The following is a 55,038-nucleotide window of genomic DNA, read 5'->3' as shown; positions in this document are numbered from 1 at the left end:
CCCAGCAGTCTATGTCGTTGCGAATGCCAAGGTTTTCTATACCGAGACGGTAACGGTCCAGGCCGGTTTCTCGACGTGCGCCGAGACCCCGGTGTTGGCGGGTTTCGACAAGGTCATCGCCAAGATGACTGAGATCAAGCACGCCGGGGAGGTCATCATCACGACCCCCGAGCAACTCCTCATCAAGCTGCGGAGCGACGCGGCGATCGCGGTCCGCCAGCACCTGACTCCGACGATGAAGACGATCAGGGTGGTCTTCAAGGACTATGCCCCCGACCTCGACAAGGTCGATCAGGCGCAGTTCCGCAGCGCCGCGCAGTTCGCCCGGGCCAAGCGGCTCGACCGCGCGTGCGGCATCTTCGAGACGATCGCGACCCCGGCGACGCTGACGAACTTCGCCCTGCTGTACAATCTCGGCGTCTGCCAGGAGGCGCTCGAACCCGACCGCCCTGCCGCCGCGCTCGAATATTACACCAAGGCCGACCAGCGGACGAAGGCCCCCGACAAGCTCATCTCCGACGCGCTGCTGCGGATGAAGGCGCAGGTCGACGCGTTGCCCGCGGGGGCGCGACGCTAACTACTCGACCGTCACCGACTTCGCGAGGTTGCGCGGCTGGTCGACGTCGGTCCCCTTCGCCAACGCGACGTGATACGCGAGCAATTGGATCGGGACGACATAGACCAACGGCGCGATGAACGGATCGACCGCCGGCATCGCGATCGTCGCCCACGTTCCCGCGCTTTGCTCGGCAATCCCGGCGGCGTCGGAAATCAGTACCGCGCAGCCGCCGCGGGCGATGACTTCCTGCATGTTCGACACGGTCTTTTCAAATCGCGCCCCCGACGGGGCGAGGACGATCACCGGTACCTTCTCGTCGATCAGCGCGATCGGCCCGTGCTTGAGTTCGCCCGCCGCATAGCCTTCGGCGTGGATGTAGCTGATTTCCTTGAGCTTTAGTGCGCCTTCGAGCGCGAGCGGGTAATCCTGCCCGCGCCCCATGTACAAGATGTCCTGCGCCTTCGACAGCTTGAGGCTCAACTCGGCAATGCTCGCTTCCTGCGCCAGCGCGGCGTTGATCGCGGCAGGGGCCTCGGTCAGCAACTGGACCAGCCGCGCTTCCTCGCCCGGCGCGACGCGCCCCTTCGCCTTGCCGAGGCCGATCGCGAAGGCGGCGAGGACGCCGAGCTGGCAGGTGAACGCCTTGGTCGAGGCGACGCCGATTTCGGGTCCGGCATAGGTCGGCAGGACGCCGTCGGCATCGCGCGCCATCGACGACGTCGGGACGTTGACGATCGCCAGCGTCGGCAGGCCGCCGTTCTTGGCGAAGCGCAGCGCCGCGAGCGTGTCGGCGGTCTCGCCCGACTGCGACACGAACAGCGCCAGCCCGTCGGCTTCGAGAACCGGGTCGCGGTAGCGGTACTCGCTGGCGAAATCGAGTTCGACGGGCACGCGGGCCAGCGCCTCGATCCAGTATTTGGCGACGAGTCCGGCAAGGTACGACGTGCCGCACGCGACGATCGTGATTCGCCCGACCGTCGACAGGTCGAATGGCAGCGCAGGAAGTTCGACCGTCGCCTCGAGCGGACGCAGGTAATGGCCGAGGGTCTGCGCGAGGACGGTCGGCTGCTCGTAGATCTCCTTCTCCATATAATGCCGGTGGTTGCCCTTGCCGGTCATCGCCCCGCTCGCGGTCGAGGTGATGACCGGGCGCTGGACCGGGCGATCGTTGGCGTCGAACACCTGGACCCGGTCGCGATGGATCACGCACCAGTCTCCCTCGTCGAGATAGGCGATGCGGTTGGTCAGCGGCGCAAGGCCGATCTCGTCGGAGCCAAGGAACATCTCGCCGTTGCCGTAGCCGAGCACCAGCGGCGACCCGCGCCGTGCGCCGATCATCAGGTCGGGGTCGCTGCGGAAGATGATCGCGAAGGCGAACGCGCCGTGGAGGCGCTTGAGAACGCGCGCGACGGCGAGTTGCGGCGCGACGCCGTTCTCGACCTCGATTGAGATGAGGTGCGCGACGACCTCGGTATCGGTCTCGGACTCGAGCTTGCGCCCGGCTGCGATCAGTTCGGCGCGGAGCGGGCGGAAGTTCTCGATGATGCCGTTGTGGACGACTGCGACCTCCGCAGTCGCGTGCGGGTGGGCGTTGTCGACCGTCGGCCCGCCGTGCGTCGCCCAGCGCGTGTGCGCGATGCCGAGCTTGCCGGGCAGGGGGTCGTTACCAAGGACGCGGACGAGATTGTCGAGCTTGCCGGGAGCGCGCCGCCGATCGAGCGCCCCGTCGTGAAGCGTGCACACGCCGGCCGAATCATAGCCGCGATATTCAAGCCGCCGCAGCCCGTCGATCAGCCGATCGCTGACGTCGCTCCGTCCGAGAATGCCGATGATGCCGCACATGGTCTAACTGTCTCCGCCGGTCCGAGCGGGTCGATACGGCATCGCCGCGCTACCCACGATGAACCACGCCGTTGGTTACAGAAAATCGGAAGTTGACGAAGTTGACGCCACGCCGGCTTCGAACGCTCACCCGGTTGGTGAGAATGGCCTCGACCGGCGAACAGTAGGGAGGGCGCAACATCATCATCGGCGAAACGATACGCGCTCGGCGGGGGTGTAGGACAGAGGTATTGCGCCGAAGCTGGCCGCAGCACGCTCAAACCGCATAGGGGACGCGAATGCCCGGCATGTTCGCCGGAAAATCCTTGGTGTTTCGCGTGACGAGGACGCGGTGATGAATCTGGGCCGAGGCGAGAATGATCGCGTCGGGCAACTTGAGGCTCGACCGCTCCAGCCGTAACAGGGCGGCGCGCCGGGCGATCGGCTCGTCGACCTCGTCGATGCCGAAGTCAGCAAAGAAGGCCGCCATAACGCGATCTTCCTCAGGCCGGACCTTCGACATCACCTCGATCCACGAGATGCGGCTAACCCAGGGCCGCTCTACCGATTGGAGCTCCGCCCGGGCGCGCCTGTCGCCGGCGAGGAGGTCGATGAGAATGTTCGTGTCGAACGACGCCGTCACTTGTAGCTGAGGCGTTCACGGTCTTCCGTCTCGGTAAACAAGTCGGGGTATTCGGCTCGTACCTCGTCATAGTCCTTATCCCATGGCCGGGTCCATTCGGCGCGGATACGACGTTGCCATACCACCGAGTCCTCGGATTCCTCGCGGTTCGACCAGAGGCCGAAGGCGGCATCGAGACCGCTTTTCGCCGCGTTGGCCCGGAGCGTCGCCACCGCTTCGCGCACAAGCGCCGCACGCGACTTGCCGTCCGCGATTGCGGTGCGGTCGAGCCACGCGATGTCGTCGTCGGGGATATCGACCAATGTCCTCATCCGACGATGATATCACACCGCGATATCACTTGCCAGCTTTCCGCGCCGTCATCGCCCCGCGGAATCGCGCCGCCCAGCCCGCTTTCGCGACCTGCAGTGGGCGGACCAGCGCGAGGGCGTCGGCGGGGACGTCGGCGGTGATCGTGCTGCCTGCAGCGACGATCGCGCCGGCACCGATCGTCACCGGGGCGACGAGCGCGCTATTCGAGCCAATGAACGCGCCTGCCCCAACGCTCGTGCGATACTTGAAGAAGCCGTCGTAATTGCAGGTGATCGTTCCCGCGCCGATGTTTGCGCCTGCGCCGATGTCAGCGTCGCCGATATAGCTGAGGTGGTTGACCTTGGCCCCTTCGGCGAGCTTCGCCTTCTTGACCTCGACGAAGTTGCCGACCTTCGACTTTGCACCAAGTTGGGCCCCGGGGCGCAGCCGCGCGAACGGACCGACCTCGGCATTCCGGCCGATCGCCGCTCCCTCGATGTGGCTGAAGCCGCGGATCGTTGCGCCCGACGCGATCGTTACGCCGGTGCCGAAAAAGACGTTCGGCTCGATCGTCACGTCGCGGTCGATCGTCGTGTCGTGGGCGAACCAGACGGTGTCGGGGGCGATGAGCGTGACGCCTGCGGCCATCATTGCAACGCGACGCTTCGCCTGCCACGCCGCCTCGACACCCGCGAGTTCGCCGCGCGAATTGACCCCGGCGACCTCGTCGGCGGCGGTCTCGATAATCCGGCTGGGGCGATCGGCGAGGCCGACGATGTCGGGCAAATAATACTCGCCCGCCGCATTGGCGTTGCCGACGCGGGCGAGGAGCGGCCACAGGTCGGCCGAACGCGCCGCCATGAGTCCCGAATTGCACAGGTCGATTGCGCGCTCGGCGTCGCTCGCGTCTTTATACTCGACCATCTTGTCGATGATCCCGGCGGTCGCGACGATCCGGCCATAGGCACCGGGATCGGCCGGACGAAAGCCGAGCACGACCGCGGCGACGTCGGGGGTCAGCGCGTCGAGCATCGCCGCCATCGTCGCGGTTTCGACGAGGGGAACGTCGCCGTACAGGATCAGCACGTCGCCTTCGAAATCGCCGAGCGCGTCGTGCGCCGCACGGACGGCGTCGGCGGTGCCGCGCTGCTCGGCCTGAACCGCGACCGCGACGCCGCTCCCCGCGACCGCCGCCTCGACCTGCTCGCGCCGCGCGCCGACGACGACGACCTTACGCGCCGCGCCGAGGGCCTCGACCGCCGCGAGGAGGTGGAGCAGCATCGGGCGTCCGGCGAGCGGATGAAGCACCTTGTGGAGATCGGACTTCATCCGTGTCCCCTGACCGGCGGCGAGGATAATTGCGGCGATTGGGCGGGTGGACATTTCACGCGAGTGCCACATCGGTCTTGCCTTTTCCAGCGGGCCGAATGACAGCCGGGCATGGCCCGATCGCTTCCCGAAACAGTCGTCTTCGATCTCGACGGGACGCTCGTCGATTCCTCGCCCGATCTCACCGCTGCATTGAATGTCGCGCTCGATGCCGTCGGCCGCCCCGCGGTCGATCCGGTGACGGTGCGGCATCTCGTCGGACACGGTGCGCGCGTGCTGATCGAACGCGGGCTGGCGCTGTCGGGGGGCGGCGGTGAAGATGTTATCGCCCGCGCGCTGCCGGCCTTTCTCGATTATTACCGCGCGCATGTTGCCGATAGTTCGCAACCGTACCCCGGAGCGGAGGCGGCGCTCGACGCGCTGGCGGCGGCGGGCACCACCCTTGCGATCTGCACCAACAAGCCCGTCGCGCTGAGCCGGGCGTTGATCGCCGCACTTGGCTGGAACGGGCGCTTCGCCGCCAACCTCGGGGGCGATTCGCTCGCCGTTCGCAAGCCCGACCCGGCGCACCTGCTCGCGACGATAGCGGCGGCAGGCGGGACCGCGGCGAGCACGATCTACGTCGGCGATACCGCGGTCGACGTCGCCGCGGCGCGCGCGGCCAAAGTGCCGGTGATCGTCGCCGGCTTCGGTTTTGCCGACAAACCGCCCGCACAACTCGGCGGCGACGCGGTCATCGACCATTTCGACGCGCTAATTCCGACGCTCATGCGGTTAAAGGGTACGGTTTCGCACGATGCTTATTAGCATCGTCTTACTCTTTCTCGCGGTCATAGCAGCGATTTTCGATTACCCGGTCGATGCCATTGGCCTTGGCTTCATCGCAACTGTCACATTTCTCGCCTACGCGGATTTCACATCATTCGAGAAAAATGTGAGCCGACCCATTCCATCAAATTCCGCCGACCGCTCCGACGCCGCCACGCGTGCGCTCGTCGGGGTCGATGCGATCGGCGATCCGGCGTTGCTCGTCGGCGGCGACCTGCGGGTGATTTCGGCGAACGCCGCCGCGCGCGGCCTGTTCGGCGAGCGGATCGTCGCCGATGATCTCCGCCTCGTCCTTCGCCACCCCGCCGTGCTCGATGCGGTCCGCGCCGCCCCCTCGGCCGCCGCGCCGATCGAGCGCGAGGTCACCGGGCTCGGCAATAATAACGGCGCCTTTCGCGTCCGCGTCGCGCAAGCGGGGGTCGATGGTCCCGGCGTGCGGCTGTTCCTGACCTTCGTCGACATCACCCAGGCGCGGCTGACCGAGCGGATGCGGGTCGATTTTATCGCCAACGCCAGCCACGAACTGCGGACGCCGGTCACGACCTTGCTCGGCTTCATCGAGACGCTCCAGGGACCGGCGGCGGAGGACGAGCCTGCGCGGCGGCGTTTCCTCGACATCATGGGGCGCGAGGCGGCACGGATGTCGCGGCTGATTGACGACCTGCTGTCGCTCAGCCGGATCGAACTCGACAAGCATCTCCGGCCGCAGACCGCGCTCGATGTCGCGCCGCTGATCGCCGATGTCGGGCGAACGCTGGCGATGCGGCTCGAGGCCGACCAGCGGCGGCTGGCGATCCACGTCGCCGATGGCCTGCCCGCCGTCATCGCCGACCGCGATCAGGTGCTGCAGGTGCTCCACAACCTCGTGTCGAACGCGCTCAAATACGGGCGGACCGGCACGGCGATCACCGTCGACGCCCAACGCGTCGATGCTGGCGGCGGGCGCGAGGCGATGGTCCGCGTCACGGTCGGCGACCGCGGCGAGGGCATCGCGCCTGAGCATTTGCCGCGGCTGACCGAGCGGTTTTATCGGATCGACACCAGCCGCTCGCGGTCGATGGGGGGAACCGGGCTGGGCCTTGCGATCGTCAAGCACATCATCGAACGCCACCGCGGCGGTTTCGAAATCGTCAGCCGTCCCGGCGAGGGCAGCGAGGTGTCGTTCACCCTGCCGCTCGCCTCGACCGAGCTCACTGTAACCAAGGTCGGCGTCACCAAAGTGTAACCAGGCCGTCACAGAAGCCACATGGTCGGTGGTTAGACGCTGCGGGTGGGGGCAGGACGATCGGTCGCAGGGGCCGGATCGTGACATGCGCTGCGGGCGCACGCCCGGCCAATAGGAGACTCGTCTTGTCGATGAAAATCATGCTGGGTGCCGGCGTCGCCGCTCTCGCCCTGACCGCTGGTGCTGACGCGCGCACCCAGATCCGCATGGTCGGATCGACGACGGTTTATCCGTTCGCCAAAGCGGTGGCCGAGCAGTTCGTCCGGACCAACCCCAAGTTCCAGCCCCCGGTCATCGAAGGCACCGGCACCGGCGCGGGCATGAAGCTGTTCTGCGCCGGCGTCGGCGCGCAGTTCCCCGACATCGAGAACGCATCGCGCCGCGTCAAGGCGAGCGAGCTCAAGGGCTGCGCCGCGAACGGCGTCACCGCGATCACTGAAATCCAGGTCGGTCTCGACGGCATCGCCTTCGGCACCTCGAAGAAGTCGCAGGATTTCCCGCTGACCACGACCGACATTTACAAGGCGATCGCTGCGACCCCGTTCGGCAAGCCGAACACCGCCAAGACGTGGCACGACGTCAACGCCAAGCTGCCGAACGTCGCCATGCTCGTCTACGGCCCGTCGTCGATCTCCGGGACGCGTGACGCGCTCGGCGAGCTCATCATGACCGCCGGCTGCAAGTCGAACGCGTCGACCGCCGCGATGGAAAAGACCGACGGCGACAAGTTCAAGCTGATCTGCACCAAGGTCCGTGAAGACGGTCCGTACGTCGAGACCGGCGACAATCCCAACCTCATCGTCCAGAAGCTCGAAGCCAACCCGAACACGATCGGCATCTTCGGCTTCAGCTACGTCGAGGAGAATGGTGACCGCCTCAAGTCGTTCACGGTCAACGGCGTCGCGCCGACCTTCGAGACGATCTCGACCTTCAAGTACGCCGGTTCGCGCCCGCTTTACATGTACATCAAGAACCAGCACGTCCGCGCCGTCCCCGGCATGAAGGAATTCCTCGCCGAGTTCTCGAAGGAGAGCACGTGGGGCAAGGGCGGCTACCTGTCGCGCATCGGCCTGATCCCGGCCCCCGACGCGATCCGCGCCAAGTCGGCCGCAGCCGCTGCCAACCTGACCGTCATCGACGCCTCGACCGTCAAGTAACGTGTGACGCGGTGGCGGGCAGGGGGCCCGCCGCCGCGTCTTTTCTGAGTTAGGGAGGGGTTGGACGCAATGTCGTTGTCGATGATCGCACTGCTCGTCATCGCACTCGGCGTGGTCGCGTTCTTCTTTGCTCGCGCGCGAGCAAATGTGTTCGACACCGGCGAGCTGGCAACCCGCAGCGCGGGCGACCGGCCGCACTCGCGCCCGGTTTATCATGGGTGGTTCGTCGCGCTGTCGGCGGTGATCCCGGCTCTGCTCCTGCTCACAGCATGGAGCTTCATCCAGCCGAAATTGCTCGATGCAACGATCATCGCGTCGCTTCCCGCCGCCGACCAGCCGAAGTCGCAGATCGACAAGGATGCGATCATCGGCGAGGTCAAAGGCCTTGCTTCAGGCGAGCTCGCCGATGCTTTCAATCCGGCGAGCAAGCAGGCGGTCCCGGCGTATCAAGAAAATCAGTCGCGCCTCCAGACCGAGGCGCTGGTCGCGTCGGTCCTGCTTGCGGTCGGCGGTGCGGCATGGGCGTACACGCGCCTCGCCCCGCAATTCCGCGCGCGCAACCGTGTCGAGCGGATTGTCATGGGCATCCTGATCATCGCGTCGTTGATCGCGGTGCTGACGACCTTCGGGATCGTCTTCTCGTTGCTCTTCGAATCGCTGCGCTTCTTCAACATGGTCTCGCCGTTCGAATTCCTCTTCGGCATGCAATGGTCGCCGCAGACCGCGATCCGTGCAGACCAGGCGGGAAGCTCGGGGGCATTCGGCGCGGTGCCTTTGTTCTGGGGAACGATCTTCATCGGCGCGATCATCGCCATGGCGGTCGCGATCCCGCTCGGGCTGATGTCGGCGATCTGGCTGACGCAGTACGCGCCGCCCAAGCTGCGCAGCATCCTCAAGCCGGTCCTCGAAATTCTCGCCGGTGTCCCGACCGTCGTCTACGGCTTCTTCGCCGCACTGACCGTCGCCCCGGCACTCCGCGATTTCGCCTTCGCTGTCGGCATTCCGGGGGCGAGCTCGGAAAGCGCGCTCGCGGCGGGGCTGGTCATGGGCGTGATGATCATTCCGTTCGTGTCGTCGATGGCCGACGATTCGATGGCGGCGGTCCCGCAGGCGATGCGCGACGGCAGCCTCGCGATGGGAGCGACCTCGTCCGAGACGATCAAGCGCGTTTTGGTTCCCGCGGCGCTCCCCGGCATCGTCGGCGGCGTTCTCCTCGCGGTTAGCCGCGCGATCGGCGAGACGATGATCGTCGTCATGGCGGCGGGCCTCGCGGCGAACATGACCGCGAATCCTTTTGCGAGCGTGACGACGGTGACGACGCAGATCGTCACGCTGCTGACCGGCGACCAGGAGTTCGACTCGTCGAAAACGCTCTCGGCGTTCGCGCTCGGGCTGGTGCTGTTCGTCGTGACGCTGATCCTCAACATCGTCGCGCTCCGCGTGGTGAAGAAGTACCGGGAGGCGTACGAATAATATGGCGTCGATAGCCTCTCCGATGGCAACGGTGCCGCGCGGCCTCGCCGCCAAGGCCCCGACCGATTGGTCGAACCCGGCGATGAAGCGGCGCATCCGCGGGCGCTACGCCGCCGAGACCCGCTTCCGCGCGCTCGGCTTCGTCGCGGTCGCCGCGTCGGTGCTGTTCCTCGCCTTCCTGCTCGTCAACATGGCGATCAACGGCATTCCCGGCTTCTTCCGCACCGAGATCAAGCTGGCCATCCCAATCACCGCGGCAAAGCTCAACTTGACGCAGGCGCAACTCGCCGGTCCGGACAAGGAAGCCGCGCTGTCGGCTGCCGACTTCGCCGGGGTCGTCACCGCCGCCGCCGTCACCCGCTTCGGCGACAAGGGTGCCGAATTCGTCTCCGACACTGGCTGGACCGCGCTGCGCGAGGCGGTCACTGCCGACCCGTCGCTCATCGGCAAGACGGTGACCCTATGGGTTCCGGCAGCCGGCAATCTCGACCTCGTCGCCAAGGGCAAGTCGCCATCGGCCGACATCGGGCCGTTCAAGGAAGCTTATGCCCGGCTCGAGACCGACGACGCGACGCGGACGTACTTCAACACCAACTTCCTCAGCGCCGCCGACTCGTCCGACCCGGTCTCGGTCGGCATCTGGGGCGCGTTCAAGGGATCGATGCTGACGATGTTCGTCACGCTCGTCCTCAGCTTCCCGGTCGGCGTGCTGTCGGCGCTGTACCTCGAGGAATATGCGCCGCGAAACTGGTGGACCGACATGATCGAGGTCTCGATCAACAACCTTGCGGCGGTGCCGTCGATCATCTTCGGGCTGCTTGGCCTTGCCGTCTTCCTCGGGACCTTCGGCATGCCGCGCTCGGCCCCGATCGTCGGCGGGTTGACCCTCGCGCTGATGACGATGCCAGTCATCGTCATCGCCGGGCGCAACGCGATCAAGGCGGTCGCGCCGTCGATCCGCGACGCCGCGCTCGGCATCGGTGCGTCGCCGATCCAGGTGGTGTTCCAGCACGTCCTGCCGCTCGCGCTTCCCGGTATTCTGACGGGAACGATCATCGGCATGGCGCGCGCGCTCGGCGAGACCGCGCCGCTGCTGTTGATCGGGATGCGCGCCTTCGTCGGTGCGCCGCCGTCGGGACTGACCCAGCCGGCGACGGTGCTGCCGATGCAGGTCTATCTCTGGTCGAACGAGGTCAACCGCAGCTTCGTCGAAAAGACCAGCGCAGCGATCATCGTTCTCCTGCTCTTCCTTCTGCTGATGAATGGCGTCGCCATCTATCTCCGCAACAAATTCGAGAGGCGCTGGTAGGATGGACATGGATTCACAGACGGTGACCCCGTCGGCGTCGACTGCCGGACCGGTCACGACCAAGATGACTGCGCGCGACGTCAGCGTCTATTACGGCCCGAAGCAGGCGCTCAAGAACGTCTCGATCGACGTCAGCCAGGAGAATGTCACCGCGTTCATCGGGCCTTCGGGGTGCGGCAAGTCGACCTTCCTGCGCTGTCTCAACCGGATGAACGACACCGTCGCCTCGGCGCGGGTCGAGGGCGAGATCAAGCTCGACGGGACCGACATCTACAAGGGGGACATGGACGTCGTGCAGCTCCGCGCGCGCGTCGGCATGGTCTTCCAGAAGCCCAACCCGTTTCCCAAGTCGATCTACGACAATGTTGCCTATGGCCCGGCGATCCACGGCCTCGCGCGTAACAAGGCCGAGATGGACGAAATCGTCGAAGGCTCGCTGCGGCGCGCCGGCCTGTGGGACGAAGCGAAAGACCGGCTCGGCGAGAGCGGCACTGCGATGTCGGGCGGCCAGCAGCAGCGATTGTGCATCGCCCGCGCGATCGCGGTCGATCCCGAGGTCATCCTGATGGACGAGCCGTGCTCGGCACTCGATCCGATCGCGACCGCCAAGATCGAAGAATTGATCGATGAACTTCGCGGCCGCTATGCTATCGTCATCGTTACCCATAATATGCAGCAGGCGGCGCGGGTTAGTCAGAAGACTGCTTTCTTCCACCTCGGCACGATGGTCGAATACGGCGATACGAAGACGATCTTCACCAATCCTTCCGAACCGCGCACCAAGGACTATATCACCGGCTGCTACGGCTGACCGGATAGGGGACGAACATGGCTGACCAGAGCGCACATACCGTCAAGTCGTTCGACGACGAGATCAACCAGTTACGGTCGATCGTCGGCCAGATGGGCGGACTGTGCGAAGCGCAGATCACCGCCGCGGTCGAGGCATTGATGGCGCGCGATCCCGATGCGGCGATTGCGGTCGTCGAGACCGACAAGCGCATCGACGCGCTCGAAGCCGAAGCCGAGCGGCTGGCGGTGACGATGATCGCGCTGCGCGCGCCGATGGCGAGCGATCTGCGCGAGATCATCGCCGCGCTCAAGATCAGCTCGGTTCTCGAGCGCATCGGCGATTATGCCAAGAACATCGCCAAGCGGGCGTCGACGCTGACTGCGACGTCGCAGATCGAACCCGTCATCATCATCCCGCAGATGGCGCGGGTCGTCGTCGAGATGATCAAGGATGCGCTCGACGCGTTCGTCGATCGCGACGCCGACAAGGCGCTCGCCGTCGTCCAGCGCGACGCCACGGTCGACGATTTCTACAACAGCCTGTTCCGCTCGCTGCTGACGTTCATGATGGAAAACCCGCATCACATCACGCCGTCGGCGCATCTGCTGTTCATCGCCAAGAACCTCGAGCGGATCGGCGATCACGCGACCAATGTCGCTGAAATGGTGTATTTCAGCGCCACCGGCGACTATATCGCCGATCGTAAAAAGACCGACGACACCGCCTACGCAGTCTAAATAGAGTATTGCGCATGAAGCCGAAGATTCTCCTTGTCGAAGACGACGCCAACCTCGTCGAGCTTGTTACGTACAATCTCGAAAAGGAGGGCTTCGACGTCATCCGCACCGGTGACGGCGAGGAAGCGCTCGTTCTCGCCGAGGAGGAGAAGCCCGACCTCGTCATCCTCGACTGGATGATCGCCAACCTGTCGGGGATCGAGGTGTGCCGCCGCCTGCGCCGCGCCCCGGTCACCGCCGGACTGCCGATCGTCATGCTGACCGCACGCGCCGAGGAAGCCGATCGGATCCGCGGCCTCGAAACCGGTGCCGACGATTATATCACCAAGCCGTTTTCCCCCCGCGAATTGATTGCCCGCGTCCGCGCGGTGCTGCGGCGGCTGCGGCCGGCGCTGTCGGGGGGCAACCTCGACTATGCCGGAATCAAGATGGACACGTCGGCTCACCGCGTCACGCGCGACGGCATGGCGATCGCGCTCGGGCCGACCGAATTCCGACTGCTCCGTCATTTTCTCGAGCATCCGGCGCGGGTGTTTAGCCGTGAACAGCTGCTCGACGCGGTCTGGGGTCGCGACGTGTACGTCGAGCAGCGGACCGTCGACGTTCACATCCGGCGGCTGCGCAAGGCGGTTAACGGCGACAATCTGCCCGACGTCATCCGCACCGTTCGTTCGGCGGGCTATGCGCTCGACCTCGAGCCGATCCCGGCCTGAGGCGTTCGATCAATGCCGCGATTGCCGCAGCGCTTCGCCGCTGACCGGATTGTCGTGGCTGCGCCCTTTCCCCGCGCCCCGCGCTAGCCTAGATCGTTGCGGCATTCACAGGGATACCCGCGTCACATGACCATCCGTTTCGACAACCGCGTCGCCATCGTCACCGGCGCCGGGGGCGGCCTTGGCCGTGCCTACGCGCTCGAACTCGCCAAGCGCGGCGCGAAGGTCGTGGTTAACGACCTCGGCGGCGCGCGCGACGGTTCGGGTAGCTCGATCGGAGCGGCGCAGCTTGTCGTCGATGAGATTATTGCCGCCGGCGGCGAGGCGATCGCCAATGGCGCGAGCGTCACCGATGCCGCTGCCGTCGACAAGATGGTCGGCTTCGTCAAGGAGCGCTGGGGCCGGATCGACATCCTGATCAACAACGCCGGGATCCTGCGCGATCGCACCTTCGTCAAGATGAGCCTCGACGACTTCCGCCAGGTCATCGACGTCCACCTGATGGGATCGGTCGTCTGCACCAAGGCGGTGTGGGAGACGATGCGCGAGCAGACCTTCGGCCGCATCCTGATGACGACGTCGTCGACCGGGCTGTACGGAAATTTCGGCCAGGCGAATTACGGCGCGGCCAAACTCGCACTCGTCGGCCTGATGAAGACGCTCAGCCTCGAAGGCGCGAAATACGGGATCAAGGTCAACACGATCGCGCCGGTCGCAGCGACCCGGATGACCGAAGATCTGGTGCCGCCTGAGCTGCTCGCCAAGATGGGGCCCGAGACGGTCGCCCCCGCCGCGCTCTACCTTGTGTCGGACGACGCTCCCGCGAACGCGGTGATCAACGCCGGGGCAGGGGGCTTCGAGCGAGCGTACGTCACGCTGACGCGCGGCATCCATGTCGCTCCCGAGGACATGACTCCCGAGACGATCGCAGCGCGCTTTGCGGAAATCAGCGACCGCATAGGGGAGATTGTCCCGGACACCGGTGCCGCACAGGGGGCGATGGCGCTGGGCGCAGTCTAAGCTGGCGTCAGGCGGGGATCGCGGGGCGGGCAGCGTGACTATTCCCGACGCGTAACGCGCGCGGGGGCCGCCCGCAGTCCCCGGACCGCCGAGAGGGCAGCCCGGGGGAACGATAGTCTTTAGTTCGGCGTGGTGGTCGTCGTCACGGTCGTCTTGTCGGTGACCGTGGCGGGGTGGTGGACGACCTTGCGCTTCGTCGTGTGTGCCGGGGTGACGACCCGCTTGTCGACCGTCGTGACCGTCGTGGTCGCCGGGGCGGGCGGCGGCGGCGGAGCATTGCGCAGCGCGTCGGCCTGCGCATTCGCGGCGGCGGCGGCCTGCGCATTGGCGTCAGCCTGCTGCTGTGCTGTCATGGCCTGCTGCTGTGCGGCATCGGCGCGGTTGTTCGCGGCGGCGGCATTCTGTTGCGCGGCGGCGGCTGCGGCGACGGCGTCGCGGGTTTCGGCGCGCTGTTCGCCGACCTTGCGGTTCTGCGAGACGACGATCGCGCGATCGGCGAGCTCGCTTGCGTGGTGCGCGTCGGTGATTGCCTCTTCCTTGCGGCCGCGGTTCAGCCGGTCCTTCGCCGACTGCAGCGCGTCGCGCGCTTGCGTCTGGAGCAGCGCGGCGTCGCCGTTGGCTCCGGCCTTGTCGCCGGCATCGATCTTGCCCTGGGCTTCGGCAATCGCCTGACGGGCGCGCTCGGCTTCACCGGCATGCGCCGGGAGCGACGACAGCGCGATTACGGCTGAAAAAGTAAGAAGGGCGATACGACGCATTGATTGTCTCCGGTTGTTGAGGATGCGGCAGGAACGACAGCCTAACGACGAGGTTCCGTTCCGCTCCCGGTTCGGGCGGCTTCATCGTCCGGCGTATTTGCCGAGGGTCGGCCTGGCGCGTATCAAGCGAAGGTGACGGCGGGGCGCCGACAGCCAATGCTAGGACGGGCGCATGATGAGTGAAATTGATCTCGACGCGGCGGTCAGGGCGGGCATCCTCGACGCTACGACACGGGAGCGCCTGATCGCTTTTACGAGCGAAAATTCCGCTGCAGCGAGCGTCGATCGCGCCGGACCCGACGAGGAATCATTCCGGCTGCTGACTGGATTCAACGATATTTTCGTCACGATTGCGATCGGCCTGGTCCTGTTCGCGATCTCGAGCCTTGGCGGGCGGATCACCCCGATCCTCGGCTCGGGCCTCGTCGCGGCGGCGGGCTGGGGGCTCGCCGAATATTTTACGCGCATCCGGCGGATGGCGCTGCCGAGCATCGTGTTGCTCCTCGCGTTCGTTGGCGGAGTGTTCGGCACCGTGCTTGCGGTCACGAACGGGGGATCGAGCCTCGGCGTCGAAACGCATGGGTCGCTTGGGGTCGTCGCGGCGGCCGCAGCGGCGGCGATCGCGGCGTATTTGCATTGGCGGCGGTTCATGGTCCCGATCACCGTCGCGGCCGGGGCAGCGGCCGTCGGCGGGACGGTGCTCGCGACGGTTGCCGCGTTGATGCCGGTGTCGCCCGACCTGCTGCTTGTTCTCGTTCTCCTCTCTGGGTTGGCGACCTTCGCGCTGGCGATGTCGTTCGACATGCGCGACCGGGCGCGGGTGACGCGCTGGACCGACGTCGCGTTCTGGCTCCATCTGCTCGCGGCCCCGGCGATCATCCATCCAGTGTTCGCGCTCGCTGGGCTGCTACGTGGCAACCCGGCACCGGGAGCGGCGGTCGCAGTGATTGCGGTCTATGCCGGGCTGACGCTCGTCGCGCTGGCGATCGACCGGCGCGCGCTGCTCGTCTCGGCGCTGGCGTATGTCGTCTATGCGATCCAGTCGCTCGTCGTCAGCGGCGGTGCTCTCGATATGTCATTCGCGCTGACCGCGCTCGTCCTTGGCAGCTTCCTCGTACTGCTATCGGCAGCATGGCGGCCGATCCGGGCACGGGTGCTGGCGATGCTCCCGGCGAGCCTGACCGCGCGACTGCCGGTGGTGACGGTCTAGTCGACCAGCTTGACGAGCTTGCGTTCGAGCGGCGCGAGGATGGAGCTGAGTTCGTGGCCGCGCTTGAGCACCGCCCCGGCCTCGCCGATCAATGCATACATCCCTTGTTTCGTCCGCAACGCCGGAGCCTTGACGACCTGGATTTCAGGACGCTCGGCAGCGCGGCGAAAGGCGGAGAAGACCGCAGTGTCGCGGCCCAGCTCGACCGCATAGTCGCGCCAGAATCCTGCCGCGACCATCCGTCCATAGACGCCGAGGATCGCGTTCAATTCGTGGCGGTCGAACACCGTCTGCCGTGCCGCCGGGACGGGCAGGGGGACGACGTTCGACAAGCCGGTCAGCCCTGGTTCTGCCGCGTCATCGCGTCGGCGGCGTCGACACCGGCTTCATGCGGTGCCAGCGCGTCGAGCCGGGCACGAAGGGTTTCGACCTCGCACCGCAGGATTTCGAGCTTCTGCGTTTCCGGGTCGAACCGCTGGCTACACGGCGTACCATACGGAACGAACTTCCGCGCATAGTCGCCGGCGTCGACGAGCGTCGATTTCGCCGGGATGCCGACCATCGTCGCGCCTTCGGGCACGTCGCGGGTGACGACGGCGTTCGCGCCGATCCGTGCACGCGTGCCGACGAGGATCGGGCCGAGGACCTGCGCGCCCGAACCGATGATGACGCCGTCGGCGATCGTCGGATGGCGCTTGCCGGGAATGCCGTTCGCGGGGTCGGTGCCGCCGAGGGTGACGCACTGGTAGATCGTCACGCCGTCACCGATCTCGGCGGTCTCGCCGATGACGACGAAGCCGTGGTCGATGAAGAATTCGCGTCCGATCTTCGCGCCCGGATGGATGTCGATCGCGGTGAGGAAGCGCCCGGTATGATTGACGACCCGCGCAAGCAGGAACAGCCGCGCATTGTACAGCGCATGCGCGATACGGTGGAAGCCGAGCGCCCAGACACCGGGGTACAGCATCACTTCCCAGCGTGAGCGGGCGGCGGGGTCGCGCGCCTTGACGGCGTCGAGATAGGCGAACAGCGCGGTCATTTGGGTCTCCCGGGGTTTTCCCCGTTTTCGAGCAACGCTCATAACCCGCCGCGGGGTGCAACGCCAGCCCGCCGCCAAACGCGTTTTCCGTGCGACGAATTGCCGGAACGCCGATGGCTCGCACCCGTTGATGGCAGCCCCAGCAGGGCTTCCCGCAGAGGAGGATCCGATGACCACCGACAATCCGTACGCCGCGACGACCGGCACCCGCAGCCCCGAATACAACGACGGGCTCACCGTCCAGGACACGACCCACTCGGCGGCTCCTGCCGGTATCCCGACGAGCGCCGCTGCCGACAGCGACACGCTCCGTACCGACGAGACGCACGACCTGATCTCGGCCGACAAGGTCGTCGGGACGGCGGTGTACGACGCCAGCGGCGAACGCCTCGGCACGGTCGATTCGATCATGCTCGGCAAGACGTCGGGCAAGGTTGCCTATGCCGTGATGTCGTTCGGCGGTTTTCTCGGCATCGGCGAGCGCTATCACCCGCTGCCGTGGAACGTGCTGACGTACGACGAGGCCAAGGGCGGATATAACATCCAGCACACCGCCGATGACCTGCGCGATGCGCCAAACTATAGCCGGGACGAGGTCGATACGCTCGATTACGGTCAGCGCAGCGGCGAGATCGACGATTATTATGGCGTCAACATTCCGCACGGCCGCGCGGCGGGCGTTGAGACTGCCGATGCAATCGGGTCGACCACCGGTGCCGGATCGAGCGGCATGGCGTCGACCGGAATGGGCGCGAACCGCAACTTCTGATCGCTGCGACCGATCGCAGCGTGAATGACAATGGAGGCGGCCCTGACCCGGGCCGCCTCTTTTCGTTCAGGCTTGCGGGAGCGCCTGGAGCGACCGTGCGATCGCATGGATCACCGCCGCGATGCGCACCGCAGTCTGGATCGTGTCGATCGACATGCCCGCCGCAAGCAGCACCTTTTCATGCGCGTCGATGCACATGCCGCAGCCGTTGACCGCCGAGACCGCGAGGCTGAACAGCTCGAAGTCGGCCTTGTCGATGCCGGGGGCGCCGATGACGTTCATCCGCAGCTTTGCCGGACGCGTCGAATATTCCTTGTTCGCCGCAAGATGGATGAAGCGGTAGTAGATGTTGTTCATCGCCATGATCGACGCGGCGGCCTTGGCGGCGGTCATGCCGGCTTCGGTCAGTTTCGCTGCGGCGTCGGCCTCGGCCTCGACGATCAGCGGGCGGTACGACGCGGCGTGGGCACACGCGACGATGCAGCCATATTTCTGCTGATCGGTCAGGCCCTGCTCGGTAAGCAGCGACGACAGGTTGAGCCGAAGATCCTTGGCATAGTCGGGGAGTGTGCGGGCGAGGTCGTTGAGGGACATGGGAAATCCTACGTCATCTTGTTTCCCTCCCCCCTCGAGGGGGAGGGACGGTTGCCGCTTGGCGACCAGGGTGAGGGTGGATGGGGGAGAGGAGCATAAGGCGGGACGTGCCGCACTTAGCCCTCACCCTGGCGCAAGAGCGCCGTCCCTCTCCCTCAAGGGGAGAGGGAAGAGGCGTATCCCTCTCCCAGTTGGAAGAGGGACTTGGGGCTTACGCCGCTTCGGCCATCGGCTGGAGGACGTCGTCGCCTTCCTTCCAGTTGCACGGGCACAGCTCGTCGGTCTGGAGCGCGTCGAGGATGCGCAACGTCTCCGCCGGGTTGCGGCCGACGTTGAGGCCATTGACCGTGATGTGCTGGATCACGCCTTCGGGGTCGACGATGAAGGTCGCCCGCAGCGCGACGCCAGCGTCCTTGTCGAGGATGCCAAGGGCACGGGTCAGCTCGTGCTTGTTGTCGGCGATCCACGGGAAGTCGCACTTGGCGAGGCGCTCGTCGGCCTTGCGCCATGCGAAGTGGACAAAGTCGCTGTCGGTCGAGCCGCCGATCAGAACGGTGTCACGGTCGGCGAAATCTTCGGCGAGATCGCCGTACCCGATGATCTCGGTCGGGCAGATGAAGGTAAAGTCCTTGGGCCAGAAGAACAGGATCTTCCACTTGCCGGGGGCATGGGTCGCGAGATCGATCGTCTCGCCACCGGGAAGGGCGGATATGCCCTGCTGGACCGAGAGGGTAAAATTGGGCAGCTTGTCGCCAACGCTGAGCATGGGATTCTCCTTGGGGATATATCGCCAACCCTAAATGGTGCACTGCACCAAATTTGCCTAACGAATATAATCTCGGCTATTGATCGGCTTTCCCGATGACCTTCCTGCCAACCCTTAAGCAGTTGCAATATCTTGTTGCATTGCACCAAAGCGGTCATTTCGGCCGCGCGGCAGCTGCAACCTTCGTCAGCCAGTCGACGCTATCGGCGGGTCTGCGGGAACTCGAGACGTTGCTCGGAGTGACGCTGGTCGAGCGGACGCGCCGCGTCGTCCGTTTCACCCCGCTTGGCGAGCGCGTCGTGGCAAAAGCGTATACTGTGCTGCGCGAGGCCGACGAGCTCGCTGAACTCGCGCACTCTGCCTCGAAGCCGCTCGGCGGTGAACTCCGCCTTGGCGTCATCCCGACGATCGCGCCGTTCCTCCTCCCGCGCCTTCTCCCCCGGCTCCGCGAATCCTATCCCGACCTCAAGCTGTTCCTGCGCGAAGAACCGAGCGGCGCGGCGTGCGAGGCGCTCGCGCGCGGACAGCTCGATTGCGTCCTGCTCGCGCTGCCGTGGGGATGCGGCGACGTCGCCACCAAGCGGCTGTTCGACGACCCATTCTACCTTGCCTTCCATCCTGCCGACTATACCGACCCGCCACTCCGCGTCCCGCCTGAGGCGATCGACACCGCGCGGCTGCTGTTGCTCGAGGACGGGCACTGCCTCAAGGATCACGCGCTTGCGGCATGCGGGCGCCCCGACCTACGCGCCGATGCCGCAATCCTTGGCACCTCGCTGCATACGCTCGTCCAGATGGTCGCCAATCGCCTCGGGCTCACGCTCGTGCCGAAAATGGCGATCGACGCCGGAATATTGCTCAACACCCCGGTCATCGCCCGCCCGGTAAAAGGCGAGCACGCGAGCCGCGAGATCGCGCTTGCGTGGCGGTCGAGTTCCCCGCGCGCCGACGAGTTTGCCTTGCTCGCCGACGCCCTCGTTGCTGCCGCGAATGACATCCGCAGCGCGGTGCAAGTCGCAACCGACTGAAGTGCCATGCTGTTTCCGCCTGATTGCGGATACGGGTTGTTCCAATCGGCGATGCTGATATCCCTTGCCGCACGGCACACGAAGCCGATCAATCACTTGGGGAAGCGTCGATGAAAGCCGTGATGTGCGTGGAGCATGGTCCGCCCGAACTGCTCGTGGTCCAGGATGTGCCGATGCCCGAGCCAGGACGCGGGCAAGTTCGGCTCAAGGTCGAGGCCGCCGGGGTCAATTTTCCCGACACGCTGATCATTCAGAACCTCTACCAGTTCAAGCCGCCGATGCCGTTCACCCCGGGTGGCGAGGCGGCGGGGGTGATCGACGCGGTCGGCGAGGGGGTTGACGATCTCAAGGTCGGTGATCGCGCTGTGGCGATGACCGGGAACGGCTGCTTCGCCGAATATGTCATCGCCAATCGCGCGCAGATCGTGCCTATTCCGGGCGACATGCCCGCCGACATCGCCGCCGGCTTCACCATGACCTACGGCACGTCGCATCATGCGCTCAAGCAGCGCGCCCGGCTGCAGCCCGGCGAGACGTTGCTCGTCCTCGGTGCGGCGGGGGGCGTCGGGCTGACCGCGGTCGAGCTCGGCAAGTTGATGGGCGCGACGGTCATCGCCGCCGCCTCGACCGATGAAAAATTGGAGCTGTGTCGCGAATACGGCGCCGACGCGACGATCAATTACGCGACGGCCAACCTCAAGGACGAGGTCAAGCGGCTGACCGGCGGCAAGGGCCCCGACGTCATCTACGACCCCGTCGGCGACCGCTACGCCGAGCCCGCGTTCCGCTCGATCGGCTGGAACGGGCGCTACCTCGTTGTCGGGTTCGCCGCAGGTAACATCCCGTCGCTGCCGCTCAACCTGCCGCTGATCAAGGGCGCTTCGATCGTCGGCGTGTTCTGGGGCGCGTTCACCCAGGCCGAACCGCAGGTTCACCGCGCCAACATGGCCGAGCTGCTCGACTGGTACGCCGCGGGCAAGCTCAAGCCGCACGTCAGCAAGCATTTCCCGCTCGAAGAAGGCCCGGCAGCGATCCGCTGGATGATGGACCGCAAGGCAACGGGGAAAGTCGTGCTGACGACGTGAGGGCTTGACATTCTGAACCGGATAGGCTAAGAATAAAATGCGAGGCGGCTTGCGTTTCGGGCGTAAGGCTGCCGAGTAAAACACACGCGTTTGCGTGACCTTATTTTGAACTTAGCGTATCTGGTTAGTTCCAGCGAGCGGCGGCGGTGTCGTCGCTCGCTTTGGCCTCGACCCACGTTGCGCCGCCGGCGCGCTCCTCGGACTTCCAGAACGGGGCCTTGGTCTTGAGCCAGTCCATCAGGAAGGCGGCGGCGTCGAATGCGGCGGAGCGGTGGGCGCTGGCGACGGCGACGAGGACGATCGCCTCGCCGGGCAGCATCCGTCCGACACGGTGGACGATGCTGCCGCCAGTGACGGGCCAGCGCGCCTCGGCCTCGGCGGCAATCGCGGCGAGCGCACGCTCGGTCATTGCGGGATAGTGCTCGAGGGTCAACGCGATCAAGTCATCGTCGGCGCGGACGAAGCCGGTGAAGGTAACGACCGCGCCGACGTCGTCACGGCCTTCGGTTAGCGCGGCAACCGCGGCGACGGAGTCGATCGGCTCGGCTTGGACGCGGACGCCGATCACCCTCCGGTGACCGGGGGGAAGATCGCGACTTCAACACCGTCGGTGACCGGCGCATCGAGCCCAACGAACGCCTGGTCGACCGCGACGCGGATCGCCGCGCGGTCGCCCAGCGCGGCGGCGTGGCCGGGGGAGCGGGTGGCGAGCCAGTCGAGCAGGTCGCCGACCGTCGCGGCTCCGGGCGGCAACAGCAACACCTCGCCGTCGACCCCGATCCGCTCGCGGACCCACGCGAAATAGACGAGGTCGATCATGTGTCCATGTGCTTGAGGCCGACGCGGAGATAGTCGTAGCCGGTGATGACGGTCAGCCCGGCGGCGAGCCACAGGCACCACAGCCCTACGAGCGGCGCGGGCAGCCACGGCGCGATCTTCGGGGTGGCGACGCCGAGGATCAGCGCGCCGAGCGCGATCATCTGGAACGCGGTCTTCCACTTCGCCAGCGCGCTGACCGGGAGCGACACCTGCAGTCCGGCGAGGAATTCGCGGAGGCCCGAGACAGTGATCTCGCGGAGCAGAATGATGAGCGCGGCGATCACCGCCAGCCCGTGGATCGCGCCGACGTGGACGAGCATCACGATCGTCGCCGCGACCATGATCTTGTCGGCGACCGGATCGAGGAACACCCCCAGCTTCGACACCGTGCCGCGCGCCCGGGCGAGATAGCCGTCGAGATAGTCGGTCGCTCCGGCGACCGAGAAGACGACGAACGCCGCAAGGATCGCCGCGACCCCGGGATCCCACAGCAGGGCGACGAGCAAGGGGACCGCGAAGATCCGGCTGAGCGTCAGGAGATTGGGGAGGCTGGACAACACGCGCCGGGGATAGGCTAAGGGCCTCAGCAACTCAACGGCTGGAGCGAGATCGATGCAGGTCAGTGATGCGGTGGCGAGCCGCCGGTCGGTCCGTGGGTTCCTTCCCGACCCGGTCGACGCCGCGGTGATCCGACGCGTCCTCGCGACAGCGGCACGGTCGCCGTCGGGGGGCAACCTCCAGCCGTGGCACATCGACGTCGTTGCGGGCGAACCGCTGGCCGAGCTGAAGGCGATCATGCTCGACCGCGTCCGGGCGGCGCCGGGCGGGGAGGGGAGTGAATACGACATCTATCCCAAGACCTTGCCCGAGCGGCAGCGGACGTATCGCTTCGAGGTCGGCGAGGATTTGTACGGCGCGCTCGGCATTCCGCGCGAGGACAAGATGGCGCGGATGATGTGGTTTGCGCGCAACTTCCAGTTCTTCGGCGCGCCGATGGCGTTGTTCTGCTCGGTCGACCGGGGGATGGGACCGCCGCAATGGTCCGACCTCGGCATGTTCCTCCAGACGGTGATGCTGCTGCTGCGGGAGGAGGGGCTCGACAGTTGCGCGCAGGAATGTTGGGCGGTGTATCCGGCGACGGTGGGAAAGTTCATCGACTTGCCGCCCGAGCGAATGCTGTTCTGCGGGATGGCGATCGGCCACGCCGACCCCGCCGATCCGGTCAACGCGATGCGTGCGCGCCGCGCCGCGGTTGAGGATTTCGCAACCTTTCGCGGGGTTTAGCCGATCCCGAACTGGTGGAGGGTGAAGCTGACGATGACGGCGATCAGGACGATCAACGACAGCACGCCCGACAGCAGGAAGCCGAGCGAGCGCTTGTCGGCGGCGCGGATATACGTCTCGATGTAGATCAGCCGCCCGACGCTCCAGATCGCCCCGTAGGCCCCGGCATAGAGGTCGCCCCAGAACAGCGCCGCGAGGCCGAGGAGCGGGACGAACAGCACCATCTGCTCGACGGTGTTCTGCTGCGCACGAAACGCCCGCTCGAACTCCGGGGCCCCGGTCACGGTCGGGGCCATGACGCCGAACTTGGTGCGCGCCTGGCTGACACGGATCCCCGACCAGACGTAGATTGCGAGCGCGGCGATGAGCGCGCCTTCGGTTAGTGGCAGGTGGTGCGTCACAGTCGTTTCCCCCCCGGAAATTCGGTTGCTTAGGTTGCTGGCTTGCCCATCTCGACGATCGACCGCGCCCGGTCGGCGAACTTCTTGGCGTCGTCGCCCCCCTTCATCTTGGCGCTCGCGTCTTCGGGCACGACGATCCCGCGCTGCGCCGCCGGACGAGCCGCGATCGTCTCGTGCCAGCGCGCCAGGTTGGGCAGACCCTCGGTGTCGATGCCCGACCACGCCGCCGTCCGCGTCCAGCACCAGTTCGCGATGTCGGCGATGCTATAGTCGTCGCCGGCGAGATATTCGGTCTTGGCGAGCTGCCCGTCGAGCACGGTGAACAGGCGGCGGCCTTCGCCCTGGTAGCGCGCAATCGCGGCGGGGATCTTCTCGGGGAAATAGCGGAAGAAGACGTTCGCCTGTCCCATCATCGGGCCGACGCCGCCCATCTGGAACATCAACCACTGGAGCACGCGGCTGCGCCCGAGCGCGTCGGACGGCATCAGCCGCCCGGTCTTCTCGGCGAGGTAGATCAGGCACGCGCCCGATTCGAAGACCGGGAAGCCGCCGGGCACGTCATGGTCGACGATCGCCGGAACGCGTCCGTTCGGGCAGATATCGAGATACCATTGCTGCTTCTGCTCACCCGCCATCAGGTCGAGCTTGCGGACGTCATAGGCGAGCTCGAGCTCCTCGAGCGCGACGGATACCTTATACCCGTTGGGCGTTGCCGCAGTGTAGAGCGTCAGGGTCATCGCCGTCTCCATCGTTCATGCCGCGTCCAGCCCGGTGCCCTTAGTCCGCCCGTCGTCGTTGGGAGTCCGCCATGCACCGTCTGCCGCTCGTCGTTCTTGCCGCCCTTGCCAGTGTCGCCGCCGTCACGCCGCTCCACGCCGCGTCGGGGATCACCGGAACATGGCACAACCCGGCGGGCAGCGTCGAGGTGGCGATGGCGCCGTGCGGATCGCGCCTGTGCGGCACCGTCGTCCGGGCAAGCGACAAGGCGCGGGACGATGCCGCAAGGGGCGGCACCGACCAGCTCGTCGGCACGCAATTGTTTCGCGGGCTGGCCGCCGACGGTCCCGACCACTGGACCGGCGAAGTCTTCGTCCCCGATATCGGCCAGACCGTCGCCGGCACGCTGGCGCAGGTCGGCCCGAATGCGCTCGAGGTCAGCGGCTGCGTCATCCCCGGGCTCGTCTGCCAGACGCAGACGTGGACGCGAGTCGCCGCCCGGCGCTAGGCGTAACCGTCGCCGCGAACCCGAATGGCTTAAAACGGTTGCGCAACAATATTCCAAAGTTGATGAACCTGACGCCACGTCTCGGGGGCATGTCATCCTCTCGCGAACCAAACGGGTCAGCCCGATCGAGCGCCCACCGGGCTCTCGCAGACCCTGTATGGCGTCGTCGTAGCGGTTCATCGCGTTCCTTCCGTCTCAGCCGCCGAGGCTAGGCCGCGAAGTGGCGTGTAGGACAGGCTTTTCGTGCGGCGCTTCTAGCCCTTCGGATGGAAGTGCCCGTGCAACGCGGCCGCCATGCCCTTGCTGATGCCGGGGGCCTTCTCGAGGTCGGCAAGCGTCGCCCCGCGCACCGCTCGCGACGTGCCGAAATGCATCAGCAGCGCGCGCTTACGCGCCGGGCCGATGCCTGGGACGTCGTCGAGCGGGTTGGCGACGATCGCCTTCGACCGCTTCGCCCGATGCGCGCCGATGGCGAAGCGATGCGCTTCGTCACGCAGCCGCTGGAGGAAGAACAGCACCGGTGTGTTCGGCGGCAGCGTCATTTCGCGGCCGTTGGGCAGGTAAAAGGTCTCGCGCCCGGCGTTGCGGTCGGGGCCCTTCGCCACGCCGACGACGCAGACGTTGAACACGCCGAGTTCGCCCATGACCTCGAGCACCGCATTCAACTGCCCGCGTCCGCCGTCGATCAGCAGCAGGTCGGGCCAGTCACCGCTGGTGCGGTCGGGATCTTCCTTTTCGAGCCGGACGAAGCGCCGCCCGAGCATCGCCTTCATCATCGCGAAGTCGTCACCCGGCGTGATGCTGGGGTCCTTCATGTTGAACTTGCGATACGCGTTCTTGCGGAAGCCCTCGGGTCCGGCGACGATCATCGCGCCGAGCGCGGCGGTCCCCTGGATGTGGCTGTTGTCGTAGACCTCGATCCGCTGCGGCGGCGCGGCGAGATCGAAAAGCTCGGCCAACTCGGCGAGCAGCTTCCCCTGCGTCGTCGATTCGGCAAGGTGGCGGTCGAGTGCCTCCTTCGCGTTGCGCGTCGCCTGTTCCACGAGGCGCTTCGACGATCCACGTTGCGGCGCGCGGAGGCCGACGCGCTTGCCCGCACGCTCCGACAGCGCATCGGCGAGGAGCGTCATCTCGTCGAGGGTGCGGTCGAGCAACACTTCGCGCGGCACCGGCACGTCGTCGTAGAATTGCGCGAGGAAGGCCGCCAACACCTCGTCCTCGGCGACTTCGGTGGTGTGCGCGGGGAAGAAGGCGCGGTGCCCCCAGTTCTGCCCGCCGCGGATGAAGAACACCTGGATGCACATTACCCCGGCGCTGCACGCGAGCGCGACGATATCGGCATCGGTCGCGGCGTCGGCAGCGTTGATCGCCTGGCTGCCCTGGATGTAGGTCAGCGCGCGTAGCCGGTCGCGGAATACCGCTGCAAGTTCGAAGTCGTACGCCGCCGCCGCGGTCTCCATCAGCCCGCCGAGCTTGCGCTGGACCTCTTGGCTCTTGCCCGACAGGAACGCCTTGGCGTCGTCGACGAGCTCGGCATAGGCGTCGGGCTCGATCCGGTCGACGCACGGCGCCGAGCAGCGCTTGATCTGGTGGAGCAGGCACGGCCGCGAGCGGTTGGCGAAGAACGAATCCGAGCACGACCGCAGCAGGAAAACCTTTTGCAGCGCGTTGAGCGTCGTATTGACCGCGCCGGCGCTGGCGAACGGCCCGTAATAAATGCCCTTGCCGACCCGCGCACCGCGGTGCTTCGAGATCCGCGGAAAGGCGTGGTCCTCGCGCAGGAAGATGAACGGGAAGCTTTTGTCGTCGCGCAGCAGGACGTTGTACGCCGGGCGGAAGCGCTTGATCAGCTGCGCCTCGAGCAGCAGCGCCTCGCTCTCCGAATTCGTTGTCACGATCGTCATCGACCGCGTCTGCGCGACCATCCGCTGGAGGCGGCGGGGTAGGCGGGTGACCTGGGTGTAGTTGGTCACCCGCGCCTTCAATGCGCGCGCCTTGCCGACATACAGAACGTCGCCGCCGCTATCGAGCATCCGGTAGACCCCCGGGCGCGCGGGGAGCGTCCGCAGCACGTTGCGGATCGCCGCGACGCCCGCATCGATGTCGGGCGTCTCGCGCCCCCGGACGGTGGACGCCGAGATGTCCTCGGAAAAGCGGTCGGGGGGCGGGGGCAGGGCCATCGGTCAACGGCATCTAGGCGCGCACGGCCCGCGTCTCAAGGATTGGCTTATCCACGGCGGCTGTGGACAAAGCGGTGTGCGACGGTCGGACGGGGTGCGCAGATTATCGTCTGCACCAACGGCGAACGGTGTGGGTCGAAGACATTGCCCATTTTTCAGGCGGCACACTGCCGCGCTTGCCGCCGGCGGGCGCGGTCGCTACCTCGCCCAGATGACCGCCCAGCCTCTCAACCGCAGCGCCATCGTCACCGGAGGTGCCAAGCGCATTGGGGCGGAGCTGGTCCGTGCGCTCGCCGCCGATGGCTGGCACGTCGTCATCCACTGCCACGCGTCGACCAGCGAGGCCGATGCGTTGCGCGACGAGCTGATCGCCGCGGGAGGCGCGGCGTCGGTCATCGCGTGTGATCTCATCGACCCCGACGCAGCGGCGAAGATCGTTGCCGCCGCCGTCGCCGCCGCCCCGCCGGGGTTGCTCGTCAACAGCGCATCGCGCTTCGACCCCGACCACTTCGACGACTTCACCATCGAGCAATGGGACCGCCACATGGCGGTCAACCTCCGCGCCCCCGCGCTGCTGATCCGCGCCTTCGCCGCCGCGATCGACGATGCGGGGATCGACGACGCCGGGATCGTCGTCAACATGCTCGACGCCAAGCTCGCCAGCCTCAACCCCGATTTCCTGTCGTACACCGTCAGCAAGATCGGCCTCGCCGGGCTGACCGAGCTCGCCGCGCGCGCCTATGCCCCCAAGCTCCGCGTCAACGCGATCGCGCCCGCAGTGACGATGGTCAGCGGGCCGCAGTCGCGCGAGAACTTTGCCAAGGCGCACACCCTCAACCCGCTCGGGCGCGGGGTCGAGGTCGCCGAGATCGTCGCGACGCTGCGCTACATCATTGCCACGCCGACGTTGAACGCCCAGACGATCACCCTCGATGCCGGGCAGCGCCTGCTCGGCCTGCCGCGCGACGTGGCGTATATGGTGGAGTCCGAATGACCGACCTCGCGGGCCTGATCCCGGCCTCCCTCACGCCACGCACGCGTAAGATCGTCCTCGAAGACTTCGACCTGCCGGTCGACATCGGCTTCCACGCCTTCGAGATCGGCACGCCGCAGCGGCTGCGGATCAATGTCGAGGTCTGGCTCGACGCCGAGAATTTCCCCGAATCCGACACCGTCGCCGAAGCGTGGGATTACGACGCGCTGCGCACCGGGATCGTTGCCATCGTCGCCGGACGCCGGTTCAATCTCCAGGAGACCGTCTGCCGCGCGGTGTACGACCATGTTGCGGCGCGGCGCGGCGTCACCGGGATCCGCGTATCGACGCGCAAACCCGACATCTACGCCGATTGCGCCGCGGTCGGGGTCGAGATCGCGTCGTTCTAGAAAGTCCGCCCGCACGGGCCGAGCGACGTCAGCACGAAGCGATAATCGTCGGCGACATCCGCGCCGGCGTCGAGCTTTGCCGGTAGCGCCTGCGGCAGGAAGCACGCGAGCCGATACCATAATAATGTCCCCGGCTTCACCCCCGCCGCCGCGTCGTCGATCACATCGCCGAGCGCGATCGTCAGCTTCCGCGCCTCGCCGGGTCGCGTCAGGACGACGAGCGACACCGGCTTGCCGTCGCGGGTCGACAGGAAGAACTGGCTCTCCGCCTCGCCGGGGACTGCGCCGGGGACGCGGAACGCCGAGGTGACACCGGTGACGACGGGGACAGTTCCGTTGCGGGCACCGGTCAGGATCGCCCGAACGGCGGCGTCGGCGTCGGCGGACCAGTCGAGCTGGCCGTGCGCGGAGACCAGAGTATATTCGCCGGGGGTTGCCGGGTTGCCGCGAAGGAACAGCAGGACGTCGCTCCGCAACAGCTGCGGCGGCTTGCCCCGCGCGTCGAGGGGCACGTCGACGAGGTAGGTAATCCGCGGCGGCACCTCGCCCGGCGCGACGATCGCCGACGTCGTCGCCGCCGATACGAGCATCCGGGCGCTCCCCGGCGCGACATCGGGCGCGTCGCGCGGCTTGAGCCGCTCGGCCTTGAAGATCGTCGCGCGGATCACGACCGGCGCGGCGCTGCTCAACGTCGCCAGATCCGCGAAACCGACGGTGGTAGCGCTCACAGGGGCGCTGGCCAAAAGCGCGAGGGCGAGCGGGAGGGCAAGCAGGCGGGCGATCGACATTATTCGCTCCGGTTTGGGGGTGGTCGCGGCTTAGGCTGTGGTGACGGTCGCGGCAAGACGCGCTCGAGACTGACTAATCTGTTAACGCGCGACAAAGCGGGTTGCGGCTCGACGGCTCGGCGGCTAATGTTCGGACGTCAAGCCACGTTGCAGCGCAACATAATGCGCTAAACTGGATTGTTCGCTTGTCAAACCGAGCGTTGATCGGCGAGACTGAGTCCACGCATTCATGGCGCGCCACGGGGCGCTCCGGTCATTTGAGGGAGTCTCGCTCGAGTTATGGCTTACGCTGATCAGGGAATTAGCAGAGGCAAGATGATCGGTCTCGGCATCGCCGTGATCATTCACATCTTCCTCGGCTATGCGCTCATAACCGGACTCGCGCTGAAGATGGTCAAGCACATCGTCGGACCGCTCGAGACGGTCAACATCAAGGAAGAGGCACCGCCGCCCGACGAACCGCCGCCGCCGCCGCCGAAGGACATCGAGATTCCGCCGTTCGTGCCGCCGCCGGAAGTGACCGTCCAGAACGACAGTCCGCCGCCGCCGACGATCACGACGCAGAACGTCGCGCCGCCGCCGCCGGTGACGTATGTCGCTCCGCCGGCCCCGGTCGCTGCGCCTGCGCCGCCCGCTCCGACGGGTCCGACACAGGCCGCGACCGCCAATCCGCGCAGTCTCGAAGTTTCTGAGGATGACTATCCGCCGGCTTCGCTCCGCGCCGAGGAGGAGGGCCGGACGGTCATCACGATCGGGATCAGTGCACAGGGCAAGGTCGATACCTGCGCGGTGACGACGTCGAGCGGCTTTCCGAAGCTCGACGAGAAGACCTGCCAGATCGCGCAGCGTCGCTTCCGCTTCAAGCCTGCACTCCAGAACGGAACGCCGGTCGCATCGACGAAAGTCCTGCCGATCCGCTGGCAGATCCGCAAATAACCGCACCCGTCCGCCCGGATCACCGGGCGGACAAGACCGTAACCCGATCACGATAAATCGCGACATCGCAAGGAAAACCAGATGGAAACCGTTGCTACGACCAACCCCTACGGCCTGATGCAGGCCCTGCAACAGGGCGGTATCATCACCCAGGCGATTTTCGGCGTTCTCGTCGTCATGTCGCTCGGTTCGTGGTACATCATCCTCACCAAGTGGTGGGACCAGCGGAAGGTGCTCGCCGACGCCGGTGAGCTCGAGAAGAAGTTCTGGGCCGCGCCCAGCCTCAAGGACGGCGCATCGAAGCTCGGCAAGAACAGCGCGTTCCGCCAGATCGTTGACGACGGCCTGCGCGCTTCGGAGCATCACGAAGGCCGCCTGACCGACAAGATCGATCAGCACGAGTGGGTGACGATGGCGCTCAACCGTTCGAACGCGAGCGTCGTGTCGAAGCTTCAGGGCGGTCTCGCCTTCCTCGCCTCGGTCGGTTCGACCGCTCCGTTCGTCGGTCTGATGGGCACCGTCATCGGTATTTACCGCGCGCTGATTAACATCGGCATCGCCGGTCAGGCATCGATCGACAAGGTTGCCGGCCCGGTCGGTGAAGCGCTCATCATGACCGCGCTCGGCCTGTTCGTCGCCGTTCCTGCCGTGCTCGGGTACAACTACCTGATCCGCCGCAACAAGTCGGTCACCGAAAAGCTCGGCGACTTCGCCTCGGACGTCCACGGCTACCTGATGTCGGGTGCTCGCGTCCCCTCGGAGACGATGGTCGTTTCGGGCAAGCCCGTAGTCGCGCGTTGATCGATAAGACGAGGGTTACCATGTCGATGAATGTCGGATCACCGGACGAAAGCGGTGAAGAAGGGCCGATGACCGACATCAACACGACGCCGCTCGTCGACGTCATGCTGGTGCTGCTGATCATCTTCCTGATCACCGTTCCTGTCGTCATCCAGACGATCCCGTTGTCGCTGCCGAAGGTCGCCAATCTGCCGACGACGACCAAGCCCGAGAACGTGTTGCTGTCGGTCGATGCCGCCTGCAACACGTACTGGGGTCAGCAGAAGATCGCGACGAAGCAGGAACTCCTCGATCGCTCGGTCGCGGCGCTCCGTGCTGAAATCAAGCGGCAGAAGGATGCGGGCTCGAAGCAGGAACTGCCCGAGGTCCATATTCGCGGTGACGCCAACATGGAATATCGCTGCGTCGGGGGTGTGATCTACACGCTCCAGCGCGCGGGCTTCCAGAAGATCGGCTTCATCTCGGAGCCGCCCGCCGGCACGATCACCGAACGTTAAGATACAAAGCGGCGGGCCGCGCCCGCCGCAAGGAGTATAGAAATGGCGATTAGTTCCGGTGGTGGCGGCGAAGGCAGCCCAATGATGGACATCAACACGACTCCGTTGATCGACGTCATGCTCGTCCTGCTGATCATGTTCATCATCACGATTCCGATCCAGACGCATGCGGTCAAGCTCGACCTGCCGCCGCCCAACCCCAATCCGTCGGACGTCAAGCCCGACTTCAACCAGGTCAACATCGACTTCCTCGGTGCGATCTACTGGAACAATAAGGAAGTCACGCTTCCCCAGTTGATCGGCTACATGAAGCAGGCGGTGGCGATGCCGGTCGAACCAGAGCTCCGTTTGAAGCCCGATGCTTTGGCGAAGTATGTCGTGGTCGACGAGGTCATGGCCGCGGCACAGCGTTCAGGCGTCAAGAAGATGGGCTTCGTCGGGAACGAGGCTTACGCGAACCAATAGCTTTCAAGGACGCAGGCGGCGAGGATTGAGCGGCGGTTAATTTGCCGCTCATATTCACGCTTCGCAAGCGCCTCCGATTTCGCTAACGACGCGTTCGCGTACGTCACGCATCATTTCCTACGGAGAACGACAATGAAGACTGCCATTACGCTGGTCGCTGTTGCCAGCCTCGGCCTGCTCGGTGCCTGCGGCAAGAAGGCTGCTGAAACCACTGACACGACGACGACCACCCCGGTCGCGACCGACGCGTCGGCCCCGGCGAGCGATGCGATGACGTCGACGACGACGACCGCGACGACGACGACCGATGCCGCCGCCGATGCGATGAAGACCAAGGCCGATGGCGTTGTCGACGCCGCCAAGTCGGATGCCAGCGCGATGAAGGACTCAACCGACAAGAAGGCCGACGCCATGGTCGACGCTGCCAAGGACAAGGCGAGCGCGATGAAGGACGACGCGTCGAAGACTGCCGACGCGATGAAGGAACATGCCAAGGCGACCAAGGACTCGATGGATGCCAAGGCCGACGCGATGAAGAAGAACTAAGCTTCTCTTATATCGTCGAATACGGGGGCCGGGCGGAAACGTCCGGCCCTTTTGTTTTGCGCGCCGACCGTGAGTGCGGACTTATCGCGCAGTCACGGGGACAGCCGGAGCCGCATCGTTGTCTTTGCTCGACTGTCTGGCGCTGCGGAGCAGCCATCTTGCACGTAGCCGGGATCGCCTAAAATCGACGACACATCACTCACGCTGTCGGGGATGACTGGTCTTCGCCTGTGTAGTTGACGAAGCTCGCGAACCCGTCGCCCTTTTACAGCGGGCTCAGGACTTTGCCCGGATGAATGTCCAACGTTCGTCATCCGATCGCCGCGCATCGAATTTGTAGCCCTCGGCGGTAAAGTGCTTGAGACCGTCGGGGTGATCGAGCCGCTCGTCGCACATGTATCGCGCCATCGCGCCGCGCGCCTTTTTCGCAATGAAGGTATTGAAGCGCAGCGCGCCGCCGTCGTTGTCGCGAAAATCGATCGCGATGACTTTGCCCGGTAATTTATCGACCGCGACCGCATCGAAATATTCGACGCTGGCAAGGTTGATCAGCGTTTTGTCGTCGTGATCGGCAAGGTCCTCGGCCAGTGCCTTCGCGATCCGGTCGCCCCAGAAATCGACGAGCGTCTTCGTCCGGCCGACCGGAAGCTTGATTCCCATTTCGAGCCGGTACGCCTGCATCAGGTCGAGCGGGCGCAACACGCCGTACAGACCCGACAGGATGCGGATGTGATCCTGCGCGAAATCGACGGTTTCCGCAGTCATCGCTGGGCCGTCGAGGCCCGAATAGACGTCGCCGTCGAAGGTATATAGCGCAGGCCGGGCGTTTTCGGGCGTAAACGGCACCTCGAACGCCTTGAACCGCGCCGCGTTGAGCTCGGCGAGCGCTTCCGAGATGTGCATCAGCTTGCGCAGCGCCGATGGCCGCAGCTTGGCCGCGACCTTGGCCAGCCGTTCCGCCTCGGCGATGAAGCGCGGCTCGGTCGCGTCGAGGGCGGGCACCGGGGTCTCGAGATCGAGGGTCTTGGCGGGGGAAAGGACAGCAAGCATGACCCTGCCTAGGGAGCGAAACCTTGTCTGAACAGTTCAAAAGTCGTTCATGCGGCGCTTGCTACGCGATTGACCGCAACGTTTCAGCGGCTTAGCGCTGGGGCAAATTAGTCCGATGGGAGACACTGATGACGCCGACTTCACGCCTGTTGCTTGCCGCGATGCTCGCGACGACCGCGATCGCCGCCCCCGCCACCGCGAAGAAGGCCGAGGCTGCCGCCGCTGCTGCGCCCGGCGCGGTCGATGCCAAGAACATCTCGAAGCCCGTTCGCCCGGTTCTCGTCGAGGCGCAGAAGCTCGAAGCCGCAGGTGACAACGCCGGTGCGCTGGCGCAGCTCCGCACCGCCGAAGCTGCGGGCAACCTCAATTCGACCGACATCTTCTTCATCAGCCAGATGAAGCTCGGGCTCGGCAACAAGCTCAAGGACAATGCGCTTCTCGAGGAAGCGATCAAGGCGTCGGCGAACAGCGAGTTTCTGCCGGCGGCGGAGAAGCCGAAGTACGTCAAGAACCTCGCGGCGCTCGCGCTCCAGCGCAACGATTACAACGCGGCGACACAATATTACGAGCAGGTCGCGACAATGACTCCGAACGACCCCGATATCTTCAGCAACCTTGCGGTACTCTATTCTCGGCAGAAGCAGAATCCCCAGGCGATAGCATCGCTGCAGAAGGCGATTGCCGCGACGAAGGCATCGGGCAAGGTCCCTGAGGAGGCCCTTTACCGGACCGAGCTCAAGATCGCGGTCGATTCGAAGCTGCCGGCGCAGGTCCAGTCGGCATCGGTCGAGCTCGTCACCGCATACCCGAACCCGGTCAACTGGCGCGACGCGTTGCTGGTCTACCGCGACAGCGTCAAGACCGACGACCAGTCGAACCTCGACTTCTTCCGTTTGATGGACGCTGCCGGCGCGCTCAACGGCGAGCGCGACTACGCCGAATATGTCGAGACCGCGATCGGGAAGGGACTTCCAGGCGAAGCCAAGACCGTCCTCGCCGAGGGTGTTCAGAAGGGCATGCTGTCGAGCAGCAAGCCGTATATCGCCGATTATAACAAATCGATCACGACCCGCCTTCCAGCCGACAAGGCCGGTCTCGCGGCCGGCGACAAGGAAGCGCGCGCTGCCGCGACCGGCAAGACAGCGATGGGCCAAGGCGATGCGTATTACGGCTACGCCGAGTATGCGAAGGCGGCCGACATGTACCGGCTTGCACTGACCAAGGGCGGGATCGACGCAGGCACGGCGAACCTGCGCCTCGGTGCGACGCTGGCGAGGTCGGGCGACAAGGCCGGAGCCACTGCCGCGCTGCAGCAGGTCAAGGGTGCGCCGCGCGAGCAGCTTGCAACCTACTGGATGATCTGGCTCGGCACGAAAGCCTGATCGCGGACTGTTGATTTCGGTGCCGCCGCGCGAAGGGTAGCTTTCGCGCGGCGGTTTCGATATAGGGCATGACCGTAGCCCAATATCGGCGCTGCGGGCAGCCGAGGCTCGCAGACGCATGGAAATCCGGACTGGGCTGACCTTCGACGACGTCCTGCTGGTCCCCGCCGAATCCGCAGTGCTGCCCAGCGCCGCCGATACCTCGACGCGGATCACCCGCGAGATCGCCCTGACGATCCCGATCCTGTCGTCGGCGATGGATACCGTGACCGAGGCCGACATGGCGATCGTCATGGCACAAGCGGGTGGGCTCGGCGTCCTCCACCGCAACATGGACGTCGACGTCCAGGCGCAGGCGGTGCGGCAGGTCAAGCGCTTCGAAAGCGGCATGGTCGTCAATCCGGTAACAATGCGCAGCGACGAGACGCTCGGCCAGGCGCTCGCGCTGATGAAGCATCACAAGATCAGCGGCATCCCGGTCGTCGACGCCGCGACCAACGGCGGTCCGGGGCGGCTCGTCGGCATCGTCACCAATCGCGACGTCCGCTTTGCCGAGAATCCCGAGCAGCCGGTCCGCGAGCTGATGACCCACGCCAACCTCGTCACCGTCCGCCCCGGCGTGACTCAGGACGAGGCGCGGCGCTTGCTCCACGCGCGCCGCATCGAGAAACTGATCGTCGTCGACGAGGATTACCGCTGCATCGGGCTGATCACCGTCAAAGATATCGAGCGCGCGGTCACGTATCCGAACGCGACCAAGGATTCGACCGGGCGGCTTCGCGTTGCCGCTGCGACGACCACGGGTGACCTCGGTTTTGCGCGGACCGAGGCGCTGATCGACGCCGAATGCGACCTCATCGTCGTCGACACCGCACATGGCCATTCGGTCCACGTCGCCGCCGCCGTCAGCCGGATCAAGCGGCTGTCGAACCGCGTCCAGGTCATCGCCGGCAACGTCGCTACCGCCGAGGCGGCGCGCGCGCTCGTCGGGGCGGGGGCTGATTGCATCAAGACCGGGATCGGCCCGGGATCGATCTGCACGACGCGGATCGTCGCCGGGGTCGGCGTGCCGCAGCTAACCGCGATCCTCGACACCGCCGAGGCCGCCGCGAAGCTGGGCATTCCGGTGATCGCCGACGGTGGCTTGCGCACCAGCGGCGACATCGCCAAGGCGCTCGCGGCGGGGGCGGCGGCGGTGATGGTCGGGTCGATGCTTGCGGGGACGACCGAGGCTCCGGGCGAAAGCTTCCTGTTCCAGGGGCGAACGTACAAGTCGTATCGCGGGATGGGGTCGGTCGCGGCGATGGCGCGGGGGTCCGCCGACCGCTATTTCCAGCAGGACATCAAGGACCAGCTCAAGCTCGTCCCCGAGGGCATCGAGGGGCAGGTCGCCTATAAGGGCCCGGTGCGCGACGTCCTCCACCAGCTCGTCGGCGGGTTGAAGGCGGCGATGGGCTATACCGGCGCGGCAACGATCGCCGAGTTCCAGCAACGCGCGGAGTTTATTCGCATCACCAACGCCGGCTTGCGCGAAAGCCACGTCCACGACGTCGCGATCACCCGCGAAGCGCCGAACTACCCAACGTGACCGGGACCCTCGATTTAGTGAACACGATAATATGACCCCGGGGGCCCGCGTTCAGGCGGCGATCGAATGCATCGACCTGATTGCCGATGCCGCGCGTGACAGCGGGGCCGCCGCCGATACGATCATCGCGCGCTATTTCGCAGCACGCCGCTACGCCGGGTCGAAGGACCGCCGCGCGGTTCGCGACCTGATCTACGACGTCGTCCGCAGCATCGGCGATCGCCCCGCGAGCGGGCGCGGCGCGTTGATCGGACACGCTCGCGCCAACGCACCGCAGTTGCTCGCGCTCTTCGGCGGGATCGGGCACACGCCGGCGGCGCTGGTCCACAACGAGATTTCATCCGCGACCAATCCCGCGCCGGGCTGGCTCGTCGAAAAACTCGAGCGCCGCTTCGGGGCCGATACGCCACGTCAGGTCGCGGCGCTGCTCGGGCGGGCACCGCTCGATCTGCGGGTCAACACATTGCAGACGACACGTGATGCGGTCCATATCGAGGGAGCCGAGCCGACGCGCTTCGCTGCCAACGGCTTGCGGACGACGCTGCCGCTCGCTGTCGAAACGACGCCGCAGTTCCTTGCCGGCGAGATCGAGATTCAGGACGAGGGCAGCCAGATCGCCGCTGCGGTCTGCGGGGCCGAGCCTGGTATGACCGTCGTCGACCTGTGTGCCGGGGCGGGGGGCAAGACCCTCGCGCTTGTCGCCGCGATGCAAAACGAAGGGCGGTTGATCGCCACTGACACCGATCGCGGACGGCTCGACCGGATGGGGCCGCGCCTCGACCGCGCCGGGGTATCGATCGTCGAGCGGCGGCTGCTCAACCCGGGGGCCGAGCGCGAAAAGCTGACCGATCTTCGTGAAGCCGCCGATCTCGTTGTCATCGACGCGCCGTGTTCGGGGACGGGAACGTGGCGGCGTAACCCCGAGGCGCGCTGGCGGCTGACCCCGGCGCGGCTCGACCGGCTCAACGAGGCGCAGGCGCGGCTGCTCGATCTCGGCTCGACGCTCGTCAAATCCGGCGGCGTGCTCGTCTATATCGTCTGCTCGCTGCTCCCCGAGGAAGGTGAGGCGCAGATTGCCGCATGGCTTCGCCGCAACGCAGCATTTAAATCCGTGATGTTCAGCAACCCGACAGGGGGCGAGGCCGTAAACAGCCTCGTGCTGACACCGGGGGACCATGGGTGCGACGGATTCTACATCGCGCGACTGACCCGGGTCTGATACGATCGCTGCGGATTAAGTCGGACAAGACACCATCGGAGCGAGCCGAAATGCGTAAAGCCTGGTCGATTCCCCTCGCGCTGCTGGTTACCGGGGCAGCGGCGACCGTCGCGATCGGCGCGGCAAGCGACGACACCGTGTCGCCGGCGTCGCTGCGCTGGGTCGCGATTGGTCAGGCCGCGCTCGACAAGGGCCAGGCTCCGGCAGCGATCGACGCGTTCGAGGCCGCGCTCGCTGTCGACCCGAAGGATGCGCGCGCCTTTCTCGGCATCGCCCACGCGTATGACATGCAGAGCCTGCCAGGCCGCGCGATCAAATATTATCGCGAGGCACTGTCGCTCGAGCCGAACGACCTTGCCGCGCTCGAAGGGCAGGGTAAGGCACTGATCGCGCGCGGAGCGACAACGCGCGCGCGGGTCAACCTCGACCGTATCAAGACGCTGTGCAAGACCGACTGCTCCGCCGCCAAGCGTCTTGAAACTGCGCTCGCCGCCCCGCCGCCGGTGATCGCTGCGACCGCAAGCGCCGAGCCGGTCAAGCCGACGGTGTCGAAGAACTAGGTCGCATTTTCTAGCGAAGCGCGGGGTTCGGCAGCCGCATCCCTCAACTAGGCATCTTAGTCTATCAGGGTTGTCGTGCGATTCGCCGAGAGGGCCGCTCGCCGAAGCTCAGCACGTCCCACGCAGTCGATGCTGGTATTCGACCGTACTTCCATAATTCAACGACGTCAGGTGCCAGCCGGTCGAGCTGTTGGCGAATTCAAACCGGCCGACCGTTGCACTATGAGCGTCCTGGACGTCATACTTGCCGTTCGGCTGCACTCTCGACCGGATCATGTCGAAGGTCGTGCCACCATCGCTTGACTCGCATTTGAGTTCGGTCGCCATGTAGCGAGCGAACTGGGTGCGGCCGATTTTGGCCGGATGGTCCTGGTCGCTATCGAAGCCGGCCGACAGCGGAAACTTCGTCAATGCAGTGACCTTAGTCATGTCGTGGGCGATCACGGCAGTGCGAAACTTGCTCCAGAATGCGCCGAAATCGGTGGTCGCGGCGGACGCAGCCGTGCTCGACACCACGATGCTGAAAGCCAAGGCCGCAGTTTTAACGGTAGAGTTCATGTCACGCCTTCCAACGGTAGTGGACGGAGGCAAACGCACCAGCCCCGGCGCGGGCGTGGCTGATCTGATGCCTTTTACCCTGGTTGCCGCCAAAATAATTCGTCGTGTTTCCGGCTTGGCTGTCGAAAAACGTGACGTGGTTGCCGCTCCCGGATGTTCGCCCGGCCCAGTGGATGACCATGACACAGCCGTGCCGCGGCTTGGCCAGCGCGACACCCCAGTCACGCCAGCTCGCCGCGCTCGCAAGATTAGTGCCAGCAATTCCCGCCTGCTTCATGCACCAGTTCACGAAGGCCGAGCACCATGCTTCATGCGTGCCAATCCCGGGATGGTATGACGTCGCCTGGAAATATTCGTGAATACGCTGGTTGCCGTCGGCGGTCCCGAACACGGTCTTGTGCGCCTCGAACTCGGCAAGCGCGACCTGATACCAGGCCGGATCACTGGCATCGCTGCCTTGGACGGGGGCCGGGGGTGCCGCCGCCGGCGCGGGCGCTGACGGAGGCGCAGAAGCCCGCGGCGGGGGCAGGTGCGGGGCCGTCGGGGCGGCGTTGGGGTGTGGCAGAGGTGCAGGGCTCGGGCGCGCCGCGCTTGCGGCTCCACCGGCTGAGGCCGAAGCCGCCGGATGCGTTGCGGGGGTCGCGTTGGGTTTGGCCGCCGCCGCCGCCAGATCGGGGAGGTGCAGACTGCTGCCCAGCGCCGCCCACGTTTTCACGCCGACGATGCCGTCGGCGGCGAGGCCATGCGCCTGTTGAAAGCGAGTCGTGCCCGACTTGGTCATCGCGCCGAAGATGCCGTCACGGGTGAGCCCCGGTTTGGCGTGAAGCGCTTGGTTGAGCAGATGCTGGAGCACACGAACGCTGCCGCCACGCGCCCCGACGGCAAGTTCCGGATGATTAGGCATGCATATCTCCCCTGTCGGATGAGAAACGGTTCACGCCGTTAAAAGTGCCAAAATAGATATGTGAACTCTCTGCGAAGCGGACGAAACACAGGTTCTTATTGTTGTGCCCAAACCGTCGCGTCGGGGCGGCATCGTCGCACAGTTTGCGATCAGTCGCAGGCAAGATGCGATTCAAGGTTTCCGATTAGTGTTCAGGTGACGACCGTTATTTCTCCAGCAACGCCGCCAGCATGACGAATTCCGCCACCGACAACGTTTCCGCGCGCCGCGCCGGATCGATGCCCGATCGTTCGAGCGCCGCGACGCCTCCCGGAAGCCCGCGCAGGCTGGCGCGCAGCATCTTGCGGCGCTGGCCGAAGGCGGCAGCGGTGAGGCGTTCGAGCGTCGTGACCGCGATGTCGCCCATCGGCTCGGCGGGGACGATGTGAACCACGGCCGACGTGATCGTCGGCGGCGGAGTGAAGGCCTGACGCGGCACGTCGAAGGCGATCCGTGGGGTGCTGCGCCACTGGCTGAGGACCGCGAGGCGGCCGTAGGCGTCGCTCCCCGGCGCGGCGACGATCCGCTGCGCGACCTCCTTCTGGAACATGCATGTCAGGCTCAGCCACCACGGCGGCCATGGCGTCGTCAGCCAGCGGACGAGGAGCGCGGTGCCGATGTTGTACGGCAGATTGGCGACGACGTGGACATTGCCGCCGGTCAGCGCCGCCTCATCCTGTGTCATCGCGTCGCCGCCGATAACCGTCAGCCGACCGGGAGCGGCGTCGGCGAGTTCGGCGAGCGCGGGGAGGGCGCGGTCGTCGCGCTCGACCGCGGTGACGGTCGCCCCGGCGCGGAGGAGCGCGCGGGTCAGTCCGCCGGGACCGGGGCCGACCTCGTAGATCCGCGCGTCCGTAAGCGGCCCTGGTACCCGGGCGATCCGGTCGAGGAGGTTGCCGTCGAGGAGAAAATTCTGGCCGAGCGTCTTCTTCGCCGCGAGCCCGTGGCGGGCGATGACTTCGCGTAAGGGAGGCAGGTCGTCGAGGCTCATCGCAGCGATCAGCCCCGCGCGCGGCGCGCCGCCGCCTCGCCCGCCATGCGGATCGCCGCGATCATCGCGGCCGGACTGGCGATCCCCTGGCCGGCGATGTCGAACGCGGTGCCGTGGTCGGGGGAGGTGCGGACGATCGGCAGGCCCAGCGTGATGTTGACGCCGTCGTCGAAGTGGATCGTCTTCAGCGGGATCAGTGCCTGGTCGTGGTACATGCAGATAGCCGCGTCGTACTTCGCCCGGGCGGTCGCGTGAAACATTGCATCGGCGGACGTTGGCCCGGTGACGTCGATTCCCTCGGCGCGGAGGATATCGATCGCGGGGATGATGACGTCGATCTCCTGCCGTCCGAGCGTGCCATTCTCGCCGGCGTGCGGATTGAGCCCGGCGACCGCGAGGCGCGGCGCGGCGATACCGAAATCGCGCTGGAGGCCGCGGGCGGTGACGCGCGCGCGCGAGACGATGAGGTCGGTGGTGAGGATGTGCGGAACCTGCGCGAACGGGGTGTGGATGGTCACCGGGACCGTCCGCAGCGTCGGTCCGGCGAGCATCATCACGACATTGCCCCCCGATACGCCGCAGCGTTCGGCGATAAACTCGGTCTGGCCGGGATAGGTAAAGCCGATCTGATACAGCTGCGCCTTCGACACCGGCCCGGTTACGATACCCGAAGCCGTTCCGGTACGGGTCAGGCCAACCGCGATCTCGAGGCTGTCGAGCGCGCAGCGGGCTCCCGGCAGGTTCGGCGCGCCGGGGATGATCTCACCGGGATCATCGACTTGCACCAGCGGCAGCGCATGGGGAAACATCGCCGCCGCATCGCCGGGAGCCCCAAGCGCGACGACCGGGCCGTCCCAGACCCCGCGGATCGAGCGCATGTCGCCGATCGCGAAGAACGGCGGCAGGTTGTGCGTGATCCGCGCCGCCCACGCTGCAGCGACGATTTCGGGCCCGATTCCAGCGGGATCGCCGAGCGCGATCGCCAGCGGGGCGAGCGGCACGGGCATCCTAGCGGCCCCTTCCAACGGGCCATGTCAGGTCCATCTCAGCGATAGTCGACGATGGCGTCGCGGCGAAGGTCGCGGAGGTAGCGGCGGGCGCGCATGTTGACGCGCTCCTCGTTCATCTGGGCGTAGACCGCGTCGAAGCTTGGCTCGGCGGCGAGCGTCGGCTTGTCGTCGCGGCCGCACAGGACGAGGACGCGCAGGCCGTCGGCGGCCGACCCGAACGGCGGCGTCGCCTGGCCGATCGAGAGCTGCTTCATCAAATTCTGCAGCGCAGGCGGCAGGTCCTTGATCGCGATCGAATCGTTCGTCGCGATATCGGCGCCGATGTCCTTGGCGACGGCATCGGCGCGGCCGCAGCCGCCCATGTCCTGTGTCGCCTTGCGGAATTTGGCGACGATCGCCTCGCCTTCGGGCTGGGTAATTCCGGGCTTGAGCGCCATCGAGAGCTGCTTCAGGCTGAGGATCGCATCATCGGGGTTTGCGGCGAGGACCTGCCGTTTTTCGATGAGCGCCATGATCGCGACGCCGCCGGGAACACGGATCGGGTCGCTGACGCCGGCCGCAGGATCGCCGGCGGTCAGCTTGGTGACGACCGGCGCCACGGCGTCGTTCAACTGCTCGGCGCGGACCCAGCCGAGGTCGCCGCCAACGCCCGCGGTCGATGCTTCGGAGAACTGGCGGGCATAGGCGACGAACGATGCGCCGCCGCGAATCTGCCCGACGATGCGTCCGGCGTCGGTCATCACCTGGGTTTCGTTCTCGGGCGTCGCCGACAGGAAGATCTCGCCGACGTGATATTCGTCCTTGCCCTTCGACGCGGTCAACTTTTCGATGACCGCCTTGACCTCGTCGTCGCCGACATTGACCAGCGGCTCGACCTTGCGGCGGAGGAGGCGGCTCCATGCCAGTTCACCACGGATCTGCCCACGGATCGACGCCGGCGACGAGCCCGATCGTTTGAGGAACTCACCGAAGGCGGTCGGCGACTGCTTGAAATTCGTCGCGACGCGGTTGTACGCCTGGTCGACATCGGCATCGGCAATCTTGATGTCGGCGGACTCGGCCTCGCCGATCTCGAGCTTCTCGTCGATCAGGTTGCGGAGCACCTGGAGGCGGAGACGCTGCTTTTCGTCGGCATCGATCTTGCCGCCATTCGCTGCGATGACGAGGTTCAGCCGCTGTTCGACGTCGGTGTCGGTGATGACCGCGCCGTTGACGATCGCCGTTGCCTTACGCAGATTCGGATTGAAGTCGGCGAGCGCCTGCGCGTCGGGCAGGGCGAAGGCCGCGTCGGGGGAGTTGTCGGCCGCCTGCTGCGCCCCGAGCGGAGCCGCCAGTATCGCGCCGGCAAATAACACCGCCGGCAGTCCACGCAATCTCATCAACGTCTCCTCGGGCCCCCGCCGCCCGTGCCACACATCGCCGCGCTCTACACGGTGCCGCAGCGTTGCGCAAAGTCGATACGCCCGATGCGCTGAACCCGCGATTAGCGATCCGGAAACCGAGCCGCTAGCGCCCCAGATTCTTGAACGCGATCGAGAAGATATAGCTGTTGCCGGCCCTGAAATCGCGGTCGGTGATATAGTCGCGGCGCCACGTCAGCCCAAAGCGGAAGCAGCTATCCTCGTACTGGACGCCGACGCGATGCCGGACCGGGGTGAAGCCGTCGGTCGTCGATGTCGGCTCCTGCGACTTGGTCGTCAGGTCGATGATGACCGAGCCGAACGCCGACCAGTAGCGCGAGAAGGCGACGCGCGCGCCGGCACGCACTTCCTGAAGGTCGGTCAGGTCTTCGAGCGTGATGTTGCGATTGTAGTTCGCATATCCGACGGTGATGTAAGTCTGCGAGGTGCCAGCCGACACGTCGATTTCGTTGCGCCTGAATACCCCGTCGGTGCTGTCGACGCGGAAACGGTGGGTCAGCGAAAAATAGCTGCCGTACTGCAGCGTGGTCCGTCCGACGATGTCGGAGAATTGGCCCGACAGGCCGGTGCCCTGGAGGAATGCCGTTGCCCCGGTTCCGGAGATGCGGACGCTCTCGCCGATCTCGCTGGTGATCGCGAGCCGCGGCCGGGTGAAGCCGTATTGCAGGCCATAGGTCACCCGGCTGCCGCTTTCGAAACGGTCGTAGCCGCTGGCGCGGTTGAGGTCGAACAGGTTGGTGTCTTCAAGGTCGATCGACCGCGCGTCTTCGTTGGGGATATTGCGGTTGAGATGGAGTGGGGCGACGCTGACCTGGACGCGCGGCGTGATGGTTTGCGTGCCACCGAGGAGCGGCCCGGCGAACGGCCATTCGGCGTCGACCGCGCCGACCGCGATCCCACGAGTCTCGAAGCCGGGCTTGCCGGCATAGGTCGGCAGCGTCGCTTCCGCTGCATTCTCGGTATTGTAGAGGTCGCCGCGGACGAAGCCGGTGCCGGTCAGGCGGACGCCGAAGCTGGTCAGGACGCTGCGTGTCCACTTCGCCGAGGCGAGCGCGCGCTGCACGCCTTGGCCGTCGATCCTGACGAGGCTCATGCTGTTCGCGGCGATGTCGAGCTGGCCGCCAAGGATCTTCTCCTCGGGGCGCCAGTCATAATCGATCAGCGGCAGGACGATCGGGGTGGTGTCGGGGCCCTTGTTCGCGCGCAGGTTCTGGAAGCCCCAGCCGGCGACCGACAGATACGAGTCCGATCGGAAGCGTTCGAAGTCGACCGTGCTGCGCAGCGAGTCGTCGTAGTCGATGTTATAGCGGCGGTCGAAGGTGTCGTCGCTCGACAGCCGGGTCGAGAAGGTCGCACGCCACTCGTCGCTCAGCTGGAGCCGTCCGTTCGCTTCGAAGTAACCGCGCCAGCGCTGCCCCTTGTCGACCTCGGTCACGCCGTCGGGGGCGAAGTCGATGACGTCGCCGCGGGTGAGATAGGCGCGGAACTGGACGGGTCCGGCAGCGAACAACTGGCGCCCGCGGACGTCGATCGCGGGCTTGGCCCCGCTGAACAGCCATGGCTTGATCGTCACGTCGCGGTCGGGGCCGAGGTCGAGATGATAGGGAATGCCGATGCCGAAACCGAGCGTGTTGCGAATCTCGAATTCGGGCAGCAACACCCCCGAGGCCCGGCCGGTGCTGCCGTCGGGGTGCGAGAAGGCCGGCAAATAGATGATCGGCACGCCGAGGATCTCGACCCGCGCCTTCTGGTACGAAATGCGGTGCTTGACCGGATCGTGGACGATCTTGACCGCCTTGATCGCCCAGACCGGCGTCTTCGGGCAGCCATCGCTCTTTTCGACCGCGCACGGCGAGTAGATCGCGCGGTTGAGGATGCTGCGGCCGTTGACGCGGACCCCCGACACCGCCGCCAGCCGCCCGCCATCGGCGAGAACGAGCAGGATGTTGTTGATCGCGCCGTCTTTGAGCGAATCAGTCAGGATGACGCGGTCGCCGTACGCCTTGTTCCCCTCGGGATCGATCGTCGCGACGTTGCCGCGCGCCTCGACCTGTCCCGACGTGCGGTTGTAGGTCACGCTGTCGGCGCTCAGCCGGTACTGGTCGCGGTTGATCTGGACGTGGCCGGTCGCGGTGACGAGCTGTTCGTCGTCCGAATACTCCATCGTGTCCGCCGCGAAATCGATGACGTCGCCGGGCTTGGCGATGTCGCCCGAGCCGTCGAGCAAGGTCGATTTCTCACCGGTTACGGGTGCGGCGGACGGCGGTGCGGCCAAAAACGGCGTGGCAGCCTCCGGGGGCGCAAGCGTCGCGGTTGCCGGGGCCCCCGCCACGGTCCCCTGGGCGAAGGCGATCGTCGGAAAGGCCAGACCGGCGAGCAGGGCAGAGCGGAGGGGCAAGCTTTACTTTCGCGATCACGGGCGGCGACCTCGGGTCCATACGGTGGGGGTGCAAAGGTCGCAAGGCGGCCCCGCAAGGTTTGCGTTGTGACCGGGGTCGGGCTTAATGCTCGCGGGCCCGACCCGCCGCCTGACTTGAGGATAACCATGCTCATCAATTACGCCGCGACTGTTTCTGCCGACATGATGGGCGCGCTCGCCGTCGTCGCTGCCAAGGACGCTCCGCTGTCGGGTGCGGCGCTCGCGCTCGACGGTGTCACCGGCGGCCAGATCGCGCGTGCCGTGTCTGCAGCTCGCTTCGACGGCGATGCCGCCAGCGTCGTCGAGATTTTCGCTCCAGCCAATTCGACCGCGACGCGCGTCATCGTCGTCGGGCTCGGCAAGGCCGATGCTGCCGACGCCGCGGCGTTCGAGAAAATCGGCGGGGCGATTGCCGCCAAGCTCATCACCAGCGGCGAGAAGAGCGTCACCGTCGACCTGACCGGGCTCGAGGGCGTCGGCCTGCCGCTCGCCGAAGCCGCCGCGCGGCTCGCCCACGGCGCGACGCTTCGTGCTTACCGCTTCGACAAGTATCACACGACGATGAAAGCCTCGCAGAAGGCGACGCTCGAGGCGATCACGATCGTCGGCGCCGACGACAGCGCACACGCCAACCTCGCCGCGATTGCCGCCGGAGTCGCGCTGACCCGCGACCTCGTGTCCGAGCCGGCGAACATCATCTACCCCGAAAGTTTCGTCGAGCGCGCCGCTGCGGTCGCTCCCCCGGGATTGGCGATCGAGGTCCTCGGCGAGGCCGAGATGACCCGGCTCGGCATGGGCGCACTGCTCGGCGTCAGCCTCGGTTCGGACCGCGAGGCAAAGATCCTCGTCATGCGCTGGAACGGCGGTGGCGATGCGGTGCCGGTGGTCCTCGTCGGCAAGGGCGTGACCTTCGACACCGGCGGCATCTCGATCAAACCGGCCGCGGGCATGGAAGACATGAAGTGGGACATGGGCGGAGCGGGCGCGGTCACCGGCGCGCTGCACGCGCTCGCAGCGCGTAACGCCAAGGTCAACGTCATCGGCGTCTGCGGGCTTGTCGAGAACATGCCCGACGGCAAGGCGCAGCGGCCGGGCGACGTCGTCACCAGCATGTCGGGCCAGACGATCGAGGTGATCAATACCGATGCCGAGGGACGGCTGGTGCTGTGCGACGTGATCTGGTGGGCGCAGGAACAGTTCAAGCCCGAGGTCGTCGTCGATCTCGCGACGCTGACCGGCGCGATGGTCGTCAGCCTCGGCCACGAGCAGGCCGGGATTTTTGCCAACGACGACGCGCTTGCGGCGCAGCTGATCGCAGCGGGTGCGGCGACTGGTGACCGGCTGTGGCGGATGCCGCTCGGCGCCGAGTACGACAAGCTGATCGATTCGCCGATCGCCGACATGAAGAACGTCGGCCCGCGCGAAGGCGGCTCGATCACCGCCGCGCAGTTCATCGCACGCTTCATCAAGCCGGGGGTCAAATGGGCGCACCTCGATATTGCCGGCATGGCGTGGACGGCAAAGGACGGCCCGCTGTGTGCCAAGGGCGCGACGGGCTACGGCGTCCGCCTGCTCGAGAAGTTCGTCGCGGATAATTTCGAGGGGTGAACCGCCGCTCGAAATGACCGACGTCAATTTCTACCAGCTTGCGGCGAAACCGCTCGATGCCGTCCTGCCGCGCCTGCTCGAAAAGGCGGTCGCGGCGGGGTATCGGGCGGTGATCCGTGCCGCCGACCCGGCCTTACTTGCGCGGCTCGACGCCGCGCTATGGACGTACGATCCAGCATCGTTCCTGCCGCACGCGGTCGATGGTCCGTACGCCGCCGCGCAGCCGATCCTCCTGACGGGCGGCGACGCTGGGGAGGGCGCGGCGAACGATGCCGACCTGCTTGTCGTGATCGACGGGGTCATGCCCGGCGAACTCACCGCCTACCGCCGCGCTTTGTACCTGTTCGACGGTGCCGACGACGCCGCGCTCGGGCTTGCACGGCGCCACTGGAAGGCGATCCGCGAGCTCGATGGAGTCACCCCGGTGTACTGGCGCGAAACCGAGCGCGGCGGCTGGGAAAAAGCCGCCTAACTTGCCATTTCGGCTTCGCGCCGATAAGGCGGCGGCGCTTTCCCCGAAATAATTAACTCTCCCGGAGACCCAATGGCCACCGAACGCACGTTTTCGATCGTCAAGCCCGACGCCACGCGCCGCAACCTGACCGGCGCGGTCAACGCGATGATCGAGGCCGCCGGCCTGCGGATCGTCGCGCAGAAGCGCCTCCAGCTGACCCAGGCGCAGGCCGAGGGCTTTTACGCCGTCCACCGCGAGCGCGGCTTTTTCGGCGAACTCGTCGCCTTCATGATTTCCGGCCCGGTCGTCGTCCAGGTTCTCGAAGGCGATAACGCCGTCCTCGGCTATCGCGACATCATGGGCGCGACCAGCCCGGCGAACGCTGCTGAGGGCACGATCCGCAAGGTTCACGCCGAGAGCATCGAGGCGAACACCGTCCACGGTTCGGACAGCGCCGAAAATGCCGCGATCGAAATCGCCTATTTCTTCGCGCAGACCGAAATCACCGGCTGATCCCGCTTCGCCGGGCCGCAGCGGTCTGCCGAGCCAGTTCGACATCGAAAGCCTTGGCTGCGTCGGCGACGATGTGTCCAAGGCTTTCCGGTGCGATAAAGGCGTCGAGGTCACCGGCGTCGCGCCGAGCTTTCCGCGCAAGCACGCCGGCGATGTCTGGATGCGCGGGCAGGACGACATCCGCTTTCAGGGCAGCGAGGCTGACGAACGACCGCCGGAAGTCCGCGACGATTCCCGGATAGCCGGTGTTGCCGATTAGCGCGTTGCCCGCGACGGTCAGGCTGCACGGGAAGACGACGCGCAAGCGTCGCTCGCGCTCGACGGCCGTCATCGTCCACGTCGTGCACCCCGGCGTATGGCCCGGGGTGATGACCGGCGTCATTGCGATATCGCCGAGGCGGACGGGCTCGCCGTCGACCAGGACCCGGTCGATCTTCACCGGCGGGAACGCGACGACGCCGTAGTCCACCACGCTCGGCGGCGTGCCGCTTTCGAGGGCGCCGCGGTCGCCCGCGCTGGCCAGCATCGTGGCACCGGTATCGCGCTTGAGGCGGGCAAGCCCGGCGGCGTGGTCGAAATGCGCGTGGCTGTTGAGCAGGATACGGATGTCGCGCAGCCGGAAGCCAAGCGACACGATGCTTGCCTCGATCTGCCGGACGTTCCCCTCGAGCGTGGCGTCGAGCAGGATCAGGCCCCGCGGCGACGCGATCAGATACGCCGCGAGCCCCTTCGTCCCGACATAGTAGATATTTCCGACGATGCGGAACGGCGGAGTGGGTTCGGACCATGCGGGCGCATCCGGCGCTTTGCTAAATCCAGCGAGCAGGAGCGCGAGCAAGGCCCAGAACCGGCGCATCGTCAGAACGGCAGCATCGCGAGGCGCTTCGGCGCGCTTGCCCGCCAGCTTCGCGCCAGCCAGTCCTCGATATGTCCCCAGTCGATCTCGCGATCGAGGCGGATGCCGATCCAGCCTGACGGGCCGAAATAGGCGGGGCGGTAGTACAGGTCGGGGTCGCGCTCGATCAGGCTCGCCTGCTCCTCGGTTCCGCTGGTCTTGACCAGCACGGCGGTCACCCCGTCATTGTGGTGGTCGCGCGTGAAATACGCGAAGAACTTGCCGCCGGTGACGAAGAACCCGGCCATACCGTGCGACTGCTTCTCTGCGGCGGCGGGGAGCGCGAGTGCGACGACGCGAAGCCGGTCGAGGATTGGAGAAGTTAAGTCCTTTCCGACAAGATCAGCGATAACGCGCGGATAAAGCTGGTGCTCGGCAGTCAGGACCCGCGCTGCGAGCGTCACCGCCGTGTCCCCCGGCAGCACTGCGACCTGAACCTGACCCAAGATCGGGCCGCCATCGAGGTCGCTCGTCACGAGGTGAACAGTGCAGCCCGTCACGCTTTCGCCCGCCGCGAGCACGCCCTCATGGACGTCGAGTCCCTTGTGCGCGGGGAGCAGGGAAGGGTGGATATTCACCATCCGCCCCGCCCAGCGCTCGACAAAACCGTCTGAGAGCAACCGCATGTACCCCGCGAGCGCGACATGCGTCGCCCCGGCGCGGGTCAGTTCGGCGTCGATCAGCGTGTCGAAGTCGGCGCGCTTCATCCCGCGATGGTCGTGGGAGAACGTCTCGACGCCCTCTGCGGCGGCGAGGGCCAGCCCGGCGGCATCGGGCACGTTCGACGCAACGAGCACGACCTCGAACGGGCAGTCGGCCAGTCGCGATGCGTACAGTAATGCCGCCATGTTCGACCCGCGCCCCGAGATCAGGACCGCGAGGCGTGCGCGTTCAGCCAAGGTGCGTCGCTTCCCATGCGCCTTGGGCATTCCAGATCTCGTCGGCGCCGAAGACCGTGCAGCCCTTTTCGCCGGGCTCGACGGCACCAATGACATGAACGACTTCACCGTTTGCGTTAAGCGCCGATGTCACCTTGTCGACCCGGTCGGGAGCGACGCAAAGGACCATCCCGATCCCGCAATTGAACGTCCGAGCGAGCTCGCCGGGCTCGATCCGGCCCTGCGCCTGAAGCCATGCGAACAATGGCGACTGCGGCCACGCGCCCGCGTCGATCCGGGCGTGGCATCCGTCGGGGAGGATGCGCGGAACGTTCTCGAGCAGCCCGCCGCCGGTGATGTGCGCGAGCGCATGGATCGCGCCTGACTTGAGGACTGGAAGCAGCGAACGGACGTAAATCCTTGTCGGCTCGAGCAAAGCTTCGCCGAGCAGAACCTCGATATCGAACGGTGCCGGGCGGTCAAGCCGCGCGCCGCTGCGCTCGACGAGTTTGCGGATCAGCGAAAAGCCGTTCGAATGCGCGCCCGATGATGCCAGCCCGAGCAGGACGTCGCCGGCCCGAACCTTGTCGCCCGTCAACTGCTCCCCGCGCTCGACCGCGCCGACCGAGAACCCTGCAAGGTCGTAGTCGCCGGAAGCGTACATCCCCGGCATTTCGGCGGTCTCGCCGCCGATCAGCGCACAGCCAGCAATCTTGCAGCCCTCGGCGATGCCGGCGACGACACGCGCGGCGACTCCGGTGTCGAGCTTCGCGCTGGCGAAATAGTCGAGGAAGAACAAGGGCTCGGCCCCCTGGACGATGAGGTCGTTGACGCACATCGCGACGAGATCGATCCCGACCGTGTCGTGCTGCCCGGTCTCGATCGCGAGCTTGAGCTTGGTGCCGACGCCGTCGTTCGCCGCAACGAGCAACGGGTCGACGAACCCCGCCGCCTTGAGGTCGAAGAAGCCGCCGAAACCGCCGAGTTCGGCGTCGGCCCCGCGCCGCGCGGTGGCACGGGCCAGCGGCGCGATCATCTTGACCAGCGCGTTGCCGGCGGCGATCGAAACGCCGGCATCGGCGTACGTCAGGGGCGTCTTGTCATCCATCGGACATTCCGTAACGACTTGCGGCTTGGATTTCGACCCTCCTTCGGCCAAAGACGCTGGCGATGGTCCGGTACGCCCTTTTCTGGCTGATGTTGGCGTTCGCGGTTCCGGCGCTCGCCGTCCCGACCGGTCCGGGTGCGTACAAGATCGGCGGCGTTTCGGTCGACGTCGTCGCGGGCAACTCGACCGACGCGCGCGCCAATGCCTATCGCGAAGCCGAGCGCCGCGCGTGGCCGCTGCTGTGGGCGCGGCTGACCGGCGGCGAACCCGCTGCGGCACCCAAGCTCGCCGATGGCGCGATCGAGGGCATGGTCGCCGGTGTCGAGATCGAGGTCGAGCATTTCTCGCTGACGCGTTACATCGGGCGGCTGGCGATCGTCTTCGACCGTGACCGCGCGAGCGGCTATCTCGGCGGTGCCTTTGCCAGCGCCCCGCCGCCGATGCTGCTGCTGCCGGTGACGATCGAGGGCGGGACGCGGATGCTGTACCAGACAAAGACCGCGTGGGTCGCGGCGTGGCTGCGCTTTCGCGACGCCGCGAGCGCGCTCGACTATGTCATCCCGGCGGCAAGCGCGGGCGATAACGTCGTCCTCACCGCCTATCAGAGCCGTCGCGGCGATCGGACGCTGTGGCGGAACATCCTAAGCCGTTTCAAGGCCGCTGACGTCCTGACCGCCGAGCTCTGGCTGACACGCAGCTATCCGGGCGGTCCCGTCGCCGCGACGGTCATCGCGCGCCACGGCCCCGATTCGGCAGAACTCGGGCGGGCAAGCCTGCGTGCGGCGAATACCGCCGGGGTCGACGCGATGCTCGACGACGCGGTACGGCAGGTTGATGCAATCTATGTTCGCGCGCTTCAGGCGGGCCTGCTGCGGACCGAGAAGGGGCTGACCGTCGAGCTTGAACCGCTGATCGGCACCGCGCCGTTCATCGGTGCGCCGGCAGCCGAAGCGAGCGTCGGCGGGACCGAGGCGAACGTTATTACTCCCGACGCGAAAGCTTGGGCGGCGATCGAGACCGCGGTGCGTGGGACGCCGACGGTGACCGGGGTCGGGCTTATCAGCCTGTCGCTCGGCGGGACGTCGCGGATCGTCATTCGCCATAGCGACACGCCCGAGATGCTCGCCTACCAGCTCGACCAGCGCGGCTTCCGGCTTGCGCCTGACGGGGCAGGGGTTCTGCTGCGGCGGAAGGTGCCCGGCGACCCCGTCGTGTCCGCACCGCTGTCGGCGGCCGAATTGAACTCGGCAGAGGTCGTTGCCGAGCCCGACGCGGCTCCCGTGGCGAAGCCCGATGCAACTAAGGCAATCGCGCCTGCGAAACCCGCCGTGGCTAAGCCCGATCTGCCCGCTAAGCCTGCCGCGTCGCCGCCGAAGCCACGGCGCGATCCGCTCGCCCCGAACTAGTGCCGCAGCTCCCGCTGCCGCTTGCCTACCCGCCCGCGCAAGGACACGCCGATTTCGTCATTGCCGCCGCCAACGCCGATGCGGTCGCGTGGCTCGCGGGGGCACCCGCGCCACGATCGTTGCTCGTTGGGCCGCCCGGGTCGGGCAAGACGCATCTTGGGCGCATCTTCGCCGAGCGGCACCATGCGACGCTGATCGACGATGCCGACCAGCGCGGGGACGACGTCGCGCTGTTTCACGCGTGGAACGCCGCGAGCGCCGCCGCGCCTTTGCTGATGACCGCGCGGGCGTTGCCACGATACTGGGTCAAGCTGCCCGATCTTGCCTCGCGACTGGCGGCGACGCCGACGTTGGTCATCGCCGAGCCCGATGACGCATTGCTCGCCGCGGTCATCGCCAAGCAGTTCGCCGATCGCGGCGTCCGCGTCACGCCCGACGTCATCGGCTTCATCGTCCTGCGGATCGAGCGCAGCTTCGCCGCCGCCGCCGCGACCGTCGCCGCGATCGAATCGGTCGCGCTGGCAAGCCGACGCGACATCACCGTGCCGCTCGCCCGCGACGTTCTCGCGCGTGATGTGCTCGGACGCCAGCGCGACTGGATCGACGACGGTACGGTTGATGACGCCGCTATCATCGACCTGTCATCCTCTGTGGGTTAAATAGCCGGATGGATACCGCACTCACCGTGACCGCCGCCCGCAAGCCATCGCCCGTCGTCGACGGCGTTGCCGACACCGAGCGCTACTTCAACCGCGAGCTGTCGTGGCTGTCGTTCAACGAGCGGGTCCTCGACGAGGCGACAAACCCGAACCATCCGCTGCTCGAGCGGCTGCGCTTCCTGTCGATCTCGGGCAATAACCTCGACGAATTCTACATGGTCCGCGTCGCGGGTCTGCGCGGGCAGGTCAATGCCGGGATTGAGACGCGCTCGCCCGAGGGGGCGACTCCGGCCGAACAGCTCGCCGCGATCGCACGGACCGCCGACCGGCTGATGGACGACCAGCAGCGCGCGTGGGGAGACCTGCGGCGGCGGCTCGCGGGGGTCGACTTTCACGTCCTCAAGGCGGGCGACCTCAGCCGCGACGATACCGCATGGCTCGAACGGCATTTCCTCGAGCAGGTTTTCCCGGTCCTGACCCCGCAGGCGATCGACCCGGCGCACCCGTTCCCGTTCATCCCGAACAAGGGGTTCAGCCTGATTCTCGAACTCCGGCGCAATTCGGACGAGGAAATTCTGCGGGCGTTGCTGATGCTGCCGTCGATGCTGCCGCGCTTCACCCGGCTGCCCGGCAAGATCGCGCGCTACATCAGCCTCGAGGATACGATCCGGCTGTTCTTCGACCAGTTGTTTCCGGGCTATGAGCTGCTCGGCGACGGTGCGTTCCGCGTCATCCGCGACTCGGACATCGAGATCGAGGAGGAGGCTGAGGACCTCGTTCGCTACTACCAGAGTGCGATCAAGCGGCGGCGGCGCGGCGAGGTCATCCGGCTGAAGATCGAGGCTGCGACCCCGCCGGGGCTCCACGCGCTCGTCCGCGACGCGCTCCATGTCGGCGAGCGCGACGTCACCGTCGTCACCGGCATCCTCGGTATAGCCGACCTCGGCGTGCTCGTCGACGAGGATCGCCCCGACCTCAAGTTCGAGCCGTACACGCCGCGCTTCCCCGAGCGGATCCGCGAGCATGGCGGCGACTGCTTCGCCGCGATCCGCGACAAGGACCTTGTCGTCCATCACCCATACGAGAGCTTCGAGGTCGTCCTCGCATTCCTCAAGCAGGCGGCGCTCGACCCCGACGTCATCGCGATCAAGCAGACGCTGTATCGCGCCGGTAAGAACTCGCCAATCGTCCGCGCGCTGATCGACGCCGCCGAGGCGGGCAAGTCAGTCACCGCCGTCGTCGAGTTGAAGGCGCGCTTCGACGAGGAGCAGAATTTGATGTGGGCGGCGGCGCTCGAACGCGCCGGGGTCCAGGTCGTCTACGGTTTCGTCGAGTGGAAGACCCACGCCAAGCTGTCGATGGTCGTCCGTCGCGAGGGCGAGGAGCTGCGCACCTACGTCCATTTCGGCACCGGCAATTATCACCCGGTAACCGCGCGGATCTACACCGACCTGTCGTTCTTCACCGCCGATCCGGTCCTCGCGCGCGATGCGGCGCAGGTGCTCAACTACATCACCGGCTATGTCCAGCCGACCCGGCTGGCGAAGCTCGGCATGTCGCCGCTGACGATGCGCGCCAAGCTATACGGGTTGATCGACGGTGAGATCGAAAACGCCCGCGCCGGGCGTCCGGCGGCGATCTGGCTCAAGCTCAACAGCCTCGTCGACACCCCGATCATCGAGAAATTATACGAAGCAAGTAATGCCGGGGTCGAGATCGACCTGATTATCCGCGGCATCTGCTGCCTCCGACCCGGCGTGCCCGGCATGTCGGAAAACATCAGCGTGCGGTCGGTCATCGGGCGCTTCCTCGAACACAGCCGCATCCTCGCCTTCGGCAATGGCCAGCCGATGCCGTCGCCCGAAGCCAAATTGTTCATCAGCTCGGCCGACTGGATGCCGCGC

General features: G+C 66.3%; 59 protein-coding genes (2 of these 59 running past the window's edge). 33 read left to right on the top strand and 26 right to left on the bottom strand.

Going from position 1 to position 55,038, the window contains the following annotated elements; genetic code table 11:
* Positions 1–577, top strand: partial view of a hypothetical protein gene (locus KZX46_RS16460; protein WP_219774878.1) — the 3' portion only. It extends 461 nt beyond the left edge of the window; the window shows 577 of its 1,038 coding nt (coding positions 462–1,038); its start codon lies off the left edge, out of view; the stop codon is at positions 575–577.
* Here KZX46_RS16460 and glmS read toward each other — a convergent pair whose 3' ends face one another.
* From glmS to glmU, 4 genes are all read right to left on the bottom strand, one after another.
* Positions 578–2,401 (bottom strand): glutamine--fructose-6-phosphate transaminase (isomerizing), encoded by a 1,824-nt coding sequence (gene glmS / locus KZX46_RS16455; protein ID WP_219774877.1) that lies wholly within the window; start codon positions 2,399–2,401, stop codon positions 578–580.
* A gap of 256 nt (positions 2,402–2,657) precedes the next feature.
* The gene (locus KZX46_RS16450; RefSeq protein ID WP_219774876.1) at positions 2,658–3,023 is read right to left on the bottom strand and encodes a type II toxin-antitoxin system VapC family toxin; all 366 of its coding nucleotides are present in this window, start codon (positions 3,021–3,023) and stop codon (positions 2,658–2,660) included.
* Positions 3,020–3,334 (bottom strand): ribbon-helix-helix protein, CopG family, encoded by a 315-nt coding sequence (locus KZX46_RS16445; protein ID WP_219774875.1) that lies wholly within the window; start codon positions 3,332–3,334, stop codon positions 3,020–3,022. Before KZX46_RS16445 ends, KZX46_RS16450 begins: the two co-directional genes overlap by 4 nt.
* A gap of 25 nt (positions 3,335–3,359) precedes the next feature.
* Positions 3,360–4,697, bottom strand: a complete 1,338-nt coding sequence (glmU, locus tag KZX46_RS16440) for a bifunctional UDP-N-acetylglucosamine diphosphorylase/glucosamine-1-phosphate N-acetyltransferase GlmU (protein WP_219774874.1) — start codon at positions 4,695–4,697, stop codon at positions 3,360–3,362.
* A gap of 57 nt (positions 4,698–4,754) precedes the next feature.
* On the opposite strand from glmU, the gene gph reads away from it, so the two are divergent.
* The 9 genes from gph (at position 4,755) to KZX46_RS16395 (ending at position 13,898) form a co-directional block, all read left to right on the top strand.
* A complete protein-coding gene (gene gph / locus KZX46_RS16435; RefSeq protein WP_219774873.1) occupies positions 4,755–5,450 on the top strand; it encodes a phosphoglycolate phosphatase in 696 nt (231 codons plus the stop codon).
* A gap of 127 nt (positions 5,451–5,577) precedes the next feature.
* Positions 5,578–6,696 (top strand): ATP-binding protein, encoded by a 1,119-nt coding sequence (locus KZX46_RS16430; RefSeq protein ID WP_219774872.1) that lies wholly within the window; start codon positions 5,578–5,580, stop codon positions 6,694–6,696.
* Between the two features lie 131 nt (positions 6,697–6,827).
* Positions 6,828–7,853 (top strand): substrate-binding domain-containing protein, encoded by a 1,026-nt coding sequence (locus KZX46_RS16425; protein WP_219777054.1) that lies wholly within the window; start codon positions 6,828–6,830, stop codon positions 7,851–7,853.
* A gap of 69 nt (positions 7,854–7,922) precedes the next feature.
* On the top strand, positions 7,923–9,326 hold the full coding sequence (pstC, locus tag KZX46_RS16420) for a phosphate ABC transporter permease subunit PstC (protein WP_219774871.1): 1,404 nt from the start codon (positions 7,923–7,925) through the stop codon (positions 9,324–9,326).
* A gap of 1 nt (position 9,327) precedes the next feature.
* A complete protein-coding gene (gene pstA, locus KZX46_RS16415; RefSeq protein ID WP_226896000.1) occupies positions 9,328–10,635 on the top strand; it encodes a phosphate ABC transporter permease PstA in 1,308 nt (435 codons plus the stop codon).
* A gap of 7 nt (positions 10,636–10,642) precedes the next feature.
* Positions 10,643–11,446, top strand: a complete 804-nt coding sequence (gene pstB / locus KZX46_RS16410) for a phosphate ABC transporter ATP-binding protein PstB (protein WP_219774870.1) — start codon at positions 10,643–10,645, stop codon at positions 11,444–11,446.
* A 17-nt stretch (positions 11,447–11,463) separates the two neighbouring features.
* Positions 11,464–12,165 carry a phosphate signaling complex protein PhoU gene (gene phoU, locus KZX46_RS16405; protein ID WP_216707865.1) on the top strand — a complete coding sequence of 234 codons (702 nt, stop codon included), beginning with the start codon at positions 11,464–11,466 and terminating at the stop codon, positions 12,163–12,165.
* Positions 12,166–12,179: 14 nt separating this feature from the next.
* A complete protein-coding gene (gene phoB, locus KZX46_RS16400) occupies positions 12,180–12,878 on the top strand; it encodes a phosphate regulon transcriptional regulator PhoB (protein ID WP_216707864.1) in 699 nt (232 codons plus the stop codon).
* A 126-nt stretch (positions 12,879–13,004) separates the two neighbouring features.
* The gene (locus tag KZX46_RS16395; protein ID WP_219774869.1) at positions 13,005–13,898 is read left to right on the top strand and encodes an SDR family oxidoreductase; all 894 of its coding nucleotides are present in this window, start codon (positions 13,005–13,007) and stop codon (positions 13,896–13,898) included.
* Positions 13,899–14,017: 119 nt separating this feature from the next.
* Here the strand turns inward: KZX46_RS16395 and KZX46_RS16390 are convergent, their stop codons facing one another.
* Complete coding sequence (locus KZX46_RS16390; RefSeq protein ID WP_219774868.1) at positions 14,018–14,656, bottom strand: hypothetical protein; 639 nt, start codon at positions 14,654–14,656, stop codon at positions 14,018–14,020.
* 172 nt (positions 14,657–14,828) lie between these two features.
* On the opposite strand from KZX46_RS16390, the gene KZX46_RS16385 reads away from it, so the two are divergent.
* A complete protein-coding gene (locus KZX46_RS16385) occupies positions 14,829–15,866 on the top strand; it encodes a hypothetical protein (protein WP_219774867.1) in 1,038 nt (345 codons plus the stop codon).
* Here the strand turns inward: KZX46_RS16385 and KZX46_RS16380 are convergent.
* Both KZX46_RS16380 and epsC read right to left on the bottom strand, forming a co-directional pair.
* Positions 15,863–16,198, bottom strand: a complete 336-nt coding sequence (locus KZX46_RS16380) for a DUF2794 domain-containing protein (protein ID WP_216707860.1) — start codon at positions 16,196–16,198, stop codon at positions 15,863–15,865. The two genes, KZX46_RS16385 and KZX46_RS16380, sit on opposite strands and share 4 nt — an antisense overlap.
* A gap of 5 nt (positions 16,199–16,203) precedes the next feature.
* Entirely contained in the window at positions 16,204–16,905 is a 702-nt protein-coding gene (gene epsC, locus KZX46_RS16375; RefSeq protein ID WP_219774866.1) for a serine O-acetyltransferase EpsC, read from the bottom strand.
* Positions 16,906–17,074: 169 nt separating this feature from the next.
* Here epsC and KZX46_RS16370 point away from each other — a divergent pair, with 169 nt between their 5' ends.
* Entirely contained in the window at positions 17,075–17,674 is a 600-nt protein-coding gene (locus tag KZX46_RS16370) for a PRC-barrel domain-containing protein (RefSeq protein WP_219774865.1), read from the top strand.
* 66 nt (positions 17,675–17,740) lie between these two features.
* Here the strand turns inward: KZX46_RS16370 and KZX46_RS16365 are convergent, their stop codons facing one another.
* On the bottom strand, positions 17,741–18,268 hold the full coding sequence (locus KZX46_RS16365) for a carboxymuconolactone decarboxylase family protein (protein ID WP_216707857.1): 528 nt from the start codon (positions 18,266–18,268) through the stop codon (positions 17,741–17,743).
* A 211-nt stretch (positions 18,269–18,479) separates the two neighbouring features.
* The gene (locus KZX46_RS16360; RefSeq protein WP_219774864.1) at positions 18,480–19,034 is read right to left on the bottom strand and encodes a peroxiredoxin; all 555 of its coding nucleotides are present in this window, start codon (positions 19,032–19,034) and stop codon (positions 18,480–18,482) included.
* 95 nt (positions 19,035–19,129) lie between these two features.
* Between KZX46_RS16360 and KZX46_RS16355 the strand changes: the two genes are divergently transcribed.
* Together KZX46_RS16355 and KZX46_RS16350 are read left to right on the top strand one after the other, a co-directional pair.
* Positions 19,130–20,062 carry a hydrogen peroxide-inducible genes activator gene (locus tag KZX46_RS16355; protein ID WP_219774863.1) on the top strand — a complete coding sequence of 311 codons (933 nt, stop codon included), beginning with the start codon at positions 19,130–19,132 and terminating at the stop codon, positions 20,060–20,062.
* 110 nt (positions 20,063–20,172) lie between these two features.
* The gene (locus KZX46_RS16350) at positions 20,173–21,147 is read left to right on the top strand and encodes an NADPH:quinone oxidoreductase family protein (protein WP_219774862.1); all 975 of its coding nucleotides are present in this window, start codon (positions 20,173–20,175) and stop codon (positions 21,145–21,147) included.
* 124 nt (positions 21,148–21,271) lie between these two features.
* Here KZX46_RS16350 and KZX46_RS16345 read toward each other — a convergent pair whose 3' ends face one another.
* The 3 genes from KZX46_RS16345 to pgsA are packed head-to-tail and all read right to left on the bottom strand — an operon-like array spanning position 21,272 to position 22,523.
* A complete protein-coding gene (locus KZX46_RS16345; RefSeq protein WP_219774861.1) occupies positions 21,272–21,715 on the bottom strand; it encodes a molybdenum cofactor biosynthesis protein MoaE in 444 nt (147 codons plus the stop codon).
* A complete protein-coding gene (gene moaD, locus KZX46_RS16340; RefSeq protein WP_219774860.1) occupies positions 21,712–21,966 on the bottom strand; it encodes a molybdopterin converting factor subunit 1 in 255 nt (84 codons plus the stop codon). The genes KZX46_RS16345 and moaD overlap by 4 nt, the downstream gene beginning before the upstream one ends.
* Positions 21,963–22,523, bottom strand: a complete 561-nt coding sequence (pgsA, locus tag KZX46_RS16335) for a CDP-diacylglycerol--glycerol-3-phosphate 3-phosphatidyltransferase (protein WP_219774859.1) — start codon at positions 22,521–22,523, stop codon at positions 21,963–21,965. The genes moaD and pgsA overlap by 4 nt, the downstream gene beginning before the upstream one ends.
* Before the next feature lie 55 nt (positions 22,524–22,578).
* Between pgsA and KZX46_RS16330 the strand changes: the two genes are divergently transcribed.
* A complete protein-coding gene (locus KZX46_RS16330; RefSeq protein WP_219774858.1) occupies positions 22,579–23,250 on the top strand; it encodes a nitroreductase in 672 nt (223 codons plus the stop codon).
* Here KZX46_RS16330 and KZX46_RS16325 read toward each other — a convergent pair.
* Together KZX46_RS16325 and KZX46_RS16320 are read right to left on the bottom strand one after the other, a co-directional pair.
* Complete coding sequence (locus tag KZX46_RS16325) at positions 23,247–23,651, bottom strand: MAPEG family protein (protein ID WP_219774857.1); 405 nt, start codon at positions 23,649–23,651, stop codon at positions 23,247–23,249. The genes KZX46_RS16330 and KZX46_RS16325 overlap by 4 nt on opposite strands.
* 29 nt (positions 23,652–23,680) lie before the next feature.
* Complete coding sequence (locus KZX46_RS16320) at positions 23,681–24,388, bottom strand: glutathione S-transferase family protein (protein WP_216707849.1); 708 nt, start codon at positions 24,386–24,388, stop codon at positions 23,681–23,683.
* A gap of 71 nt (positions 24,389–24,459) precedes the next feature.
* Between KZX46_RS16320 and KZX46_RS16315 the strand changes: the two genes are divergently transcribed.
* Positions 24,460–24,876, top strand: coding sequence for a DUF2147 domain-containing protein (locus KZX46_RS16315; protein WP_219774856.1), 417 nt, complete (start codon positions 24,460–24,462; stop codon positions 24,874–24,876).
* Between the two features lie 254 nt (positions 24,877–25,130).
* Here the strand turns inward: KZX46_RS16315 and uvrC are convergent, their stop codons facing one another.
* Positions 25,131–27,056 (bottom strand): excinuclease ABC subunit UvrC, encoded by a 1,926-nt coding sequence (uvrC, locus tag KZX46_RS16310; RefSeq protein ID WP_219774855.1) that lies wholly within the window; start codon positions 27,054–27,056, stop codon positions 25,131–25,133.
* Positions 27,057–27,267: 211 nt separating this feature from the next.
* On the opposite strand from uvrC, the gene KZX46_RS16305 reads away from it, so the two are divergent.
* A complete protein-coding gene (locus KZX46_RS16305; protein ID WP_219774854.1) occupies positions 27,268–28,050 on the top strand; it encodes an SDR family NAD(P)-dependent oxidoreductase in 783 nt (260 codons plus the stop codon).
* A complete protein-coding gene (locus KZX46_RS16300; RefSeq protein ID WP_216707846.1) occupies positions 28,047–28,439 on the top strand; it encodes a dihydroneopterin aldolase in 393 nt (130 codons plus the stop codon). Before KZX46_RS16305 ends, KZX46_RS16300 begins: the two co-directional genes overlap by 4 nt.
* Here the strand turns inward: KZX46_RS16300 and KZX46_RS16295 are convergent.
* Positions 28,436–29,227: a hypothetical protein gene (locus KZX46_RS16295; RefSeq protein WP_219774853.1), complete on the bottom strand. Its 792-nt coding sequence runs from the start codon at positions 29,225–29,227 to the stop codon at positions 28,436–28,438. The genes KZX46_RS16300 and KZX46_RS16295 overlap by 4 nt on opposite strands.
* 315 nt (positions 29,228–29,542) lie before the next feature.
* Between KZX46_RS16295 and KZX46_RS23325 the strand changes: the two genes are divergently transcribed.
* The 5 genes from KZX46_RS23325 (at position 29,543) to KZX46_RS16270 (ending at position 32,472) form a co-directional block, all read left to right on the top strand.
* Entirely contained in the window at positions 29,543–30,163 is a 621-nt protein-coding gene (locus KZX46_RS23325) for an energy transducer TonB (protein ID WP_216707844.1), read from the top strand.
* A gap of 81 nt (positions 30,164–30,244) precedes the next feature.
* Positions 30,245–30,964: a MotA/TolQ/ExbB proton channel family protein gene (locus tag KZX46_RS16285; RefSeq protein WP_216707843.1), complete on the top strand. Its 720-nt coding sequence runs from the start codon at positions 30,245–30,247 to the stop codon at positions 30,962–30,964.
* 20 nt (positions 30,965–30,984) lie between these two features.
* On the top strand, positions 30,985–31,461 hold the full coding sequence (locus KZX46_RS16280) for a biopolymer transporter ExbD (protein WP_216707842.1): 477 nt from the start codon (positions 30,985–30,987) through the stop codon (positions 31,459–31,461).
* 42 nt (positions 31,462–31,503) lie between these two features.
* A complete protein-coding gene (locus KZX46_RS16275; RefSeq protein ID WP_216707841.1) occupies positions 31,504–31,926 on the top strand; it encodes a biopolymer transporter ExbD in 423 nt (140 codons plus the stop codon).
* Positions 31,927–32,058: 132 nt separating this feature from the next.
* Positions 32,059–32,472 carry a hypothetical protein gene (locus KZX46_RS16270; RefSeq protein WP_216707840.1) on the top strand — a complete coding sequence of 138 codons (414 nt, stop codon included), beginning with the start codon at positions 32,059–32,061 and terminating at the stop codon, positions 32,470–32,472.
* Between the two features lie 276 nt (positions 32,473–32,748).
* Here the strand turns inward: KZX46_RS16270 and yaaA are convergent, their stop codons facing one another.
* A complete protein-coding gene (gene yaaA, locus KZX46_RS16265) occupies positions 32,749–33,522 on the bottom strand; it encodes a peroxide stress protein YaaA (RefSeq protein WP_219774852.1) in 774 nt (257 codons plus the stop codon).
* 128 nt (positions 33,523–33,650) lie between these two features.
* Here yaaA and KZX46_RS16260 point away from each other — a divergent pair, with 128 nt between their 5' ends.
* From KZX46_RS16260 to KZX46_RS16245, 4 genes are all read left to right on the top strand, one after another.
* The gene (locus KZX46_RS16260; RefSeq protein ID WP_219774851.1) at positions 33,651–34,904 is read left to right on the top strand and encodes a lipopolysaccharide assembly protein LapB; all 1,254 of its coding nucleotides are present in this window, start codon (positions 33,651–33,653) and stop codon (positions 34,902–34,904) included.
* 118 nt (positions 34,905–35,022) lie between these two features.
* Positions 35,023–36,492 (top strand): IMP dehydrogenase, encoded by a 1,470-nt coding sequence (guaB, locus tag KZX46_RS16255; RefSeq protein ID WP_216707837.1) that lies wholly within the window; start codon positions 35,023–35,025, stop codon positions 36,490–36,492.
* Between the two features lie 31 nt (positions 36,493–36,523).
* Entirely contained in the window at positions 36,524–37,711 is a 1,188-nt protein-coding gene (locus tag KZX46_RS16250; protein WP_219774850.1) for an RsmB/NOP family class I SAM-dependent RNA methyltransferase, read from the top strand.
* 50 nt (positions 37,712–37,761) lie between these two features.
* Positions 37,762–38,271, top strand: coding sequence for a tetratricopeptide repeat protein (locus KZX46_RS16245; protein ID WP_219774849.1), 510 nt, complete (start codon positions 37,762–37,764; stop codon positions 38,269–38,271).
* Between the two features lie 108 nt (positions 38,272–38,379).
* Here KZX46_RS16245 and KZX46_RS16240 read toward each other — a convergent pair whose 3' ends face one another.
* The 6 genes from KZX46_RS16240 to KZX46_RS16215 all read right to left on the bottom strand — a co-directional run bounded on the left by KZX46_RS16240 (position 38,380) and on the right by KZX46_RS16215 (position 45,592).
* Positions 38,380–38,829 (bottom strand): hypothetical protein, encoded by a 450-nt coding sequence (locus tag KZX46_RS16240; protein WP_219774848.1) that lies wholly within the window; start codon positions 38,827–38,829, stop codon positions 38,380–38,382.
* A gap of 1 nt (position 38,830) precedes the next feature.
* Complete coding sequence (locus KZX46_RS16235) at positions 38,831–39,733, bottom strand: TIGR02594 family protein (protein ID WP_219774847.1); 903 nt, start codon at positions 39,731–39,733, stop codon at positions 38,831–38,833.
* A 205-nt stretch (positions 39,734–39,938) separates the two neighbouring features.
* Entirely contained in the window at positions 39,939–40,763 is an 825-nt protein-coding gene (gene rsmA / locus KZX46_RS16230) for a 16S rRNA (adenine(1518)-N(6)/adenine(1519)-N(6))-dimethyltransferase RsmA (RefSeq protein WP_219774846.1), read from the bottom strand.
* Positions 40,764–40,771: 8 nt separating this feature from the next.
* Positions 40,772–41,770, bottom strand: a complete 999-nt coding sequence (gene pdxA / locus KZX46_RS16225) for a 4-hydroxythreonine-4-phosphate dehydrogenase PdxA (RefSeq protein WP_219774845.1) — start codon at positions 41,768–41,770, stop codon at positions 40,772–40,774.
* A 38-nt stretch (positions 41,771–41,808) separates the two neighbouring features.
* Positions 41,809–43,152 carry a peptidylprolyl isomerase gene (locus KZX46_RS16220; RefSeq protein ID WP_219774844.1) on the bottom strand — a complete coding sequence of 448 codons (1,344 nt, stop codon included), beginning with the start codon at positions 43,150–43,152 and terminating at the stop codon, positions 41,809–41,811.
* A gap of 127 nt (positions 43,153–43,279) precedes the next feature.
* On the bottom strand, positions 43,280–45,592 hold the full coding sequence (locus tag KZX46_RS16215) for an LPS-assembly protein LptD (RefSeq protein WP_219774843.1): 2,313 nt from the start codon (positions 45,590–45,592) through the stop codon (positions 43,280–43,282).
* Positions 45,593–45,739: 147 nt separating this feature from the next.
* Here KZX46_RS16215 and KZX46_RS16210 point away from each other — a divergent pair, with 147 nt between their 5' ends.
* The 3 genes from KZX46_RS16210 to ndk all read left to right on the top strand — a co-directional run bounded on the left by KZX46_RS16210 (position 45,740) and on the right by ndk (position 48,188).
* The gene (locus tag KZX46_RS16210; protein WP_219774842.1) at positions 45,740–47,221 is read left to right on the top strand and encodes a leucyl aminopeptidase; all 1,482 of its coding nucleotides are present in this window, start codon (positions 45,740–45,742) and stop codon (positions 47,219–47,221) included.
* A gap of 13 nt (positions 47,222–47,234) precedes the next feature.
* Entirely contained in the window at positions 47,235–47,693 is a 459-nt protein-coding gene (locus KZX46_RS16205; RefSeq protein WP_219774841.1) for a DNA polymerase III subunit chi, read from the top strand.
* A 72-nt stretch (positions 47,694–47,765) separates the two neighbouring features.
* Complete coding sequence (ndk, locus tag KZX46_RS16200) at positions 47,766–48,188, top strand: nucleoside-diphosphate kinase (RefSeq protein ID WP_219774840.1); 423 nt, start codon at positions 47,766–47,768, stop codon at positions 48,186–48,188.
* Here ndk and bla read toward each other — a convergent pair.
* The 3 genes from bla to purM are packed head-to-tail and all read right to left on the bottom strand — an operon-like array spanning position 48,178 to position 51,069.
* A complete protein-coding gene (bla, locus tag KZX46_RS16195; protein WP_219774839.1) occupies positions 48,178–49,044 on the bottom strand; it encodes a subclass B3 metallo-beta-lactamase in 867 nt (288 codons plus the stop codon). The genes ndk and bla overlap by 11 nt on opposite strands.
* Before the next feature lie 2 nt (positions 49,045–49,046).
* Entirely contained in the window at positions 49,047–49,931 is an 885-nt protein-coding gene (gene purN / locus KZX46_RS16190) for a phosphoribosylglycinamide formyltransferase (RefSeq protein WP_255615570.1), read from the bottom strand.
* A gap of 43 nt (positions 49,932–49,974) precedes the next feature.
* Positions 49,975–51,069 (bottom strand): phosphoribosylformylglycinamidine cyclo-ligase, encoded by a 1,095-nt coding sequence (purM, locus tag KZX46_RS16185; RefSeq protein ID WP_219774837.1) that lies wholly within the window; start codon positions 51,067–51,069, stop codon positions 49,975–49,977.
* A gap of 62 nt (positions 51,070–51,131) precedes the next feature.
* Between purM and KZX46_RS16180 the strand changes: the two genes are divergently transcribed.
* The 3 genes in view from KZX46_RS16180 to KZX46_RS16170 are tightly spaced (at most 8 nt apart) and all read left to right on the top strand, a layout consistent with a single transcriptional unit that may run on beyond the window.
* Positions 51,132–52,475 (top strand): DUF2066 domain-containing protein, encoded by a 1,344-nt coding sequence (locus KZX46_RS16180; RefSeq protein ID WP_219774836.1) that lies wholly within the window; start codon positions 51,132–51,134, stop codon positions 52,473–52,475.
* On the top strand, positions 52,475–53,134 hold the full coding sequence (locus KZX46_RS16175) for a chromosomal replication initiator DnaA (RefSeq protein ID WP_219774835.1): 660 nt from the start codon (positions 52,475–52,477) through the stop codon (positions 53,132–53,134). The genes KZX46_RS16180 and KZX46_RS16175 overlap by 1 nt, the downstream gene beginning before the upstream one ends.
* 8 nt (positions 53,135–53,142) lie before the next feature.
* A protein-coding gene (locus KZX46_RS16170; protein ID WP_219774834.1) for an RNA degradosome polyphosphate kinase crosses the window boundary here: on the top strand, positions 53,143–55,038 show its 5' portion. 315 nt of this gene lie beyond the right edge of the window; 1,896 of the gene's 2,211 nt are visible here — the first part of the coding sequence; it begins with the start codon at positions 53,143–53,145; the stop codon falls past the right edge of the window.

Source organism: Polymorphobacter sp. PAMC 29334, from assembly GCF_019431245.1.
In the GTDB taxonomy this organism is placed as follows: Bacteria; Pseudomonadota; Alphaproteobacteria; order Sphingomonadales; family Sphingomonadaceae; genus Polymorphobacter_B; species Polymorphobacter_B megasporae.
The sequence above is the reverse complement of the archived record's forward strand: the minus strand, read 5'-3'. Positions and strand labels throughout refer to the sequence as shown.

Bases quoted from the DNA above. Each gene is read 5' to 3' on its own strand.
- glmS (WP_219774877.1), bottom strand. From the start codon at position 2,401: ATGTGCGGCATCATCGGCATTCTCGGACGGAGCGACGTCAGCGATCGG.
- KZX46_RS16445 (WP_219774875.1), bottom strand. From the start codon at position 3,334: ATGAGGACATTGGTCGATATCCCCGACGACGACATCGCGTGGCTCGAC.
- glmU (WP_219774874.1), bottom strand. From the start codon at position 4,697: ATGTCCACCCGCCCAATCGCCGCAATTATCCTCGCCGCCGGTCAGGGG.
- gph (WP_219774873.1), top strand. From the start codon at position 4,755: ATGGCCCGATCGCTTCCCGAAACAGTCGTCTTCGATCTCGACGGGACG.
- KZX46_RS16425 (WP_219777054.1), top strand. From the start codon at position 6,828: ATGAAAATCATGCTGGGTGCCGGCGTCGCCGCTCTCGCCCTGACCGCT.
- pstC (WP_219774871.1), top strand. From the start codon at position 7,923: ATGTCGTTGTCGATGATCGCACTGCTCGTCATCGCACTCGGCGTGGTC.
- pstA (WP_226896000.1), top strand. From the start codon at position 9,328: ATGGCGTCGATAGCCTCTCCGATGGCAACGGTGCCGCGCGGCCTCGCC.
- pstB (WP_219774870.1), top strand. From the start codon at position 10,643: ATGGATTCACAGACGGTGACCCCGTCGGCGTCGACTGCCGGACCGGTC.
- phoU (WP_216707865.1), top strand. From the start codon at position 11,464: ATGGCTGACCAGAGCGCACATACCGTCAAGTCGTTCGACGACGAGATC.
- phoB (WP_216707864.1), top strand. From the start codon at position 12,180: ATGAAGCCGAAGATTCTCCTTGTCGAAGACGACGCCAACCTCGTCGAG.
- KZX46_RS16395 (WP_219774869.1), top strand. From the start codon at position 13,005: ATGACCATCCGTTTCGACAACCGCGTCGCCATCGTCACCGGCGCCGGG.
- KZX46_RS16390 (WP_219774868.1), bottom strand. From the start codon at position 14,656: ATGCGTCGTATCGCCCTTCTTACTTTTTCAGCCGTAATCGCGCTGTCG.
- KZX46_RS16385 (WP_219774867.1), top strand. From the start codon at position 14,829: ATGATGAGTGAAATTGATCTCGACGCGGCGGTCAGGGCGGGCATCCTC.
- epsC (WP_219774866.1), bottom strand. From the start codon at position 16,905: ATGACCGCGCTGTTCGCCTATCTCGACGCCGTCAAGGCGCGCGACCCC.
- KZX46_RS16370 (WP_219774865.1), top strand. From the start codon at position 17,075: ATGACCACCGACAATCCGTACGCCGCGACGACCGGCACCCGCAGCCCC.
- KZX46_RS16365 (WP_216707857.1), bottom strand. From the start codon at position 18,268: ATGTCCCTCAACGACCTCGCCCGCACACTCCCCGACTATGCCAAGGAT.
- KZX46_RS16360 (WP_219774864.1), bottom strand. From the start codon at position 19,034: ATGCTCAGCGTTGGCGACAAGCTGCCCAATTTTACCCTCTCGGTCCAG.
- KZX46_RS16355 (WP_219774863.1), top strand. From the start codon at position 19,130: ATGACCTTCCTGCCAACCCTTAAGCAGTTGCAATATCTTGTTGCATTG.
- KZX46_RS16350 (WP_219774862.1), top strand. From the start codon at position 20,173: ATGAAAGCCGTGATGTGCGTGGAGCATGGTCCGCCCGAACTGCTCGTG.
- moaD (WP_219774860.1), bottom strand. From the start codon at position 21,966: ATGATCGACCTCGTCTATTTCGCGTGGGTCCGCGAGCGGATCGGGGTC.
- KZX46_RS16330 (WP_219774858.1), top strand. From the start codon at position 22,579: ATGCAGGTCAGTGATGCGGTGGCGAGCCGCCGGTCGGTCCGTGGGTTC.
- KZX46_RS16320 (WP_216707849.1), bottom strand. From the start codon at position 24,388: ATGACCCTGACGCTCTACACTGCGGCAACGCCCAACGGGTATAAGGTA.
- KZX46_RS16315 (WP_219774856.1), top strand. From the start codon at position 24,460: ATGCACCGTCTGCCGCTCGTCGTTCTTGCCGCCCTTGCCAGTGTCGCC.
- uvrC (WP_219774855.1), bottom strand. From the start codon at position 27,056: ATGGCCCTGCCCCCGCCCCCCGACCGCTTTTCCGAGGACATCTCGGCG.
- KZX46_RS16305 (WP_219774854.1), top strand. From the start codon at position 27,268: ATGACCGCCCAGCCTCTCAACCGCAGCGCCATCGTCACCGGAGGTGCC.
- KZX46_RS16300 (WP_216707846.1), top strand. From the start codon at position 28,047: ATGACCGACCTCGCGGGCCTGATCCCGGCCTCCCTCACGCCACGCACG.
- KZX46_RS16295 (WP_219774853.1), bottom strand. From the start codon at position 29,227: ATGTCGATCGCCCGCCTGCTTGCCCTCCCGCTCGCCCTCGCGCTTTTG.
- KZX46_RS23325 (WP_216707844.1), top strand. From the start codon at position 29,543: ATGATCGGTCTCGGCATCGCCGTGATCATTCACATCTTCCTCGGCTAT.
- KZX46_RS16285 (WP_216707843.1), top strand. From the start codon at position 30,245: ATGGAAACCGTTGCTACGACCAACCCCTACGGCCTGATGCAGGCCCTG.
- KZX46_RS16280 (WP_216707842.1), top strand. From the start codon at position 30,985: ATGTCGATGAATGTCGGATCACCGGACGAAAGCGGTGAAGAAGGGCCG.
- KZX46_RS16275 (WP_216707841.1), top strand. From the start codon at position 31,504: ATGGCGATTAGTTCCGGTGGTGGCGGCGAAGGCAGCCCAATGATGGAC.
- KZX46_RS16270 (WP_216707840.1), top strand. From the start codon at position 32,059: ATGAAGACTGCCATTACGCTGGTCGCTGTTGCCAGCCTCGGCCTGCTC.
- yaaA (WP_219774852.1), bottom strand. From the start codon at position 33,522: ATGCTTGCTGTCCTTTCCCCCGCCAAGACCCTCGATCTCGAGACCCCG.
- KZX46_RS16260 (WP_219774851.1), top strand. From the start codon at position 33,651: ATGACGCCGACTTCACGCCTGTTGCTTGCCGCGATGCTCGCGACGACC.
- guaB (WP_216707837.1), top strand. From the start codon at position 35,023: ATGGAAATCCGGACTGGGCTGACCTTCGACGACGTCCTGCTGGTCCCC.
- KZX46_RS16250 (WP_219774850.1), top strand. From the start codon at position 36,524: ATGACCCCGGGGGCCCGCGTTCAGGCGGCGATCGAATGCATCGACCTG.
- KZX46_RS16245 (WP_219774849.1), top strand. From the start codon at position 37,762: ATGCGTAAAGCCTGGTCGATTCCCCTCGCGCTGCTGGTTACCGGGGCA.
- KZX46_RS16240 (WP_219774848.1), bottom strand. From the start codon at position 38,829: ATGAACTCTACCGTTAAAACTGCGGCCTTGGCTTTCAGCATCGTGGTG.
- KZX46_RS16235 (WP_219774847.1), bottom strand. From the start codon at position 39,733: ATGCCTAATCATCCGGAACTTGCCGTCGGGGCGCGTGGCGGCAGCGTT.
- rsmA (WP_219774846.1), bottom strand. From the start codon at position 40,763: ATGAGCCTCGACGACCTGCCTCCCTTACGCGAAGTCATCGCCCGCCAC.
- pdxA (WP_219774845.1), bottom strand. From the start codon at position 41,770: ATGCCCGTGCCGCTCGCCCCGCTGGCGATCGCGCTCGGCGATCCCGCT.
- KZX46_RS16220 (WP_219774844.1), bottom strand. From the start codon at position 43,152: ATGAGATTGCGTGGACTGCCGGCGGTGTTATTTGCCGGCGCGATACTG.
- KZX46_RS16210 (WP_219774842.1), top strand. From the start codon at position 45,740: ATGCTCATCAATTACGCCGCGACTGTTTCTGCCGACATGATGGGCGCG.
- KZX46_RS16205 (WP_219774841.1), top strand. From the start codon at position 47,235: ATGACCGACGTCAATTTCTACCAGCTTGCGGCGAAACCGCTCGATGCC.
- ndk (WP_219774840.1), top strand. From the start codon at position 47,766: ATGGCCACCGAACGCACGTTTTCGATCGTCAAGCCCGACGCCACGCGC.
- bla (WP_219774839.1), bottom strand. From the start codon at position 49,044: ATGCGCCGGTTCTGGGCCTTGCTCGCGCTCCTGCTCGCTGGATTTAGC.
- purN (WP_255615570.1), bottom strand. From the start codon at position 49,931: ATGGCGGCATTACTGTACGCATCGCGACTGGCCGACTGCCCGTTCGAG.
- purM (WP_219774837.1), bottom strand. From the start codon at position 51,069: ATGGATGACAAGACGCCCCTGACGTACGCCGATGCCGGCGTTTCGATC.
- KZX46_RS16180 (WP_219774836.1), top strand. From the start codon at position 51,132: ATGGTCCGGTACGCCCTTTTCTGGCTGATGTTGGCGTTCGCGGTTCCG.